The 57671-nt window shown below is 46.6% G+C and carries 56 protein-coding genes, 1 pseudogene and 1 riboswitch (1 of these 58 running past the window's edge); of the genes and pseudogenes, 17 read left to right on the top strand and 40 right to left on the bottom strand.

Annotated features, from left to right (window positions below):
- Nucleotides 1–107 precede the first annotated feature (107 nt).
- From BCV73_RS04795 to BCV73_RS04770, 6 genes and pseudogenes are all read right to left on the bottom strand, one after another.
- A complete protein-coding gene (locus BCV73_RS04795) occupies nt 108–3584 on the bottom strand; it encodes a DUF5722 domain-containing protein (RefSeq protein ID WP_089546287.1) in 3477 nt (1158 codons plus the stop codon).
- Between the two features lie 292 nt (nt 3585–3876).
- Nucleotides 3877–4191: a thioredoxin family protein gene (locus BCV73_RS04790; RefSeq protein WP_089546286.1), complete on the bottom strand. Its 315-nt coding sequence runs from the start codon at nt 4189–4191 to the stop codon at nt 3877–3879.
- Nucleotides 4192–4291: 100 nt separating this feature from the next.
- Entirely contained in the window at nt 4292–5053 is a 762-nt protein-coding gene (locus BCV73_RS04785) for an SDR family oxidoreductase (RefSeq protein WP_089546285.1), read from the bottom strand.
- 67 nt (nt 5054–5120) lie between these two features.
- Nucleotides 5121–5537: a hypothetical protein gene (locus tag BCV73_RS04780; RefSeq protein WP_076168988.1), complete on the bottom strand. Its 417-nt coding sequence runs from the start codon at nt 5535–5537 to the stop codon at nt 5121–5123.
- A gap of 207 nt (nt 5538–5744) precedes the next feature.
- A complete protein-coding gene (locus BCV73_RS04775) occupies nt 5745–6812 on the bottom strand; it encodes a glycoside hydrolase family 88/105 protein (protein ID WP_089546284.1) in 1068 nt (355 codons plus the stop codon).
- A gap of 156 nt (nt 6813–6968) precedes the next feature.
- Nucleotides 6969–7112: pseudogene (locus BCV73_RS04770) on the bottom strand (beta-galactosidase); the annotation flags it as partial.
- A 123-nt stretch (nt 7113–7235) separates the two neighbouring features.
- Between BCV73_RS04770 and BCV73_RS04765 the strand changes: the two are divergent.
- Nucleotides 7236–8090, top strand: a complete 855-nt coding sequence (locus BCV73_RS04765) for an AraC family transcriptional regulator (protein ID WP_089546283.1) — start codon at nt 7236–7238, stop codon at nt 8088–8090.
- An 82-nt stretch (nt 8091–8172) separates the two neighbouring features.
- On the opposite strand, the gene BCV73_RS04760 is transcribed toward BCV73_RS04765, so the two are convergent.
- Nucleotides 8173–9729, bottom strand: coding sequence for a glycoside hydrolase family 31 protein (locus tag BCV73_RS04760; protein ID WP_089546282.1), 1557 nt, complete (start codon nt 9727–9729; stop codon nt 8173–8175).
- A gap of 119 nt (nt 9730–9848) precedes the next feature.
- On the opposite strand from BCV73_RS04760, the gene BCV73_RS04755 reads away from it, so the two are divergent.
- Nucleotides 9849–10721 carry an AraC family transcriptional regulator gene (locus BCV73_RS04755; RefSeq protein ID WP_089546281.1) on the top strand — a complete coding sequence of 291 codons (873 nt, stop codon included), beginning with the start codon at nt 9849–9851 and terminating at the stop codon, nt 10719–10721.
- Nucleotides 10722–10777: 56 nt separating this feature from the next.
- On the opposite strand, the gene BCV73_RS04750 is transcribed toward BCV73_RS04755, so the two are convergent.
- The 3 genes from BCV73_RS04750 to BCV73_RS04740 are packed head-to-tail and all read right to left on the bottom strand — an operon-like array spanning nt 10778 to nt 11973.
- On the bottom strand, nt 10778–11275 hold the full coding sequence (locus tag BCV73_RS04750) for an SRPBCC family protein (protein ID WP_076169002.1): 498 nt from the start codon (nt 11273–11275) through the stop codon (nt 10778–10780).
- Between the two features lie 19 nt (nt 11276–11294).
- Entirely contained in the window at nt 11295–11618 is a 324-nt protein-coding gene (locus BCV73_RS04745) for an ArsR/SmtB family transcription factor (protein ID WP_089546280.1), read from the bottom strand.
- 19 nt (nt 11619–11637) lie between these two features.
- On the bottom strand, nt 11638–11973 hold the full coding sequence (locus tag BCV73_RS04740; RefSeq protein ID WP_089546279.1) for a DUF1801 domain-containing protein: 336 nt from the start codon (nt 11971–11973) through the stop codon (nt 11638–11640).
- Nucleotides 11974–12232: 259 nt separating this feature from the next.
- Between BCV73_RS04740 and BCV73_RS04735 the strand changes: the two genes are divergently transcribed.
- Nucleotides 12233–13330 carry an AI-2E family transporter gene (locus BCV73_RS04735; RefSeq protein WP_089546278.1) on the top strand — a complete coding sequence of 366 codons (1098 nt, stop codon included), beginning with the start codon at nt 12233–12235 and terminating at the stop codon, nt 13328–13330.
- A gap of 293 nt (nt 13331–13623) precedes the next feature.
- On the opposite strand, the gene BCV73_RS35665 is transcribed toward BCV73_RS04735, so the two are convergent.
- On the bottom strand, nt 13624–13863 hold the full coding sequence (locus BCV73_RS35665; protein WP_256992741.1) for a hypothetical protein: 240 nt from the start codon (nt 13861–13863) through the stop codon (nt 13624–13626).
- A 120-nt stretch (nt 13864–13983) separates the two neighbouring features.
- Here BCV73_RS35665 and BCV73_RS04730 point away from each other — a divergent pair, with 120 nt between their 5' ends.
- The 4 genes from BCV73_RS04730 to ilvB all read left to right on the top strand — a co-directional run bounded on the left by BCV73_RS04730 (nt 13984) and on the right by ilvB (nt 20554).
- Nucleotides 13984–15759: a putative bifunctional diguanylate cyclase/phosphodiesterase gene (locus BCV73_RS04730; RefSeq protein WP_256992740.1), complete on the top strand. Its 1776-nt coding sequence runs from the start codon at nt 13984–13986 to the stop codon at nt 15757–15759.
- Nucleotides 15760–15763: 4 nt separating this feature from the next.
- Nucleotides 15764–17413 (top strand): thiamine pyrophosphate-binding protein, encoded by a 1650-nt coding sequence (locus BCV73_RS04725; RefSeq protein WP_089546276.1) that lies wholly within the window; start codon nt 15764–15766, stop codon nt 17411–17413.
- Between the two features lie 18 nt (nt 17414–17431).
- On the top strand, nt 17432–17824 hold the full coding sequence (locus BCV73_RS04720) for a carboxymuconolactone decarboxylase family protein (RefSeq protein WP_089546275.1): 393 nt from the start codon (nt 17432–17434) through the stop codon (nt 17822–17824).
- Nucleotides 17825–18847: 1023 nt separating this feature from the next.
- Nucleotides 18848–20554, top strand: coding sequence for a biosynthetic-type acetolactate synthase large subunit (gene ilvB / locus BCV73_RS04710; protein WP_089546273.1), 1707 nt, complete (start codon nt 18848–18850; stop codon nt 20552–20554).
- A 303-nt stretch (nt 20555–20857) separates the two neighbouring features.
- Here ilvB and BCV73_RS04705 read toward each other — a convergent pair whose 3' ends face one another.
- Nucleotides 20858–21535, bottom strand: coding sequence for a DUF1796 family putative cysteine peptidase (locus tag BCV73_RS04705; protein WP_076169028.1), 678 nt, complete (start codon nt 21533–21535; stop codon nt 20858–20860).
- Between the two features lie 324 nt (nt 21536–21859).
- On the opposite strand from BCV73_RS04705, the gene BCV73_RS04700 reads away from it, so the two are divergent.
- Nucleotides 21860–23047, top strand: coding sequence for a GDSL-type esterase/lipase family protein (locus BCV73_RS04700; protein WP_089546272.1), 1188 nt, complete (start codon nt 21860–21862; stop codon nt 23045–23047).
- A gap of 167 nt (nt 23048–23214) precedes the next feature.
- On the opposite strand, the gene BCV73_RS04695 is transcribed toward BCV73_RS04700, so the two are convergent.
- The 8 genes from BCV73_RS04695 to BCV73_RS04660 all read right to left on the bottom strand — a co-directional run bounded on the left by BCV73_RS04695 (nt 23215) and on the right by BCV73_RS04660 (nt 30877).
- Nucleotides 23215–23454, bottom strand: coding sequence for a glutaredoxin family protein (locus BCV73_RS04695; protein ID WP_089546271.1), 240 nt, complete (start codon nt 23452–23454; stop codon nt 23215–23217).
- 23 nt (nt 23455–23477) lie between these two features.
- On the bottom strand, nt 23478–23681 hold the full coding sequence (locus tag BCV73_RS04690) for a heavy-metal-associated domain-containing protein (protein WP_076169034.1): 204 nt from the start codon (nt 23679–23681) through the stop codon (nt 23478–23480).
- A 55-nt stretch (nt 23682–23736) separates the two neighbouring features.
- Nucleotides 23737–26172 (bottom strand): heavy metal translocating P-type ATPase, encoded by a 2436-nt coding sequence (locus BCV73_RS04685; RefSeq protein WP_089546270.1) that lies wholly within the window; start codon nt 26170–26172, stop codon nt 23737–23739.
- Nucleotides 26173–26418: 246 nt separating this feature from the next.
- A complete protein-coding gene (locus tag BCV73_RS04680; protein WP_089546269.1) occupies nt 26419–26769 on the bottom strand; it encodes a metal-sensitive transcriptional regulator in 351 nt (116 codons plus the stop codon).
- 210 nt (nt 26770–26979) lie between these two features.
- Nucleotides 26980–28425: an MFS transporter gene (locus BCV73_RS04675; protein ID WP_089546268.1), complete on the bottom strand. Its 1446-nt coding sequence runs from the start codon at nt 28423–28425 to the stop codon at nt 26980–26982.
- A gap of 249 nt (nt 28426–28674) precedes the next feature.
- The gene (locus BCV73_RS04670; protein WP_076169041.1) at nt 28675–29754 is read right to left on the bottom strand and encodes a sensor histidine kinase; all 1080 of its coding nucleotides are present in this window, start codon (nt 29752–29754) and stop codon (nt 28675–28677) included.
- Nucleotides 29751–30443, bottom strand: coding sequence for a response regulator transcription factor (locus BCV73_RS04665; protein ID WP_089546267.1), 693 nt, complete (start codon nt 30441–30443; stop codon nt 29751–29753). The genes BCV73_RS04670 and BCV73_RS04665 overlap by 4 nt, the downstream gene beginning before the upstream one ends.
- 233 nt (nt 30444–30676) lie before the next feature.
- Nucleotides 30677–30877: a copper ion binding protein gene (locus BCV73_RS04660; RefSeq protein WP_076169045.1), complete on the bottom strand. Its 201-nt coding sequence runs from the start codon at nt 30875–30877 to the stop codon at nt 30677–30679.
- A 158-nt stretch (nt 30878–31035) separates the two neighbouring features.
- On the opposite strand from BCV73_RS04660, the gene BCV73_RS04655 reads away from it, so the two are divergent.
- Nucleotides 31036–32559 carry a multicopper oxidase family protein gene (locus BCV73_RS04655; RefSeq protein ID WP_089546266.1) on the top strand — a complete coding sequence of 508 codons (1524 nt, stop codon included), beginning with the start codon at nt 31036–31038 and terminating at the stop codon, nt 32557–32559.
- A 70-nt stretch (nt 32560–32629) separates the two neighbouring features.
- Here the strand turns inward: BCV73_RS04655 and BCV73_RS04650 are convergent, their stop codons facing one another.
- The 17 genes from BCV73_RS04650 to BCV73_RS04565 form a co-directional block, all read right to left on the bottom strand.
- Nucleotides 32630–33100 (bottom strand): C40 family peptidase, encoded by a 471-nt coding sequence (locus tag BCV73_RS04650; protein WP_076169050.1) that lies wholly within the window; start codon nt 33098–33100, stop codon nt 32630–32632.
- A 4-nt stretch (nt 33101–33104) separates the two neighbouring features.
- Nucleotides 33105–33236: riboswitch (cyclic di-AMP (ydaO/yuaA leader) on the bottom strand.
- Nucleotides 33237–33541: 305 nt separating this feature from the next.
- On the bottom strand, nt 33542–34108 hold the full coding sequence (locus BCV73_RS04645) for a YdhK family protein (RefSeq protein WP_256992739.1): 567 nt from the start codon (nt 34106–34108) through the stop codon (nt 33542–33544).
- 270 nt (nt 34109–34378) lie between these two features.
- Entirely contained in the window at nt 34379–35719 is a 1341-nt protein-coding gene (locus BCV73_RS04640) for an ISL3 family transposase (protein WP_089550095.1), read from the bottom strand.
- 15 nt (nt 35720–35734) lie between these two features.
- Entirely contained in the window at nt 35735–36916 is a 1182-nt protein-coding gene (locus tag BCV73_RS04635) for an MFS transporter (protein WP_076169056.1), read from the bottom strand.
- A gap of 74 nt (nt 36917–36990) precedes the next feature.
- Entirely contained in the window at nt 36991–37281 is a 291-nt protein-coding gene (locus tag BCV73_RS04630) for an ArsR/SmtB family transcription factor (protein WP_089546265.1), read from the bottom strand.
- 211 nt (nt 37282–37492) lie between these two features.
- Nucleotides 37493–39007, bottom strand: coding sequence for an alpha/beta hydrolase family protein (locus BCV73_RS04625; RefSeq protein WP_089546264.1), 1515 nt, complete (start codon nt 39005–39007; stop codon nt 37493–37495).
- Between the two features lie 134 nt (nt 39008–39141).
- Entirely contained in the window at nt 39142–39915 is a 774-nt protein-coding gene (locus tag BCV73_RS04620) for an ABC transporter permease (protein ID WP_089546263.1), read from the bottom strand.
- Nucleotides 39908–40828: an ABC transporter ATP-binding protein gene (locus BCV73_RS04615; protein WP_089546262.1), complete on the bottom strand. Its 921-nt coding sequence runs from the start codon at nt 40826–40828 to the stop codon at nt 39908–39910. The genes BCV73_RS04620 and BCV73_RS04615 overlap by 8 nt, the downstream gene beginning before the upstream one ends.
- Nucleotides 40829–40968: 140 nt before the next feature.
- Nucleotides 40969–41901, bottom strand: a complete 933-nt coding sequence (locus BCV73_RS04610) for a sensor histidine kinase (RefSeq protein WP_089546261.1) — start codon at nt 41899–41901, stop codon at nt 40969–40971.
- Between the two features lie 10 nt (nt 41902–41911).
- Complete coding sequence (locus tag BCV73_RS04605; RefSeq protein ID WP_179231886.1) at nt 41912–42619, bottom strand: response regulator transcription factor; 708 nt, start codon at nt 42617–42619, stop codon at nt 41912–41914.
- Nucleotides 42620–43357: 738 nt separating this feature from the next.
- Nucleotides 43358–43939 (bottom strand): nucleotidyltransferase domain-containing protein, encoded by a 582-nt coding sequence (locus BCV73_RS04595; RefSeq protein WP_256992738.1) that lies wholly within the window; start codon nt 43937–43939, stop codon nt 43358–43360.
- A gap of 184 nt (nt 43940–44123) precedes the next feature.
- Nucleotides 44124–44699: a PadR family transcriptional regulator gene (locus BCV73_RS04590; protein ID WP_089546258.1), complete on the bottom strand. Its 576-nt coding sequence runs from the start codon at nt 44697–44699 to the stop codon at nt 44124–44126.
- Nucleotides 44700–44850: 151 nt separating this feature from the next.
- Nucleotides 44851–46245 (bottom strand): MDR family MFS transporter, encoded by a 1395-nt coding sequence (locus BCV73_RS04585; protein ID WP_089546257.1) that lies wholly within the window; start codon nt 46243–46245, stop codon nt 44851–44853.
- Between the two features lie 43 nt (nt 46246–46288).
- Complete coding sequence (locus tag BCV73_RS04580) at nt 46289–46639, bottom strand: VOC family protein (protein ID WP_089546256.1); 351 nt, start codon at nt 46637–46639, stop codon at nt 46289–46291.
- A 343-nt stretch (nt 46640–46982) separates the two neighbouring features.
- The gene (locus BCV73_RS04575; RefSeq protein WP_089546255.1) at nt 46983–47618 is read right to left on the bottom strand and encodes a LysE family translocator; all 636 of its coding nucleotides are present in this window, start codon (nt 47616–47618) and stop codon (nt 46983–46985) included.
- A gap of 23 nt (nt 47619–47641) precedes the next feature.
- Nucleotides 47642–48244, bottom strand: a complete 603-nt coding sequence (locus BCV73_RS04570) for a hypothetical protein (RefSeq protein WP_089546254.1) — start codon at nt 48242–48244, stop codon at nt 47642–47644.
- 46 nt (nt 48245–48290) lie between these two features.
- Nucleotides 48291–48839, bottom strand: coding sequence for a hypothetical protein (locus tag BCV73_RS04565; RefSeq protein WP_089546253.1), 549 nt, complete (start codon nt 48837–48839; stop codon nt 48291–48293).
- Nucleotides 48840–49094: 255 nt separating this feature from the next.
- On the opposite strand from BCV73_RS04565, the gene BCV73_RS04560 reads away from it, so the two are divergent.
- Nucleotides 49095–49349: a MarR family transcriptional regulator gene (locus tag BCV73_RS04560; RefSeq protein ID WP_089550094.1), complete on the top strand. Its 255-nt coding sequence runs from the start codon at nt 49095–49097 to the stop codon at nt 49347–49349.
- A gap of 295 nt (nt 49350–49644) precedes the next feature.
- Here BCV73_RS04560 and BCV73_RS04555 read toward each other — a convergent pair whose 3' ends face one another.
- The 3 genes from BCV73_RS04555 to BCV73_RS04545 are packed head-to-tail and all read right to left on the bottom strand — an operon-like array spanning nt 49645 to nt 52389.
- Nucleotides 49645–50076 (bottom strand): SRPBCC family protein, encoded by a 432-nt coding sequence (locus tag BCV73_RS04555; RefSeq protein ID WP_089546252.1) that lies wholly within the window; start codon nt 50074–50076, stop codon nt 49645–49647.
- Nucleotides 50077–50109: 33 nt separating this feature from the next.
- Nucleotides 50110–51738, bottom strand: a complete 1629-nt coding sequence (locus BCV73_RS04550) for an FAD-dependent monooxygenase (protein WP_179231885.1) — start codon at nt 51736–51738, stop codon at nt 50110–50112.
- Nucleotides 51739–51780: 42 nt separating this feature from the next.
- Nucleotides 51781–52389: a PadR family transcriptional regulator gene (locus BCV73_RS04545; protein ID WP_256992737.1), complete on the bottom strand. Its 609-nt coding sequence runs from the start codon at nt 52387–52389 to the stop codon at nt 51781–51783.
- Nucleotides 52390–52647: 258 nt separating this feature from the next.
- Here BCV73_RS04545 and BCV73_RS04540 point away from each other — a divergent pair, with 258 nt between their 5' ends.
- From BCV73_RS04540 to BCV73_RS04520, 7 genes are all read left to right on the top strand, one after another.
- The gene (locus BCV73_RS04540) at nt 52648–52923 is read left to right on the top strand and encodes a hypothetical protein (RefSeq protein ID WP_089546250.1); all 276 of its coding nucleotides are present in this window, start codon (nt 52648–52650) and stop codon (nt 52921–52923) included.
- Nucleotides 52924–53288: 365 nt separating this feature from the next.
- The gene (locus tag BCV73_RS04535) at nt 53289–54683 is read left to right on the top strand and encodes an MFS transporter (RefSeq protein ID WP_089546249.1); all 1395 of its coding nucleotides are present in this window, start codon (nt 53289–53291) and stop codon (nt 54681–54683) included.
- Nucleotides 54684–55823: 1140 nt separating this feature from the next.
- Nucleotides 55824–56075 (top strand): hypothetical protein, encoded by a 252-nt coding sequence (locus BCV73_RS04530; RefSeq protein ID WP_089546248.1) that lies wholly within the window; start codon nt 55824–55826, stop codon nt 56073–56075.
- A 2-nt stretch (nt 56076–56077) separates the two neighbouring features.
- Complete coding sequence (locus BCV73_RS04525; protein WP_089546247.1) at nt 56078–56410, top strand: hypothetical protein; 333 nt, start codon at nt 56078–56080, stop codon at nt 56408–56410.
- Complete coding sequence (locus BCV73_RS34725) at nt 56407–56862, top strand: hypothetical protein (protein WP_143811824.1); 456 nt, start codon at nt 56407–56409, stop codon at nt 56860–56862. The genes BCV73_RS04525 and BCV73_RS34725 overlap by 4 nt, the downstream gene beginning before the upstream one ends.
- A 1-nt stretch (nt 56863) precedes the next feature.
- Nucleotides 56864–57181, top strand: a complete 318-nt coding sequence (locus BCV73_RS35355) for a hypothetical protein (RefSeq protein WP_218828099.1) — start codon at nt 56864–56866, stop codon at nt 57179–57181.
- 114 nt (nt 57182–57295) lie between these two features.
- Nucleotides 57296–57671, top strand: partial view of a hypothetical protein gene (locus BCV73_RS04520; protein ID WP_089546246.1) — the 5' portion only. The gene runs 152 nt beyond the window's last position; only the first 376 of its 528 coding nucleotides appear in the window; its start codon is at nt 57296–57298; its stop codon lies beyond the right edge, outside the window.

Raw genomic sequence — 57671 nt, 5'->3', positions numbered from 1 at the left:
AGGACAACTAAAAAAGACTGCGGCACTCCCTACCGAGCACCACAGTCATTTTTATATATAAGTTGAGAAGCTTGAATGGATGATGGTCGCAAGTACGTAAAATGTCCCTAAGATCGCTCCCACGCCAAAGGAAAAGTGAATTTACGGGAATCATAGTCCAACGTCAATGTCAGATCCTGTTCATTCAACGGAGCATATCGGGTGATCTCCAAGGTGATCTTCTTGCTCATCCCTGTTCCAACGTCGCCAAGATCATTACTTTCCTGGGATGCCTGAACTCCTTGGGGGAACTCCACCCTCAGCTTCTTGTTCAGCTTCTGGGATCCGAGATTGGTGACCGTGACGCTAAGCTTCGCCCCAACCTCAAGCTTGGGCGTCAGCTGCTGTACCGAAATCTTCAGGTTGGACGAATGAGGATCATATTTCACTTTTTCGGCAAAACGGGCTTCATCCACACGGAGTTCTCCTGTCAAAGGAGCTCCTCCCTCGGAGCGCACCCAGATTTTCACCCGGTCAACGGACTTTGCTCCCTTCCATTCCCCAAGCGGAAGCGAGACCAGCTGCCATCCCTTCGCTGCATCCAGCATGGCAGTTCCTTCGATCCGGTCAAATCCGCTGTACACAATAATCTTCGCCTCATATGCCTTTTCCGGATTCACATCGGCCAGCCGAAGCGCGGCTGTGAAATAGGGTGTCTTGCTCGCATCGACCGGCTCCGTGAACTCTTTCTGCACGCCGGCCCAATTTTTCGCGTACGGGCTGTTGAATCTGGCTGCCAGGTAGCCCGTTCCGTTGAAGGCGTCGCCGGAAGCTTTGCTCACTTCCTGCACCTCATCCGATGCGGCATAGCCGTCGGTGCCGGATTCAAAGCCGCTTCCTTCCCTTGGCTTCTGCACGTCACGAATGTAATCGAGGCCGCCGATCGAGGGAATCGTCCGGTCCTGAAGCTGGCCGGGATCAAAATTCGGAATCACTTCCCGCCAATCCGAAATCCCGATGATCGGCTTGGCAAACTCGGTTACTTCCAGCGAGCGGGCCGTATCGATATATTTAAAGACATCATAAATATATTTCGGTTGATCCGGCGTCACGACGCTGTCCGGGGTATGGGTCCACAAGCCGAGATTAAGCCCGCCCTCCTGTCCATGGTCAACATGCCGGTGGAGGATGAAAGCGTCAATGCCGTCCAAAAACTTCACTTTATAATAAGCATAGGCATAAGCGGCCGCCTGAAGCTTCTGATGCTCTTCCGAATTGGTCAAGCTGTGGAAGCCTTGCTCCGACAGGATGATTCGCCGCATCTGCCCGTTATTGAGAAGCTCCGGCTGCTTCATATAATCCACAAGAACGCCCAGGTTTTTAAACGTAATGCGCTGGGTGTCAAACGAATCCGTTGCCGTGGCATCATTCCAGAAGCGAGGGTTGAACAAATCTTCCGGGTAAGGATGCGCAGCAATGTTCCAGGCGAAATCGCCTTCTTTACGCGATAATTCCGCCATTTTATCGACAATGACCTTGTTATCGTATTTCCAAAGAGAAGCATCGTCCAGCTTTTCATTCCAGAAATGGTCCAAAGATACATACGTTCTGGCGTTGGCGTACTCGCTTTTGACGATGGTGTCGATCAGCCGGAAGGTCTGGACATACTCCCGGACGTAGGCATCCACCTTTTTGGGCCCCATATTGTTCCAAACTTTATTCTGGCCGACTTCATTGCCGACGATATAATTCACGGCTCTCCCGTATTGTTCGCTTTGCATCGAATAACGCTGCGCCATAAACCTGGTAGCCGCCTTCACGTATTTTACGCCCATTTCATTACTCGTATTGAGCGCATATACGGTCCCTCCGGGCTCGGAGTCCGGATGGATCAGGAACTCATTAGGTGAATCGGGATCCTTGATATCATACATGATCAAGATCAGGGAGACGATAATGCCGTTGTCGGACAAGCTTTTGATAGCGTTATCCATGCGTTCGATCCGGTCTTTGCGGAAATAGAAGGTTTCTCCCTCGAGGTCGTAAGCTATCGTGTTCTCCGGATGGTTATCGGATTTGTACATCAGTTCGTTGTAGCTTACATTCAGAGCGGCATGGCTGATTCCAAGCTCCTGGGCATCACCTGTCATTTGTACCTGAAGCCCCTTGATGCTTTGCGCCTCCGGATAGGGCTCGGTGTTGCGCGCAGTGGCTTCCGGATTGATGATATACTGTGGAGCGTCCATTGGAGTGTATGTGCCGTCTTCCGCAAGATATGCAACGGCGAATTTGGAGTAGAGACGGCTCCGCTGCCCGTCATTCACAGCCGTTTCGAACCGGAACGACTCGCTCAGACCGGTCTTGGCAAGAGGCGTCTTGGCTGAGAGCACATCCTTCGCATCCTCGTAGGTTGCCAATTCAAACAGCTCCAGCTGGCCTTCGGGATGAGAAGCCACAAAGTCGGGCCCAACCGTTCCTTCAACGATGATCCTGCCGTCCTGATCGATTCTCGCTTCCGCTTTGCCTGCATAAGGCTGCTCCATTTCCGGCAGCTGCCTGAAGCGAATCTGGTCCACCTTGATCGTACCGGCCGCTGCTTCCGGAATGATGCGGAATGCAGTGACGACGCCCTGCCATCCGGGATGATCCGAGAAGTTAAAATCCTGCGAGAAGGTGCCGCTGGCCGGAACGGTGAACGATTTCACCTGGTCGTCAGACCAATCTTCCCCCTCGGTCCGCCACTGGATTTTCAGTTCCTGAGCGCCCGTGTCGTTCGTCATGTCGATCGTCATGCCGTTCCTCTGCGCAGTATCGATCTTGATTTCCGGTGATTCGATGTACCCGCCTTCGGCCTCCATGCGGTATACCAGTGCCCCGTCTTGTGCCTGTACCGAGCCGTTCATGGCGGTGAAGCCTTCAGTTTCCCCTTCCTGATTAAACCCGAGATCAATCACGTTCGTCGCACAGATGTAATCGATCTGAAAGCGCCCATCCCAGGAATCGTATCCCGGCTGCCCCGGCTGCACATTTTCCAAATCGAAATTTTGCATAAAGGATATTTCCATCTTGGTGACGGCATGTTTGCCTCCCCAATCCCCCAGACGGATAAAGACCCGTTTCCATTGATCCGGGCGGATATGGGCGATGCTCTCAAACTCGTCGTCTCCACTGAACAATTTCACCTTCAGCACATAGTCTGCAGAGGCCTGCCAACCCCAGCTGTCTGCCGCAAAAGCCAGGAAACGGTAGGCAGACAAGTCCTTCGGCTGCTCGTATTCCGTATAGATCGTGCGCCATTCATACACTTTGACCGGGTTCGGGACCTGTTCCAGAGCACCGCTTCCTTCATACGGCGAGTTCGGGCCGTTTAGCATACTTGTCACATACTTGACCTCTTTGGTGTTGGTTCCCGCTTTCCAGGACGCTACATCTTCAGGTGTGTTGAAATCGTGGAGGACGAGGGCAGGAATCAAATCCTGGCCTGTGAGGACATGATCGGACTGCGGAAGATCCGGTATATACGGACCTGCGTGCACCTTGAATACCGGAACAAGCTGAATGAGCATGACCACGGACAAAATACCTGATAACAGTCGCAGACGCACTTTGTGAACCTCCTTTATCATTATATTCGGTATGTATTTTATATTTTAAGTATTCTTAATACAATCATTATTTTTCAATGTATACTTAAATAATTCTCCAGGCCTATTCGTTTCGATCCTTTTGACAGAATTCGCTTTATTCAAGCAATTCTCTGCGTTTTTTTGCGAAAGTTTGCGATGTGAAATCAGTCATTAGAAAAATAAAAAAAGCTCACCACTGAAAAATCACAGTGATAAGCAATCCGTAAACCATTCTTCAATCCGGCTTAACATGTCGTCTTCCGTATCATGATCACAACGTATTAAGAAATTCTCTGGCTTGCTGCGGAGTCTTTAAATTGGCACTATGAAGATGAGCCACTTTTTGTCCGTTCCTGAAAACCAGCAGGCTTGGAATACCTCGTACGTCCTGCCCTTCGGCTACATCCACAAGTTCCTCCACGTTAACATCATAGAAATTAAAAGTCGGATATTCACTTATGATCTGTCCGAAGTGCTGGTCCAAGCGTTTGCAGTCCGGGCACCAATCCGCATAAAACTTGACAACCGCTGTTTGATCTCCCTGAATCTCACGTTCAAATTCCGAAGCAGAACTTAATTTTTTCATTTCCCTTCATCTCCCGTTATATATTTCAATGATTTTCTATCCCCGTTCCCTGCTACCCAGCTAACTATATGGGAATGAACATTCTAAATATTCCGCAAACTTACCAAGGCAGCGAATCGTTCAAGTGAAAGAAGCCCCCAGTCGGCCCGTCTTCTTGGAGCGAAGCCAACAATACACTCGTCTCGCTGCCGCCTGCTTCATCCAGATCTGCATGTTCCCCGCCAAGCTGCGTACGGACCCACCCCGGATGTACAGAGTTCACTTTGATCGAAGTATCCTTGAGCTCATGTGCCAGATGAATGGTAAAAGCGTTCAGCGCCGCTTTCGAGGCATTATAACCAAAGGTTTTGATAGAATAAATCGGCGAGCCTGGATCTGCCTGCAGGGTTAATGAACCTAAGATGCTGGACACGTTGACGATCCGGCCCGCTTCCGATTTGCGGATCAATGGAAGCAAAGTTTGGGTTAACTCAACTTGAGCAAAAAAGTTCACATCGAACGTATCGCGCAGCTCTTTTAATGGTATAGCACTCGTCTGGTTTTGCGTCGCGGCAGAAATGCTGGACTGCTCGAGGAGGACGCCGGCATTGTTCACCAAAATATCCAGCTTACCATACGTTTCTTCAAGGTACTGATAGACGGCGGCATGATCTTGTTGATCGGTCACGTCGATTTGAATGCTTACAGCCTTTAGCCCTTCTTGATGTAATTGATACGCTGCTTCATTTCCTTTACGGATATCACGCGAGCCGAGAATGACCGTTGCCCCCAATCGGGCCAAGCCGCGGGCGGTTTCCAGTCCGATTCCTCGTGTTGCACCTGTGATCAATGCGATTTTTCCTTCTAAATTTGGTTTTGTCATACTTGTCGTCTCCTTTTATTTGAGAATGAACATTCTGAAATGATGAAAATAATGTTGTCAATCCCTGTTAGCTGATCGCGCTCAGCAACGGTGACGGATTTGTCAACCAGCGTACCGCCTCATCCCACTCGGTGAAGCTTTCCTGGCGATAAGGCAGCGTTCCGAGCCCCTCGACCGTTCTGTTCAGACTCAGCTTGGCAACGACGCTGTGTGGCTGCAGCAGAGCCAGGTATTGAAGTCCGCTTTCAAACGCCCGCCGGATGAAAAACTCCCCAATCCATACCTTGTCTTCAGCCTTAATCGCCGAGCCATTGCGGGTATCCATCAGGACTTTGCTGCCGTTCATTTGTTTCAACAGTTCGGCTCCCTTCATCAGGATCGTTTGAAACTCCTGTCCGTATGCAAATCCTTTCCATTCGATGACCACGCTCTGCAACTCATCATTCCAAGTGACCACGCCGTTTTTAGATTGAAAATGTGTCAAGTCGTCCAACTCCTTTATTCTATTTCCTGTTTGTGGTTTTATCCTAACATATTGAGAACGAATGGTAAATAATTATTTTTACTGATCGTTCTCAAATTTTATTTTCTATAACTTTTTTAATCGAGCTCGATCAAAAAAAAGCAACGAATCATGTTTGATTCGTTGCTCTCCATCACGTTCTGTTACATGAACCTCATTCTATTCATCTCACAAAGCATCCACCGACTTGTGATCCACTCTCGCTTCATTTTTCTTGAGCTCCTCAATCACCGATGTCAGAAACGCGAGCGCCAGCCCTTGCCCCCAGCCCTGGGCCCATTTCCTGTCGATGCCGAGGTATCCGGAGATGTCATTCATGACAGCGGTGCCGCCTGATACGTTCAGCACGCGGCCGTTGCCGGCAATGTTCGCCAGCAGGCCGTCGAGCGCCTTCTGCACATATTTTGCATGCAAAGGATTGCCTTGGGTTACCATGGCCGCTCCGATGCCCGCTGTGGCCGATACCTCGCCGTAAGCTTCCGGGTAGTCCAGAACCGTTCCCCACAGGCCGTCTTCCTTCTGGAGCTTCTTAATCGCGGCTAGCTGATCGCGCAATGAGCTCCAAATATGCATCATTGGGGGATACAGATACCCTTCCGGCAGAATACGTGCCGCGCGGGCCATCGTATAGGCAGCCCAAGCGTTCGCACGCGCCCAGTAAATGCCTGACATATGGTCCTGTTTAATATGGTTGTAGCCGTGATACCAAAGGGCGTCGTTGTCGTCCTGCAAGTAGTTGATATGCCAGAAAAATTGATGCAGGGCGTCGTTATTGAGGTGTTTTTTATCGAACAGGATGCCTGCTCGCAGCATGAAATATGCCGCCATGAACAGCGTATCCGCCCAACACTGCTCCGGAAAATCGTTCCCCGACGATACCGTATGCTGAAGCACCCGATCGCCGAAACGCAGCGCATCCTTCTCCAGGTAATCGAGTTTGCTGTGAATGATCTCCGCGTACTTCTCATCTTTTGTCTGCTCGTATAGCGTGAGCAGCATGTGACCCATGGCGCACGTATTCACCGTCCAGTCCGGCAGGCCGGCTTCGATATATTCATCCACCCATTCCTTCATCCGTTCAAGGTAGGCCTGCTCACCCGTTACTTCAAATGCTCTGCTGACGCCATAGTAAGCGACGCCTCCCGGCCAATCCCACGTCAGGTCCATGTCGAACGTGTAAGACGCTACTCGTCCGGCGATTTGCTCCAAGTCGCTTCGGTTTGCGTTTATTTTCATCTCGGTTCATCCCCTATTCTCGTAATAGAGACACGCGGTAACCAGGAACCCTTGAGGTGTAACTATGCCAAGCCTGATGAGCTAGCTTCCATGAGACGTTATGCTACCGATCGAGCTTGACAATCCATACATCATGTCCCATCAGTTCCGCCCTTCCGCCCAGGCAAACACATTGAGCGTCACGACGTCTATACCAGCCAACTTGAACATACGTAAATCTTCGTCCCAGACCGGCTTCTCCCATTGATCCGGGTTGTAATCTCCGCCATACCAAATTTTCGCCTTTTTCGTATTGATCAACTTGCCACACCTCAATGTATATGATAAAACTGCAATGGATAACCCTATCTTAATGGCTTATGATATCAGTAAAAAATATAAAATTCGGGATTTTATATATAAGAATATGGAGGTTTTTATAAGATGCGCCGAGTCGTTCCCGCCTTCCCTTCGGAGCTGCTGCCCCTGCAGCTGGAGACCATTGGGATCAAACCCGACCAGGAGACCATAGCAAGGCCCTCGGGCTATCCCTATTTCCATTGGCTTCAGACATTACATGGAGAGGGAGAACTATCAATTAACGGGTACACGTGGAAAATGACGGAACGATCGGGCGTTCTTCTCGCCCCGGGGACGCCTCATCGATATGAGCCCAAAGGCGGCGGCTGGCAGACCGGTTATATCACTTTTCATGGCAGTATCGCCGCCAGTTTCGTCCGTTCCCTCGGCTGGAGTGCCGCCGAATGGTTTCAATGGGAAGCCGGCCATGATCCGATAACCGACCAGCTAAAAGGCATGCTGGCGTTCGCCGAGTCGGGCGGCGATCCGTCGGGATGGCGGTATTCCGCGGATTTATACCGATTTCTTACGCTGCTTCGTACGGACGCCCGCACGGACAAGCGGCCGTCCATCTCGAAGCGGCTGGACCGGGTTCAAGGCCTGCTGAACTGGCTGGAACACGAATTCGCCAACCCGGAGATCGGCTTGGCGGAGATGGCTGCGCAGCTCGGCATCGGTGAACGGCAGCTGAATGAAAGATTTCGCGATCTGTTCGGGATGACGGCTTATGCCTATCTCATTCAGCTAAGGCTCCGCAAGGCGAAGGAATGGCTGCCTTACCGGCCCGATTGGACCGTACGCCGCATCGGAGAAGCGGTCGGGTTTCGCGACGCGAGTCACTTCGTGGCTACGTTTCGGCAGAAGGAAGGGATGACGCCGGAGACCTACCGAAAGCTGTACGGCCCGGGGTCTGATCCGGAACGTCGACTGGACAACTAGCCGTAGGCGGATCAAAGGTAGATACAAACCAAAAGAGCTCAGCGTTCAGCTGAGCTCTTAACCCTTCCCTCTGCTGCAGATTCTAGCTGGAAACCCGCTGCTCCCGGCGGTACCACGGAAGCCTGGACAGAGGAGCATCAACTTCAATTTCACACGGGCCAGTTACACGCGACCCGTCATCCCCATACCAAGTCCCTGAAGGGAATGCGATTATTCTGGTCGCCGCCCCTTTCTGGAGAACCGGGGCGACCAGCATTTCATCACCAAGCATAAATTGATCGGTGATTTGCTCGAAGCCCCCTTCCGGGAAAACGTATGCCATATGACGCATGATCGGCTCACCCGTTTCGGCGGCATGACGGGCTAACGCAGCGATTTCGTCTCCCATCCGGCAGTGCAGCGCTGCAGCTTCGATACATAAGTTCAAATGCGCTTCATCCAGCACCCGCCATGGTGCTGTAGAAAATTGCATCATGGGAAACAAAGCGGAGCACTGCGCGTACCGGACAAAAAGCTCCGCATCCACCTTGAAATCCGGGCGAATTAAGTCCTCGTATTGGCCGCCCCCGACCATATCGGGGCAGTTGAAGGCATATCCGATCAGTCCTTGAGCAAGTCCATTCGGAATCAGACTGGCTAATCCATCGTTGCCCCAGCTGTGGTTCTTATCGCTCAAGCGCTGAACCAGCGGCTGGCCGGCCAGCTTCCAGCATGCCCGGTATTCGTTAAAGGCATAGCGGAGTCCGAGACGCGCCCAAGCTTCGGTCTGCTCATTCGGCGTCACCCGCCGATAGCTGATGTCCTCCGGCTTGTAATACTGAGGATCTCCCGCGTCCAGCTTAAAGCCATCGATCCCGTACGTTTCAACCAACCGGTCCAGCTCACCCGCAAACCAGCTTACCGCCTCCGGATTTGTGCCGTCGAGAACGGCGCTGAACCCGTTCCACCATTCGCGAACGACCGGTTTCCCATCCGGATTTTTCAGCAAATATCCCCGCCTCTTCAAGTCGCGGTATACCTCGCCGTCCGGACTGAAGAACGGACATACCCACAGGAGCACGCGGAACCCAAGCTCGTGAAGCCGGTTTACCATCCCCTGGGGATCGGGAAACCGTTCCGCATGAAACTTGAGCGTACCGTAGTCTTCATGCCAATTGTCGTCAATCATGAGGATGCCTGGCGGCAGCCCATGGGACAATATGTTTTCAGCGTAAGCGATCACCTTGTCCTGCGTTGGATGGTAGCTCATCTCCATCCACGTATTGTATTGGGGCACGGTAAAAAACTGCAAATCCGGAGCACGGCCGGCAGGAGGAAAATACTTCTGTGAAGCAAGGCGGTACGCATCACGCAGGGTGCTACCGCCTTCCTCGACCTTTATGTTTTCATCCTTTCCATCAATAACAAGTACTCGGCCGTCAAAAGAAAACCGGTACGGTTCCTCCGACCAAACCAGTCTCCCCTTATTGGAGAGAAGCAGCGGCGCTGCTTGGTTATAGGCTGCATCGCCATATAGATCGCGTGAATAGAGCTCGCTGCCAAACGGCATGAAGGTTCCATCTTGGACAGCTCCACCCCACCAATATTCATCTTCCCTCAAATCTATCCTCAGCGTTGCGTTATACTTCTTGTCCTCCATAGGTTCACCCACTTTGTTCTTGATACCTCGATCTTATGCGTGATCAATGACGAAGACAATCTAAAAGTATTGCGCTATACTATAACAAAATTGACTTCATGAATCGTGGAGGTCACGACATGGTATCCCCTTCATCCTATGCTTTTCGAAGCGACGATCATTCAATATTGACATTAGATTCGGTCGGTTGGCAGATCATCCAGAGCGCGGAGTACAGCTTTGCAGGCGAGGATCGTCCGGATTGCGGGCACGTCATTTTTCAATATACGCTTAGCGGCCAAGGCATCCTGGAGTATGAGCAGCAGCGCTTCACACTGGACCAGGGAACAGGATTTCTGGTCAAAGTTCCAAGCAGACACCGGTACTATTATGCGGACAATGGAACGCCCTGGGAGATTCTATGGCTTAACTTGAGAGGGGAGGAAGCAAACCGGATTTGGGATCTTGTTATTGGGCAAGAAGGGCCCGTCATTCACAGAGATGCTGACTCTCCCTTAATTCTAGATCTGTGGAAGCTTCTAAGCATGATAGCTGAGGAGAACGTTATTGATAAATATCAGCTGTCCAGTACTGTCTATGAGTGGATGCTTACTCTAGTCAAGACGAGCAGAGAAATAAACAAAGACATCAACGAGAACTCCATCTCCATCATTCTGAAGGCTAAACGTTTCATGAAGGAGCATTATGCTTCCCCAATAACGCTGGACATGCTCTCCGAACACTGCGGAGTTAACAAGCACTACTTATGCAGGTTATTCCAGAAGTCGGAGCAGTCCCCACCCCTTTCTTATTTGCGAGACCGGAGGGTTGAAGCCGCAGTCACCTTACTTCGAACCACAGATCTGCCGATCCAGGATGTTGGCAAACAATGCGGCTTTGAGAGCCCCAGCTACTTCGGCAAGGTGTTTCGTGAATATATGTCCATGACACCCAAGGAATATCGAATGAAGAAGTTCGAGTTTCCTTATGATGCAATCTATTACCATGAATAGCAAAAGCCGCGGAGCAAATGCTCTCCGAGGCTTTCAGATTCCCCTTGGTATGGGCTTTATTGTTGGCCAGCCAGGTAGTTTGCGAGTTGCTCGAAGGTACCTTCGAACCCTTGTGCAACCATTGGCGACATCGAGTCGAATGCTTCCTGCTCCTCCTTAGAGGCATTGAGCGGTCCACCTTGCAGCGTCAGCACCGTCTTCCCCTCATTTTCCTCAAGCGTCAGAATATTCAGAATTTCCAGCGGCCAGTTCGGATTGAACGGAGCGCGAACGGTGTTACCTTCTTCATCGGAAAAGGACTGAACCCATACCAGCTTCTCCGGCGCCTGCACTTCCTGGTAAACGAATTTGCCCCACATCGCCTGCTGTCCATCCGGCGACTTCTGGCAGCCGAGAAACATTCCGCCTGGCCGAACGTCCATCTTAGCCACTTCAAGCGAAAACCCCTTTGGTCCCCACCAGTTGCCAAAGTGCGCCGGATTCGTCCAGACCTCAAATACCAGCTCCCGGGGGGCGTCAAACTCACGTTTCAATAAAAGTCCTTGACTATTCATTAGATCTCCTCCTTGGAATTTAGGAATAATCTGATTTTTTTAATTGATTAAGATAATCGGATAAACGGTCAAAACGGTCTTCCCACATACTGCGAAACGTATGGAGCCATGCATCCATTTCCATGAATGGCTCGGGGCAAAGCCGATAGATTCGCCGGTTGGCGTCCGCCCGCACTTCGACAAGGTCGGCTTCACTCAAAACTTTTAGATGTTTGGACGCTTGGGGTTGCCGAAGGTGCAGCCGATCCGCAATTTCCCCGACCGTAAGCGGACCTTCGCGCAACAGTTCAATGATCTGCAATCGGTTGGGTTCCGCGAGCGCGTTCAAAGTTGTCGTTTTCATTGTCCCCCCCGATTTCCTGTTACAACGTGCTGGAAGCTTGCTTCAGCAGACCTGACAGCAGAGCCAGATCCGGCGTGTCGCCTTCCCGCAATTTGATCCATTTCCGTTCAGCAGGCCCGTCGAATCCCTTTGGAAAGTCGATGCTGTCTGCGTTCATGATCATGAACGCAATGGCGTCCTTTGCTGGCGAGATCACCGCAGCATAATGGCCGTTTTTCAAAAAATGCGGTTTCTTGTACTGAATGCGTTCTTCAACTTCCGAAATCGTCTCATGAACCATATTCCGCAGGGTTGAACTCATCTCTCCCTGCCATTTCGGCAAACTTTCGATGTAGGCTGTAACTTCCTGATTCATCCCGTTTTTTTCCCTCCCATTTGAATAGTTCTAAGCTTATGGGAAAAATATACCACCTTAGGAATATTCCCGTCAAGGAATATTTAAATTATTTTGTTTATTATCAAAAACATTAAAGCGTTATACCTAGACAGATGTTCATTACATTATGAAACGTCATTCTTAAGCCAGCGTAAAAGTAAGTATCTTTAATTCTATAGTAGAGATAAGACCGAACGCAGGATGCCCAAGTTGCATCAAGCCGGGGAGTTTATACAAAATGGAGGGAAATCATTTGTTCACCACAAACAAAGCATTGCGCTTTGGCATGCTTATCGTATTGCTGTTTTTGATTATTTTCTTAGGATCCAAAGTGAGTTTTGTATTTCGTCCGGTCATTGCCTTAATCGAGGTAGTCGCCATTCCGCTGCTTCTCTCCGTATTTTTTTACTATTTGCTCAGGCCGCTGGTAAAGTTAATGGAAAAATATAAAGTTAACCGGACCTTGGCCATTTTGATTATTTACGTCATTTTCGCGCTTGCCATCGTTTGGTTCATTACTAGCAAATGGCCTGTGCTCTACGGGCAGTTGATAAGCTTTCTAGATAATATCCCAAGTCTCTTGAGTTCCGTAGGGGAACAGATCAATGAGCTTGAGAAGAACGGATTCCTCGCTTCCTTATTTCCGGCCAATGAAAGCAATGGACTCTCATCCATCACCAATTACTTAAACAAAGGCTTTTCTTTCATGTCGAATTATTTAGGCGGTTTGTTTTCGTTTGTGTCTAATTTTACGATTATCCTGTTCACCTTCCCTATCCTCCTGTTTTTCATGCTAAAAGAAGGAGAAAAGTTCGGAAATATACTTGTGCGCGCAACGCCAAATCGTTATCAAAACGATTCCCGTGAGATTGTCACAGGAATCGACCATATGTTAAGCGGATTTATCGTCGGAAGAGTGATCGTCAATCTTTCGTTGGGCGTCTTAATGTATATCGGCTTCCTGATTATTGGCTTACCCTATGCCTTCTTGCTTACGGTCATATCCGTCATTGCAAACTTTATTCCGTTTGTCGGTGCCATCCTGTCTGCGATTCCGATTGTCATCGTAGGGCTGACGCAATCGCCGGCGACGGCTATATGGTCGCTTGTCATCATACTGGTCGCTCAGCAAGTTCAAGATAACTTGATCGCTCCCTATGTATTCGGTAAAAAGCTCGATATTCACCCCCTTACAACCGTAATCCTTGTCCTGGCTGCCGGCAATATCGGGGGAATCATCGCGATGATTGTTATCATTCCTGTTTATATGATGCTGAAAATCATTGCGGTTCGCGTATTCTCTCTATTTTTCAAAGAGAAATGGATGAAACTTTAACATCAACCCAGTGATCTCAGCGGGCTTCTTTTTTGTTTGCTTCTCATCACCCAGAATCTAACAGAAAATAAATTGAAAAAAACTTTGAGCGCCGTCATAATGAAAAAAGAACCGGTAAATTTCAGCTACATATCATTCAAGTAAATTTATTGCATTTTTCTTGGTAAAGTAGGGGGATTGATTTGACGAAGTTATCCTTGATCTCGGAGTCTAAAAAGAGATGTGAAAAGCTAGGTATTGATCCACAGGGGATTCCCTCCTTTACTAACTTTTTCTCAGAAGGCGATTTGAATCTAAAACGGGCAGAATACGAGGAAATACTGTCCGTCATTGATTTCTTTGTTCATAAGTTGTTGGAGCTCATGAAAGGGCTCCCGCTGCTCATCCTGATTACCGATGAGAACGGCTGCATACTGGAAATGGCCGGGGATGAAGCGATCAAGACTGTGATTCAGCAATCGGGCATTAAAGTTGGCCTCGTGTTCAATGAACACGAAGCGGGAACCAACAGCATTAATTTGGTTTTGGATCATCGTGAGCCGATTCAACTTGTCGGGGACGAGCATTATTATGAATTTTTATGGTCCTCGGCCTGTTATACCGTACCCTTTCAATATACAGATATCTCCAATTTGCTCGGAACCATTACGATCATGACGACGATCGACCAGCACAACCCCTTTTTACTGGCAATGCTATGCACGGTTGTCGATTCGATCGAAAGAGAACTGCTATTGAAGAAGCAAAACAGACGATTGCACATACTGAATCAGGTGGTCATCGAAACGACAAGAAACGGCATTATTATTACGGATCGGGATGGAAACATTACGGAGTTCAACAAGTTTGCTGAAATTTTAACCGGTGCCAAAAAGCAGGATGTCATCAATAAACCTATTCCGAATGCCAAAACAAACGACTTCATTAAAGAGGTCCTTCAAACAGGGAAAGAGTATGAAGATATGGAATTCATGCTGCGTCCTAAGATGGGACAAGACGAGCGGGTCTGCCTATTTGACGCCTTCCCTATTCGCGATGAGAATATGCAGATCATGGGCGCATTCGCACAGTTTCGGGACATCACGGAGCGTTATCATACGCAAAAGCAAATCAATTATTTAGCCTACCATGACGATTTAACAGGCTTGCCGAATCGAAGGTTTTTCACCGGCCATATCGGTGAATTGCTGAGACAAGGGGTGAACGAAAACCGTATCTTTGCCGTCATGTTCCTCGATCTGGACAGTTTCAAGAAGATTAACGATACGCTGGGCCATAACAACGGCGACGTGCTGTTGAAGATGGTGGCCGAGCGTCTGAAAGCTTGCTGTCATGCTTCGGACCAACTGGTATCCAGAATGGGCGGGGATGAATTCACGATCCTCTTGGAAGAGATTAAGGATCAGATGGAAGCCATTCAGGTTGCGGAAGAGATTATTAGAGCATTCGAGAAACCATTTGCAGTGGACGGCTATGAATTATATATAACAGCCAGTATCGGTATTGCCTTCTATCCTCAAGATGGCAGGGATGTCGAGATGCTGATGAAGAACGCCGACATTGCCCTCTACCAGATGAAAGACGATGGAAAGAACAACTATAACATTTTCAAATCTATCCCGAGCGGCGGCGGTATTGAACGGCTTACGCTGGAGAATTCGATCCGTAAAGCGCTGCAGCTAGAGGAATTCGTGTTGTATTACCAGCCCCAGATCGATTCAAAGACAGGGGAAATCATCGGTACCGAGGCGCTTGTTCGCTGGAATCACCCGACTCTTGGCTTGATCCCCCCGGCTAAGTTCATCCCGATCGCCGAAGAAACAGGACTTATTGTCCCCCTCGGAAAATGGGTGCTCAAAACCGCCTGCCTTCAGCATCAAAAATGGAAGGAAAAAGGGTTTACCCCGATGCGCGTGTCGGTGAATCTCTCTTCTCGCCAATTTTCAAAGCATGATTTGGTTGAGACCATCAAAGAGATTTTACTCGAAACCCACATCGATCCCTCCTATCTGGAGCTCGAAATCACAGAGTCGATGACGATGAATGTTGAAGTTGCCATCGAGATACTCGGAAAGCTGAAGGAACTAGGTATACTGATCTGCATCGACGACTTTGGGACAGGCTACAGCAATCTCTCCTATCTGAAACAGTTCGCGATTGACCGGCTGAAGATTGATCAATCCTTTGTCAGGGATATCATGACGGATTCGAATGACGCGGACATTGTAGCTACGGTAATCGCGATGGCCCATAAGCTTGGAATCGATGTGATCGCAGAAGGCGTAGAAACGAAGGATCAGTTGAATTTCCTGCGCAGTCAGAACTGCCATGAAGTACAAGGCTTTTATTATTACCCACCTATACCAGCAGAACAAATCGAACAGTTGTTGATGCAAACGACGACCATAAAAACCAATTTGCAGGGGTGATAAGATGAAACAAAGAGTGTATACAATATTAGTCGAGCATTTTAAAAAATGGGGAATTACCCACGTGTTCGGCATTCCCGGAAAGTCCATTTCTCCGCTGATGCTGGAACTCGAAAACTATGATATTCAATATGTGCTGGGTCGTCACGAAGCCGGCTGTGGGTTTGAAGCATCCGGTTATGCCCTGGCAGCAAAAACGATGGGGATCGCGATTGGCACTTCCGGGCCGGGAGGAACAAACCTGATTACAGCCGCAGCGCAGGCCAAAGAATTCCAGCTGCCTGTATTGTTCATTACCGGACAGCCTTCGATGCAAGAGACTGGGCGCGCTTTAAGCCAGGATTCAAGCCAGTTCGGGGCAGATTTGGTTAAAATGTTCGAACCTGTCACCTTGTTCAGTGCTCGCATCGAACGGGGGGACACGCTCTATCTCTACCTTAAACATGCCTTGGAAAAAGCCTACACCGGCGAAAAGGGACCCGTTCATCTGTGCATCCCATTTGATGTGCTGATGGAGGAAGTGGAGACCTTCTACCTGCCATTGCCGGATCATATTTCACCCGTTGTATCTCCTGACATTGATAAGGCCATCACGTTGCTGGACGAGGCCAAGAAACCTGTCCTCTTCGTGGGCAAAGGGGCCGTCATGTCGGATACCTATGACCAATTGCAGACGATTGCAGAACATTGGGGAATTCCTGTAATGACCACCCCTGGCGGGAAAGGAGCCTTTCCTACCCATCATCCCTTATACTTGGGCGGGTATGGCCTCGGCGGTTCCAAGTATGCAACCGACTATTTGAAATCCGGCGTTGACCTGATGATCGTCGTCGGCAGCAAATTGTGCGACATGTCTTTGTCCGGATTTACGGCCGATATGGAGCCGGACAAGGTCTTGCAATTTGAGTATGACATTACGTTTGCAGGCAAAACCATTCAGGCGCCGACGCAATTGATCCTTGGCGATATCCGCTCCAACTTGACTCAGCTCATTTTGCGGAGCGGGGCAACGTCCAAAGAGCATGAGATGCTGACACCGCGGGCACAAGCGGCAGCAGCTGCGTCCTCCCAGTTGGAATCCACCACGTTGTCGGCGGGAGCGGCGTTCAGGAGCCTGCGGGCCGTGCTTCCGAAAGAGGCGGTACTCTTCGGAGACGCAGGAAGTCACTCCTTTCATGCCGTACAGCATTTCGAAATCATCGAGCCCGGTACGTTCTTTTTCGATGAGGTGTTCATCGCGATGGGAGCGGCGATCGGCTATTCGATCGGAGCGAAAATAGCTATGCAAGATTGCCCTGTCGTCTGTGTGACCGGCGACGGCTGCATCATGATGCACGGCACCGAGATATCGACAGCAGTGAACCACGGGATTCCGGTTATCTTCTTTGTACTGAATAACGGTCGCTTAGATATGGTGGAAAAGGGAATGTCCTATAACACGGGACGCTCCGTTGGTGCTGTCTATGAGCGGCCGCTGGATATTAGCTTGTTTGCCCAATCCATGGGCGCAACGGCATTTCGCTGTGAGAATGAAACCGACATCAAGCAGGCGGTTCAGACAGCTTTGCAGTCGAATACAGTAGCGGTCATCGAGGTCATGGTGGACCCTCAAGAAATCCCGCCAATCCTCACCAGACTGCTTAGCTTAGATTAAAACTTACGGAGGACGTATATGGAATCGAATCGGTATGATAAAGGAATAGAAGTGTTACAACGGATGGTCAGTGAAGAAACGTTGAACGCGACGGTTAAAAAAATGGAGAAATTCAGTCCTGACATGGCCAAGCTGATTGTCGAGTTCCCTTATGGCTCGCTGTATTCCCGTCCAGGCCTGGATTTAAAGCAGCGGAGCCTGCTTACCATAGGGGCTATGATTGCTTCAGGAGCGGCCGCTCAGCTCGATTTCCATATTCAAGGGGCTCTGAATGCCGGGCTCACGCCTAATGAGATTGTAGAGGCCGTCATGCACTGTGTATCTTATGCGGGTTTTCCCAAGACGCTGGATGCGATGTTTGTCGTCATAAAAGTGTTTGATGAACAGGGAATTACATACGAAGAAGCATGACACTTAGCTGTCATGCTTTTTTTCTGTGCCTCTCTCTCCCCTTGTTGGCCCAATTTATTAGTAGACACACAGGTATCCTTAAATTCCAGTACGGCTGAAGCTATTGCGGTTCCAATAGGTTCCGTTCTTGATATTTTGGCCCTGCCTGCTTCGGCACTATTCGGTACGCTTGGACTGAATACGCCCACAGCAGGAGACAAGCTTCAATGCTGAGGCCTACTCGAACCCACCTATGATGTAAGTATAAATTAATCCGGAAAGCCTGCAGCTTTCCGGTTTTTTCTATTCTTAAAACCAGTATGAATAAGTACCTGTTGAAAAAAACATGGCGTCTGTGATAATATCCTCATAATATCATTTGAAAAGCGATGAAGAGGAAAAAGTACCAAGGGCTCTTATGTCCAGAGAGCGAAGGAAATGCTGAAACCTTTGCCTTAACCCCTTGTTTATCAGTCACCTCGGAGCTGTTGATCGAAAACCAAATTGGAGCGTTGATTTGGCGAGTAGTTCCAAACGGATGGGCACACGTTATCGTGCTGAAGTAAGGGATTCCTTACTTCATGAGGCCGGAATCGTGAGATTTCAGGCAAACCAGGGTGGTACCGCGAAAATAACCCCTTTTCGTCCCTATCGTTCGGCAGATCGCTGCCGAGCATGGGAGGAGAGGGGTTTTTATGTATATAACAAACAAGCGATGAAGAGAAAAAAGTGTCAAGGGCTCTTATGTCCAGAGAGCGAAGGAAATGCTGAAACCTTTGCCTTAACCCCTAGCATGAACGTCATCTCCGAGCTGTTGATCGAAAACCGGATCAAGCGCTTGATTCAGTGAGTAGTCTCAACCGGATGGGCACACGTTACTGTGCCGGAAGTAAGGAAACACTTTACTTCGTGAGGCCCAAAATCGTGAGATTTTAGGCAAACCAGGGTGGTACCGCGAAAATAAACCCCTTTCGCCCCTTTAGTACGGCAGTATGCTGCCGGCTTTTGGGATGAGAGGGGACTTTTTTATTGGAGGGATATCACATGGAAACGAAGAGAGACGAGGCTGAACTCATCACAGGATCCGAATGCCTTTTGCGCTGTTTATTGCTCGAGGGGGTTGAACATGTTTTTGGTTATCCCGGAGGCAACGCGCTGTACATTTATGACGCTATGGTCGACAATCCGGAGTTCAAACACATTCTGGCCCGGCACGAGCAGGGAGCGATACACGCAGCAGACGGTTATGCCCGGTCGACAGGGAAAGTCGGCGTCTGCATCGCCACATCTGGTCCGGGAGCGACAAATTTGATTACCGGGATTGCGACGGCTTATATGGATTCCACACCTCTCGTCATCATTACGGGCAACGTGTCGACTACGGTTATGGGCACGGATGCTTTTCAGGAAGCGGATATCGTCAGCATGACCCTGTCCATAACGAAACACAGTTACTCCGTTCGTCATGTGCAAGACCTGCCGCGTATCGTGCACGAAGCCTTCCATATTGCGAATACGGGCAGGAAAGGTCCTGTATTAATCGACATTCCTAAGGATGTATCCAATCACAAGCTGTACTACCAGCCAGCGGATCCGATTCATCTTCGAGGGTACGATTCCGATCCGAAATTGGATACAGACCCGATCGATACCTTGATTCAAGCGATTACCGAATCCGAAAGACCGGTCATGATCGCCGGAGGAGGAGTGGTTTATTCAGGTGCATCCAATGAGCTGCTGGAGTTCGTGAATAAAACCAACATTCCGGTGGCGACCTCATTGCTTGGTTTGGGAGGTTTTCCAAGTGCGCACGACCTGTGGCTGGGCATGGCGGGCCATCATGGCGCATATGCAGCGAATATGGCCATCCAGCATGCCGATCTGATTATTTCCATGGGTTCGCGGTTTGATGACCGGGTGACCATGAGGGTGGATGGTTTCGCCCCCCATGCCAAACGGATTGCCCATATCGATATTGATCCGGCTGAAATTGGCAAAAACATCAAGGCGGATATTGCGTGCATCGGTGATATCAAGGCTGTACTGGACTATGCGAATACGAAAGCTGCCGCCTCCCCATCCGATCGTTGGATCCAAGAAATTCAGGAATACAAACGAAATTTTCCTTTTCGGTATAAAGATTCGGATACGGAGCTTAAGCCCCAATTTGTCATTGAAATGATCCATGAAACCACACAAGGCGAGGCGATCATAACCACGGACGTTGGCCAGCACCAGATGTGGGCAGCTCAATTTTACAAGTTTAACCATCCCCGCTCGCTGATCACCTCAGGAGGTCTTGGAACGATGGGGTTCGGGTTACCGGCCGCCATTGGCGCACAGATCGGGAATCCAAATCGTCTTGTGGTTTCCGTAAACGGTGACGGTGGCATGCAAATGTGCGCGCAGGAGATGGCTATTTGTTCCATTCATCGGATTCCTGTCAAAATTGTCGTGATTAACAACCAAGTGTTGGGGATGGTTAAGCAGCAGCAGGAACTCAGTTATGCCAAGCGTTACAGCCAGATCGACCTTGCCGGCAGCCCCGATTTCGTAAAGCTGGCTGAAGCCTACGGCATCAAAGGGTTGAGAGCGAGTAATAAAGCAGATGCTATCCGTGTTTGGCAAGAGGCTCTAAATACACCTGGTCCCGTACTTGTGGAGTTTGTCGTACCGAAAGAAGAGAATGTATATCCTATGGTCCTTACAGGAACGGCGTTACATGAAATGATTCTGGGGGATATCGAATGATTTGTACGTTCCAACCCCGTGAGTAGGCTACTGCGTCGGACCGGTAGTCTGCAGCCGGCCGTTGGAAGGCAACACTGCATTTTACCGGATATCCGCCGCGATTTCGCATTTCATGTCCAGTCATCCCTAAATCTCGTCATATTCTATATAGTGAATATGACGAGTACCCATTTCACATATCCAAGCGGCTGATTACAGAAAAAGAACCTTGGTATCAAAGTCCAAAGTGTTTGGATCAAGGAGAATGAATGGACTAAAGTGAAAACATAACATCGTGTGCAACTTTATTCCCCGCTACCAATACTACCAACGCCCCGTTAAAGACAGACCGTTCATGGTACAGTCCCAAGCGGATTCATGATAGAGCTCATCGAGGGGAACCTGCAGCGTAGCGATGCCGTCTTGTCCCCAATCAATCTCTTGAATCGACTGCAACCCGGATACGGTCTGCATGAATAGTATTCTGCAGTTGCCCGGAGTCAACGAGGATACGACAGCATGAAGCTTGACGGCTTCCGCTTCCCCGATTTCTCCCCACCTGATGAACAGAACAGAACGACTGTGATCGAGCACATGTAAAAACCTTTGAATTCGACGAATAAGTCTCTCACTGTATGCGCCGTAGGTGGCCGTCCAATCCTGGTAGGGGATAACGGGGAAATCATGGACGGAAATAACATTATAGCGTGTATCTAGAATAAAATGAGCGTTATGATATGTCCCGTCTCCTTTCGGTACTGCGATTCCGTCTTCTAAATAGTCAGAAGTGCCTTCTATCTTCCGGAGCTGCCCGAGATCCATAAAACCTTCGAACCGATTCTCTAACAACCGGGTCACGTCCGTGACCGATTTCGAGATCATCCAGTCTAACGGCAAGGAGAAACGCCGCAGCTGACGTCGCCACAAAAAGATGGATGGCCCGCACCAGCTTCCCAAGCCGATTATAATGTCATAAGCACCTTTCACATTCTCTATCTTCATACTTGTCACCACTTTCAAGATGCTAGATTTGATATATTCTATGCACTCTAATGACAAGCCGTATAGACGTATGGAAGCGTAGATACATCAAGGCGTGTTTTCATATTTAATGAGAGGAGTTCCTTTAGTAAGCGCCGGATATAGCATACCTGGATTGAATATATTAATTCACCTATATACATCAATTTCGACTAGAACCAATAAATAGAAATGTTCCATCCACTTGCTCACTTACGGGCTAGTTACGTTGCATGTATGGAATTAAAATGATATAAGAATAGATAAGGGGGGTATACTATCCTAAAAGAAAGGTGAGTATTTAGTATGTCTCAATGGAAAAGATCATGGTATGCGAGTCAAACCCAATTTGATGATCGGTTTTTTGGTCATGCTTTCTCCCATGCTTCATTCGAGAACCAGACTGTACGCATGGTGATACATCCTCATGATTACGGATCGATATGGCGTATTAAATTTTCTAATCGTTACGGAGTTTACCCCTTAACACTTGACAGTGTCACGCTATCAAGCCACCGCAATAATGTAAATTTTGATGATCAAGATGTTGGCAATGTTACATTTAAAGGGTCATCCAAGGTTGTCATACCGGTTGGGAAAGAATTGTATAGTGATCCTGTCTCGTATCATGCTGATCCAAGCGCTGATTTAACCATTAGTCTCTATTTGCCCGTTTATACAAAGGTTTCAACTTGGCACTTTTCCCCTGCTCGTTCCACGTACATCGCGCAAGGAAACCAAACTAAGGTGAACGATGCCGATATATTTGATACTACGACACATTCGTATTATTGGTTAACCGCATTAGATGTAGAAATGATGTCTTCAGGGGTTGATCCTGGGGTTTTTGTTGTGATGGGAGACTCCATTACAGAAGGCTATGCTTCCAGTCTAAATGCTAACCAACGCTGGCCAGACTTATTGCTGAATCGAATCCGTCAAGTGAGTGATCAGCCGTTGCCCTCGATTCTAAACGCGGGACTAACCGGCAACATGATTTTAAGAGATGCAAGAGATGTTGAAGAAGGGGCAGCTCTTGGTTTAGCAAATGCCGGTGAACGAATGCTTGATCGTTTAGAGCGGGAAGGTTTTACCCAGCCAGGTCTAAAGGGAATCATATTTAATTGCGGCATCAATGATATTTTCGGTGATGCTACCTCGGAACAATTGATAAGAGGGTTGAATGAAATGATCGACCGAACAAAGAAACAACATCTCAAGGTAGTAATATGTACCGTGACCCCCTTTGGGAAATCACATTTTTTTACTGATGAGCGGGAAAAAGTACGTCAAGAAGTGAATCAATGGATCCGTTCTAACGCTCAAACTGATCTAATCATCGACTTGGATCGGACATTGGCGGATCCACGAGAGCCGACTGAGATGCTCCATATTTACGATTCAGGCGACAAAACCCACCCCAATGACGATGGGAATAAGGCTATAGCGGAAGCAGTACCATTATCATTTTTTTACGAGTCAAGCCAAAATTAGCAACCCATTTGGTCTAATATCCGTTGTACATTTTAGCAGATGCTCATCCCGCCTCTTGGCTGGCTCGAACTTGTTCCAGAAATACCAACCTCCAGCAAGTTGCAACGTAAAAGGGCTCTAACTTGAAATTCTGCAAGTTAGAGCCCTTTGAACCCTCCAAATCCTATTCATGCCAGTAATGCACTTATTTCTTTGAAATTTTCTGCAAACCCAATGAACACTTTATCGTCAATAAGGATGGTCGGAACAATTTGTTTACCCGTAAGATTTTTAACTTCTACTGCATATTCAGGGTTTTCTTCGCAGTTATATTCCATATAAGGAACGTTTTGCTCTTTGAAGTATCGCTTCGCATGATTGCAATCACTGCAGGTGGGGATCGTGTAGATTTTTACGTTGGCGGACATACTCTCACTTCCTTTTCCTGATATTAATTAGCGACCTCATACCCTTTACTCCGGATAACATCCTTAATATCTCCCAGGGTAAATTTTGATTCGTCGTACTTGACCTCAACGGTACCTTGATCAAAATGAACCTTTCCCTCCACACCGATGGAATTCAATGTTCCTTCAATTTTACTAATGCATGAACGGCAGCTCATTCCATGTACTTTGACGTTTGCATCTTGCATCCTATTCACCTCCTTTCGCTTGCTGTTGGCAATTTTATCGTTTCTGCTGCAATCGTTAGCTGCGTACTTTTACACGCTGCAGCCGAAGTGCGTTCAGTACAACGGATACGGAGCTCAGAGCCATCGCTGCTCCTGCTACCCAAGGTGCCAGCAGACCGATGGCTGCGATCGGAATGCCTAGAGTGTTATAACCAAGCGCCCAGAATAAATTCTGGCGAATATTACTCATCGTTTTACGGCTCATATAGATGGCGTCCGGGATACTCGTCAGATCGCCACGCATCAAGGTCACATCGGCCGCCTCCATGGCAACATCCGTTCCTGTCCCAATAGCCATTCCTATATCGGCTGTGGCTAATGCCGGAGCATCGTTAATGCCATCACCCACCATGGCTACGGTTTTTCCTTGGGCCTGCAGGGCTTTAACTTCTTCTGCTTTCCCTTCGGGCAACACTTCTGCACGTACATGATCAATGCCAACCTGGGCAGCGATCGCTTTGGCTGTACGCTCATTATCACCCGTGATCATGATCACCTGAATGCCCATTCCTTTTAAGCGCTGGACAGCTTCTTTAGAAGTCTCTTTAATGGTATCCGCCACCGCAACCATGCCGGCATATTGCTTATCGATCACTACGAGCATAGCTGTTTTTCCTGTTTCTTCGAGTCTGGACATCGTTTCGTAGGCATGCATAGCGTCTACATCGTACTTTTCCATCAATCTTCTAGTACCGATCAGCAGTTCTTTTCCTTCGACGACAGCCTGGATTCCGTAGCCTGGAATAGCTTCAAAAGCTTCTGTTCCAGGAAGGGAAATATTGCGCTCCTGAATGCCGGTCACAATCGCTTCGGCCAAAGGGTGTTCCGAATTTTTCTCCGCAGCGCCGACAAATCTAAGGAAGTCTACTTCGTCCATCTCTGTAAGCACATCCGTAAGTTCAGGTTTACCTTTCGTTACCGTTCCTGTTTTATCCAGAATTATGGCGTCAATCTTATGAGTCTGTTCAAGGTGTTCTCCGCCTTTGAACAAGATCCCGAGCTCTGCAGCACGACCCGACCCGGCCATAATCGATGTTGGAGTTGCCAACCCCAGCGCACATGGGCAGGCAATAACCAGGATGGCGATTGCTTTTTCCAAAGCCTCTGCAAACTCGCCAGGTGTGACCAAGAAATACCAGACCAGGAAAGCGACCACCGCAATACCTACCACAATGGGAACAAAAATACCGGAGATCACGTCTGCCACCCGCTGAATCGGGGCTTTGGAACCTTGGGCTTCTTCAACCACTTTAATAATCTGTGCCAGCGCAGTTTCCTTGCCGACTTTGGTTGCTTTAATACGGAGCATGCCATTTTTGTTGATGGTCGCTCCTATGACGGCATCACCGGCATTCTTTTCAACGGGTAAGCTTTCCCCGGTTAGCATGGATTCATCCACGGAGGATGTTCCTTCGAGCACCACACCATCAACCGGAACTTTGTCTCCGGGCCGTACAAGAACCATATCCCCGACAATCACTTCATCGACCGGAATCGTCATTTCCTGACCATCGCGTACAACCAATGCCGTCTTCGCCTGGAGTCCCATCAGGGACTTGATGGCTTCGGAAGTCCGGCCCTTGGCCAGCGATTCGAACAGCTTACCCATGATGACTAAAGTGATCAGGATCGCACTTGTTTCATAGTACAATGATGGACCGTGGTGGGCGTTCGCTCCGGCAGTGAACCAGTCAATCGTGAGGTACAGACTGTAGAAATAAGCAGCTGAAGTCCCTAGCGATACCAACACGTCCATATTGGCGCTGCCGTTTCGGAGTGCCTTATAGGCCCCCACATAGAATTGTTTTCCGACATAAAATTGGACCGGTGTTGCTAAAATGAGCTGAAACCACGGGTTCATCAAAATTTCTGGCATGTAGATCCATGATGTGAACGAAAAGTGTGCCACCATACTCCACAGCAGCGGAAGGGACAAGATTGCCGATAAAAGCAGCAATCGTTTCTGATGCTTAATTTCTTGTTTCCGGTGGTCGACCGTTTTCTTGTTCTCTTGCTTCGTTACCGCTTTATAACCGAGCTGCTTGACTTTATTCTGCATATCAGAAACGGTAATATCAGCTGGCGAATACTCAACTCTTGCCGTTTCCATCGCAAAGTTGACGGATGCGTTAGTAACCCCGGGAAGTTTGCTCAAGCCTTTTTCAATACGGTTAGCACACGCAGCACAGGTCATTCCTTCGAGGTTAAAATCAACGACTTCTTTCGCCGTATCATACCCCAGTTTTTTGATCGTTTCCTCCAACTTATCGACGCCTACCTTACCTGGATCATACGTTACACTTGCTTTTTCCAAGGCAAAGTTCACGTTGGCTGATGAAACACCTTCCAGTTTATTCAGTCCTTTTTCAATACGGTTGGCGCATGCAGCACAAGTCATTCCTGTAATTTGCAGCGTTGTCTGTTTGCTCTCTTTTCCGGCTACGGCTTCCATGTTCATCACTCCTAAAGGATAATGGCAAATGCATTCTCACAGTTTAAAACCTGCATGATATTACTTTTTTTCATGGGTTGTTATATTAAGGTGTTTATTTTGCCTTCCAACAACTTCCTTGAAATTAGTATACCCCCCTACCCTATAATTAGTCAACACTTTTACTAAATTTTTTTGTGTACCCCAGTACCCTATATGATGATTCAAAATAAAAAGCAGCGTGATCGCTGCCTTTTATTAAGGTCTTTATTTCATTAACTTATTCATGGTTTTCAATAGCTCATCTAAAACCTCAGTGTCACCTTCTTGGATCCGATCGATAACACAGCTCTTCATGTGATGCTCAAGTAATAGCTTACCTACCCCATTTAAGGCCGATTGCACCGAAGCAATCTGGTTTAAAACATCATCGCAGTAAGTGTCTTTTTCGATCAATCCTTTGATCCCCCGGATCTGCCCCTCTATTCGGTTCAACCTGGATATCATATTGGTTTTTTCTTTTTCGGAATGATGGCTCTTCCGACCCGGTTCCTCACTTGAGCAGCACCCTGCATTTTCTGCTAAAGTACTTTCTACCGTTTCCAGTTCAACACTCATTGTCCCTGCCTCCATTCCTGTATAAAGATCCTTACTAACGTATCGGTTTACTTCATATATCACGGCATGATTAATCTCTTGCACTCAATATATACCCCCCGCCCCTATAAAGTCAAGATGGTAACACCCATTAATGTCTCTGCCGCCAAATCACCTAAAATTAGCCGGAGTCAAAAAACTTCAGCCACAAGGTGACTGAAGTTAAAAAGATTACATCGATTTAGAGATGTCGGAGCCAACCTTTTTTGGTGAACGAATGAAGATCAATGCCAATAATGCGCCAATAAATGCAACGATACCCGACCACAAGAATGCAGCTTGAAATCCACTGTTCAGAGCTGCCGTTGGATCACCACCTGCTTGTGCCGAGTTCGTTGTTGCAGCAATGGCAACCATAATCGCCAAGCTGATCGCTGAACCAATCTGGTAGCTGGTATTGGCAAGCCCTGATGCAAGCCCTGCTTCCTCAGGTTTAGCTCCGTTCATGGCAGACATCATGGAAGGAATATAAGCCAGAGACATCCCGAGCGCACCTAAAAGTGAAGCCGGCAGCACATTCGCTAAGAAGGTTCCGTCTACAGGGGTGTTCGTGGAGAACAGGATCATCGAACCTCCTAAGGCAGTCAAACCTATTACGATATTCGCTTTTACGCCGATCTTGGCGATGAGCTTGCCCGTTATCGCAATCATGAAAATGGCGATGACAATGGTCATCGGCAGCAGCGCAACACCGCCGGTAAAAGCTGAAAATTTCAAAACCTGCTGCATGTATAGATTCAGGAAGTACCAAAGCGGGATCCATCCCCCTGATAACATTAACAGTGCGATATTACCTGCTGCTAGATTAGGTGCCTTAAAAATTCGAAGAGGTACAAGGGGTTCCTTTTTGACCGCCTGAACAATGAGGAAGAGGATAAATAGAGCTAAACCTAAGATCAGTGTCCATATCGTTGTAGGTGCTCCCCATCCGTTATGTTCTGCGGTGACAATCCCATACACTATTAAAACTAATGCAGCCGTAACAAATACGGATCCTACGATATCAATGCCGCCTTTTCTGCGTGTTCCTTTTGCTAAAAGCCCGGGAGACAATAGTAGGGCAAGAATTCCGACAGGGACGTTGATCAGAAATGTCCATTCCCAGCTTAACCATTCGGTAATGACACCGCCAAGAAACACCCCCGCGGAACCTCCTGCAGCAGCGGATGCCCCCCAGAATCCCAACGCCTTCCCTAATTCCTTGGGATTTCCGCTAAATAACATCATAACGATCGTTAACGCGGACGGTGCAATGAGTGCAGACCCAAAGCCTTGGAGCGCTCGGCCGATGTTGAGTACGGTGTCGTTCCATGCTAGCCCTGCAAGTAACGAAGCTGCAGTTAGAATAAGAAAACCCCACATGAACATGCGTTTTTGTCCAAACAGATCAGACAACCGGCCCCCCAGCAATAAAAAGCCGCCAAAGAAAATAACGTATGCATTAAACACCCACTGTAAGCTTTCCTGGGAATACCCCAGCGCTTCTTTAATGGCGGGCAAAGCTACCCCGATAATTGATGTATCCATAATCACCATAAAATTCGCAAGGCATAACAATGCGAGTGCCATCCAGCGCCTCGGATCAGCCTGGGAAAGACCTTGAGACTGAGTTGTCATTTCTATCATCCTCCTTTAGAGAAATAAAACCGGTCCTTCATCCCTTTCACGCTCGTGACGGCCGTCAGATGAACGAGGTGAAATACCATAAATTACCGGGCTTGATGTGAATATAGTATAGCCCCCTACCCTATATTGTCAAGCGATTTATTTTTTTGAAATAAACAGCGAATGTTGGGTTATTAGTTGGCTCCTATCAAAATAAAAAACGCCCCCGTAGGAGCGTCAGGATTGCAGCCATTATAATCCTCACCTTTGTATCGGTAATTGTACGTAAAATTGTGCACCATGATCACTTTCAGCCCATATCTGCCCACCGTGGCGCTCTACCAACGTTTTGGTAATGGCTAATCCAAGCCCACCGCCACCCATTTTACGGCTGCGTGATTTATCTACCCGATAAAAACGCTCAAAGATATGTGGAAGATCCGCTGATGGAATTCCTATGCCATTATCTGAGACGGTAATTTGGACCACACCTAACCGGACGGTACCCTTGACTTCAACGGTACCGCCTTCAGGTGTATATTTCAATGCATTAGACAACAGGTTTGTCCAGATTTGAATAAGCCGGCTTTCATCGGCAATTACGCAAACATTGGGTATATCTTTTTTCTCCAGGTTAACTCCCTTTTGTTGAAATGAAGGACGCATGAGGTCCATGACTTGATCCATAGACTTCTTTAAGGAGACTTGCTCAAGCATGAATTGAAAATCGATGGAATTAACGATTTGAAGCTCTTCCAAATCATGAACCAGCTGAATCAAACGGTGAATTTCTTCACGGCTGGACTGGATCCGTTCCGGAGTAGGCTCCCATATTCCGTCTTGAATAGCCGCGAGGTAACTATTCAATGTGGTTAAGGGTGTCCGCAACTCATGTGCAATATTTTCGGTCATAGCGATTCTCAATTTTTCTTGCTGCTCCAGCTGTTCAGCTAAGTGATTGATGGAAGCGGCCAGCTCCTCCAGTTCATCTCTGGGCAAACTCTTCAACGGGAGACGCACATCCCGTTTTCCTCGGGCCATGATTAATGTAAGATTTTTCATGCTGATTAATGGCGACGAAATCCGTTTGGCGATATACACACTTAACACAAATGAGACGATTAAAGCTCCCCCAATCGTTAAGCCAATGGATTGTATAATCGCTTGCTCCAAGTGAGAATTCAGTGAATCAGCTGAATGCTGCGCTTCGGACATTTCGCGTCCATACATTTGAAAATGGTAGTGGGTTGCATTGATCATAGCAATCGAAGCGATCACCAAAATAAAGCCGGTATATAAAATCAGAACCGTGCTTAAGCGAAAGGATAATGTACGTTTCATAAACTCCCCCCATTAAAGCGGTATCCTGCACCAAAAACAGTCCGGATGAATAAGGGGTTCTTGGGGTCCTCCTCTATTTTTTGACGCAAATTTTTGACATGCTGATCAATAATGCGCGAGTCTCCATCAAATTCAAAGCCCATAACGAGTTCAATCAATTCTTCCCGGGAAAACGTACGCTCCGAGTTTCTCGCCATAACTAGAAGCAATTTATATTCGGATGGGGTTAAACTGATGGGTTTATGTTGAACGAAAACCTGTTTGGCATGGCTATCAATCATCAGACGTCCTTCGCCATATTCTAATCGATCGGCCAGAAGTTCTTGCTGATTGGTTCGCCGCAGTACAGTGCGAATTCTGGCTATGAGTTCTTGAGGATCGAAAGGCTTCACCATATAATCGTCTGCCCCAACAGACAACCCATGAATACGATGTGAAACGGACGATTTAGCTGTCAGCATAATAATTGGTGTGGGATAAGCTGTTCGAATCTTCTGGCATAATTCCTCTCCGTTCATATCGGGAAGCATAAGATCCAATAAAACCAAATCAAAAGGTTGATTGGCTAATTCACTCCATGCACTCTCCCCTCCAGCCGCTTCGTGCGCTTCAAACCCTTCCTTTTTTAAATAAGCGACGATGACTTCCCTGATTTTCTCCTCGTCTTCAACAACTAAAATTCTACGCATGAATTCCCTCCAAACGTATAGGCGGATTTTTTTTCCTACGCCTCAACTTCCGTTCTCTGCAAGACTATATAATCAAACAGGTCATTTCTCACAACGAAATGACCTGTTATGCTTCTTCCCGATTTTTTTCATTTTGACGACATCAATGTCTTATATTAAGGGTTCACTTGTTCCGAGCATAGTTAGAGGCGCCAAGGTTTTCTTGGCACCTCTATATATCACTTCAAGGTTACTTAAACAACGTCATAACCTTGGTCTTCGATGGTCTCTTTAATTTTGCTTTCCGTAAGTTTGGTCTCATCGAATTGAACTTCAACAGAAGCATTGGACAAGTTAACCTTCCCCCCAGCCCCTATTTGCTTAAGAGCTCCTTCAATGGAATTCACGCAGTGTTGACAGCTCATTCCGTTTACGTTTAAAGTAATGGTTTTCAATTTCGACTCCTCCTTTCGATTTGTTATTAGTATACCCCCCTATGGTATAATATTCAAGCCTAAAGTTATACTACCCCAGCCATCTTCATCATTTCTATACATGTTTACTTTATGATGAATGAGGCTTACATCAAAAGAATTAGAAAGGGGTTCTTCAAATGAAAGCAGCGATATTAAGAACAATAATCCTCGCTAGCTCAGTGGCCGTTTTTGCGGCTGGCTGCTCGAAAGTAAGCAATATGAACGGCATGGATCATTCAAAAATGAATATGGGTTCTAACTCTACTTCCAACTCGAGTGAATCCGCTACATCCGCAAAACTGACAACAGCAACACCTGTTGTGAATGGTAAAGAATTCACCATAACCGCTCAGGAAAGTAATCTTGAAGTGGAGAAGGGAAAAACCATTCCTGTTTGGACATTTAATAACTCGGTTCCCGGTCCACAAGTCCGGGTAAAGGTTGGGGATACGGTCAAAATAAACTTGAAAAATCAACTCAAGCAGCCTGTCTCCATCCATTGGCACGGCTATCCGGTTCCAAACAACATGGACGGAATTCCAGGAGTCACACAAGATGCTGTTGAACCCGGAAAGACCTTCACCTATGAATTTAAAGCCACCGTACCGGGTACTTATTGGTACCATTCACATCAAGACAGTGTGAATCAAGTGGACAAAGGCTTGTATGGTTCTCTTGTAGTCGAAGACCCCCAAGATACCGCTGACCGCGATTACACCCTTGTGCTCGATGAATGGATGAGTTCTGGAGATATGGACATGGATAACGATGGGATGAATATGGCAGGACATGATATGAGTATGTATGACCTTTATACGATCAACGGAAAAACAGGTGATGCGATCGATAAGCTTACCGTTAAAGAGGGTGAAAAAGTAAAACTTCGGTTGATTAACGCCGGCTACATCACGCACCGGATGCATTTACACGGTCATTCCTTTAAGGTTGTTGCATCCGACGGGCAGCCCGTGAATGACCCGGCTGTGATCAAGGATCAATTCGTCTCGATTGCTCCCGGAGAACGATATGACATTGAATTTACCGCAGATCATCCCGGAAATTGGTTGCTGGAAGAACACGCGAAGAATAATCGAGCACAAAATATGAAAGCCATGATTCAATACGAAGGTTCCAATGCGAAACCCGACCCTTCCGATGCCTTCGAAGAACTCCCCGATTTTGATTTGGAGAAGTACGGAACCATGTCTGCATCCGCATTTTCTTTGGATCAAAGCTTTGATGAAGACGTGACGATGAATCTAAATACCGAGATGAGAAATGGAGATATGGTTTACACGATCAATGGAAAGGTTTTTCCGGACACGGATACAATCAAAGTAAAAAAAGGAGATAAGGTAAAGGTGACCTTTGTAAATCAATCCAGAATGGACGATCACCCGATGCACCTGCACGGCCATTTCTTCCAAGTCTTGAGCAAGAATGGCAAGCCAGTTCAAGGATCTCCGATCATGAAAGACACGCTGAACGTCAAACCTGGCGAAACGTATGAAGTTGCTTTTGAAGCTGACAACCCCGGTGAATGGATGTTCCATTGCCACGATTTACACCACGCCTCCGCTGGAATGGTAACTGATGTGATGTATGATGATTATCAAAATAATTATACGCCTGATCCCAATGTGAACAACGTCCCTGAATAAACAACAAAACGCACCGGCTGACTTAAGCCGGTGCTTTCATTTTTGATTTAGGTAGATTATCCCGACTAGATCAAATTTCACTGATCATTTTCAGGTAACTTTGTTGACTCACGACGCGGCGTGCTGTAACATACCGATTTTTATAATATGAATCCGATAATTTGCTAATGGTAACGCCTTTACTGCTTGAAGAGTGTGCAAACTCATTATTGCCGATATAAATACCCGCGTGGGATATTCCCGTACCGTCCGTATTAAAGAATACCAGGTCTCCTGCTCTAAGGTTTTCACGATCTACTGGAGTTCCGGCTTGAGCCTGTGTTTTAGATGTGCGGGGTAAATCTAAATTGAATTTATCGAATATGTATAAAATAAAGCCGGAACAGTCAAAACCAGCCACTGATGTGCCGCCCCACTGATAAGGAGTGCCTACGACCTTATCCACCTCACTTTCGAGTTTAACGGAGCTGGCAAAGGAACTGGTTGCACTTGCTGAAAAAACAATGGCCGCACCTAACATTGACAGTATTACTTTCTTCACTATGTAGTTCTCCTTCCGATGCCTACGGAGTTAGCTAAGGGTTCGGTAGAAGGTTCCCTCTATTCTTCAATGAGAATATTTCACCCAAAAATGGTTCCCCCGTTTTCAGTATCAAGAAATTCGGCAATAATGATTAAAAAAATGTAACCCTACATAATGTAGTATATAATCAGTTTTTTTGTCAATGGCTAGATTCCGAGCAACAAAAAACTAAGGCAAATCATCATATAGACGCCAAACAAAAAACCGATCTGGCATTGTCAGATCGGTTAATTTATCCGTCAGTACACAGTCGAACCATGATCTTCATTGAGCTTGTCGATAACACGTCATAACGCTGCCCATATCCAATATTTACAGTATCAGTCATATAACGTACATAAGGAGAAAGGAACTCGCCGTCTTGTGCCACGCAGCATCACTCACCTGCTAAAAAATACTCTATTTAGAAAGCTCACTTTCGACTACCCATTGATGATTCTTAACGGGGTTTCCTCCTGTAGTTGGCGTATAGTCAACCATATATACCGTTGTTTTTTCAGTAGAGTCAATGGTGCCCTCTGCGCCTTTCATACCTTCCATGTGATCAGCCTCGATGGTCACCTTAGTTCCTGGCTGCAAGGGCTCACTACCCGCATCCTTTATTTCCTCCTGGATAATCCACTTGTGATTGGGGACGGGTTCACCTCCAGTGGTTGGAGTATACGTTACAGCATAAGCCACCGTGTCGTAGGCCCCAACCACCTTAGCCTTGGCACCATCCATCCCTTCCATATGCTTGGCATGGATCACAACCTCATCTCCAACTTTGAAGGTGGGATTTTGAGCTTCTTTCAACCCTTCAGGAACCTCACCCGAACCCGAATGGTTCATGCTGCCCATATCCCCCATATTTGAATGGTCGCTGCCCATGTCCATGTTCGTATTATTGTTTGCGTTATCCTTGTTTCCACACGCACTTAGCACCAGGATTGCTGCAAGGCTAATAAAAATGAATACTTTTTTCACAGTTTGTCACACACCTTTGCATATTTCTATTTGGATTGAATCCTCATCTCCCAAACATTCTACCCAAAACTTATGAAGAACTTGTGAAGGTTTCCCGGACCACTCTCAAAAACTCTGCCCGGGGCAGAGTTTAGAGGACAACCTTATTCATTCAATGTTTGCTTTCGTACAAAAATCTGAATATACCTTAGACAAACAAAAAAGAGAAATCATCTCACCATGGATCCAGTGCAATGACATCTCTTTTTGACTATTAAACGCCGGGTATCGTCAACATTCGTCCTTCTCCAATTTATCGATTAAGGTGGAAAAATCAATTCCAAGGAAGATTATTTCTTCTGGCTCACGAACAACTTCGATAGCTGGCTTATTAAACATCGGGAAGTTTTCCTCCCGTAGATGGTAGTTATCAAACCGCCTCTGGTACTTTGGGTTGCATTGCTTTCTAAGTCCCTCTGTAAAGAGTATCTTGGCGCTTAGGGCCTCAAAAGAGTATCCCCTTCTTAAACGATTAATGACTCGAATAAGTCTAATTAGAGATTCCGTATAAGCATCTGGAATGCGAATGCGATGGTCGAAATAAGCGAATATTTCTTCTTCCCAGTTCTTCATAGCCTTTGTCAGTGGTTCAAAAGCGGATTGCAGTTCCGTTGGTACTTTAGCTTTCCATTCGTTGTATTTAAGAAATGCCGTTTGTCTGTTATCACATTCCCAAATATCCAAATATGATTCCTTTAAGTCATAAGCAGTGACGAGAGACGGATGATTCTTTCTCCAAAGGTCTAGCGTAATCCGATCCTTCTCTGTAAGCTCTATATCCCGTTTTAAGAGGATAAAACGGCCTGGCATCAGCCCGCGGCGTTCTTTTGGCGATAATCCTTCAAGGATCTGCTTACGAATGGTTTCTAACGCTTGGTTTGCCATACGGACAACGTGAAATTTATCTACGATGATAAGAGCTTTTGGCAATACATCCCTTACGGCGTCCTTATACGGTTGCCACATATCCATAGTGACGTATCGGATTTGTCCTCTATTTGGAAGGCGTAAGAGGTAATCTGCAACGGTTTCCTTATTACGATTTGGCAAAACATCCAACAAAGTACATTCCTCAATGTTGGTTAAAACGCATCTTGGTTTAATGATGTGAATTTCGTCAATCCCAAGCCAATTGGGAGTTTCATATCGATGCGTTTCTCTAAGACGGTTGATGTAATCTCGAAAGATGTTGCGTATTGTTTTTTCATGCAATCCAACATCCTCGGATATGCTAACAAACGTACGTTCAATGCTTTGCGTCTCTATATAAGACAATAATCGTTTGGTGCAGTTTCGCTTTTTGTCTATGGTGTGGTCTAAGTGTTCCCAAAAGGTTCGATTGCAGTCTCTACAGCAATATCTCTGACGCTTTATGAGAAGGCTTACACGCTTGCCGTGAAGAGGCAAGTCCATACAAATCTGTTCCCTGCTATCGTGTTTGTAGAGGTTGGCTATACATCCACAATGAGGGCAAGCCAAAGGTGGAGAGTTCGTCACCATTTGAATTAGAAATTCAAACTCATTCTCACATATACTCAGGATGTTAAATTTCGGAAAATTTAGAATATCCATATGAGTTTCTTGCATTTATGATGCAATCTCCTTCTTTGTTTTCGCTTGGCTGGTCAAAATACCGCTGAGTATGAAAGATAACAAGGAACCGGCAAAGCATATAGCCGCAAACATGCCAACGGCAGAAAAACCGTTAAAAGTCGCGTAAATGAGGCCAGCGATCCAAGACCCGAGCGTTGTCGCAGCATACATGATTGAATTGGCCAAGCTGGAAGTCGTGCCGCGGATGGTTGGATTTAATGAATTCAACATTCCCAATATGAGGGGAAAAGCGATCCCCATGTTAACGAATATGAAAAAGTAAACACTTTCGAAAGCCGCAACCGATGACAAGTGAGGCAAAACAATAAAACATACGATAGAGACAAGAAAGCCCACAACTAGCGTATTGAAACGGTTAAACGTTTTGATCACATAGGCACCGCCGAAGCTTCCGACTATATTCCCGAGACCAAGAAAAAACATCACGTACCCCGCTTGGTCAATTGAAAGATGAAAACGATCTGTCACCCATTTTCCAATGAAAGAAAAGGCGGCAAAGAATCCACACTGAAATAAGAAGTGAGCGAGGAAAGCCCTTCTCGCCATTCGGCTGTTCAATAAGGGTATGTATCTACTGAAAATCGGAGTCTTGGTTTTTGGGCCATGATTTGGTTTCATTTCGGGCAAAGCATAGAAGATGAATACCGCCACTAATAGTGCACATGCACCGATTGTAAAAAAAGGATAATACCAATGGGTTGAGGCAAGCAGACTTCCAATAGGGATGCCGAACGCTTGGGAAGCAGCTAAGCCTGCCATGACGATTCCTGATACTTTGGCTATTTTTGGTGTTGGAAACAGAGCAGGAATCGATGCCCAGACTTGAGGCGCCGTAAATGCTGCGCTGACTCCAGCTAAAAAACGGAATACGAACATCGACCAAAAACTTGTGGCAAAGCCGCATAATATGGTTGAAACCGAGAAGCAGACCATGCCAAAAAGCATTACTTTTTTGCGATCCCATCCATCGGAAAGCGGTCCAGCGATTAATGCGAAAATGGCATAACCTAAAGCATAAGCCCCAACCATCCAACCGGAATATTCCGTTGGGATATGAAATAAGTTCTGAAGCGTGGGGATGAGCGGAGAAATCAAAAACGTATCTGTACCGATAACAAACATGATGAGGAAAAATAAAGTAGTTAATTGGATCATTCTATTCACCCTCTATAGTTAGTTCTATTGTTCAATGATCATTGAACTAATAAATAAAAAAAGAGAATTTCTTTCTACAACGTATCCAGAAATCCGGGTAAGTAAGTTTGAAATGTCTCCAAATCGATGCTCATATACTTCGCTTGAGCTTCTTTTCGTACCTTGATCAATTTCGCCTCCTTTAAAGTACGCAAGTGATACGACGTATTTGATTTCGTAGTATCGCGAATGTGGCCGACCTCTCCACAATTCATCTCATTCTTGCTGATGTATAAAGCTCGAATGATGTCCAATCTTGTTTCATCAGCTAACGCCTTAAATATTTTGACTCTGAGCTCATCATTTATCACTTTTTGAGTTGTCATAAAACCATTGTACTAATTTACCGCTGCAAATCAAGTCTTTAGATAATTACCACCATATTCTCCGATTTTAAGAAATGTTGTTTTGGAATCCTGTTATTTGCGTACTGCCTTGACAAACGTAAATCAAGGTAATTAAAAAGACCGAAACAACTACTAATCTTTCTACTTTTCCAGGTAATTCCTTTCATAAGCTGAAATGAAGTATGGTACGTTAATGGGTCAGTTGCAGCTTTTTTAATTGCGGATGCTTGTAAGTTAAGGATTCCAATTCATTTTCAGATCCGTCCTTTAAATGCTGGTCAAAAAACGCCAACGTTATGGATTTCGTAATTTCAAGGCATTTTTCCGGATCGATCTTCCCGCCTAGCCCTAAAAGCTCGCGAAGCTGGCGGTTGCCGATAAAGAGGCCCATATCGGTGAATTCCAAGTGGCTGCTGCCTTCGATGTGATAGAAATTGCCGGACTCTATTAGAACATCTATTAGTCCTAAAATATTTTGCCGCGCACGTTCGTAATCCTCGTTGTATGCTTTCTCGCTGCCTCCATAGGGCGCCAGCGCTTTTTCCCGCATCTCGTCCGGAATATGGTTTATATTTTTCATCATCAAAGGTTCCCGATCTTGAATCAAACGGGTATTTTGATCACTGGCCAGCATGAGAAAGGGGGCCATCTTCGAAGTGTCACGAGGCGTAATATAGACGTCGCCGTCCAAATCAATGGCAGCTTGGATTCTGCTGTCGTTCAACGCCAAGTTGTACGCGGACGATCCGCCAAGGGAATGCCCTATAGCCCCGATTTCGTTCAGATTTATCTTTCCTTTAAAGTCGGAGGGGATTTTCCCTTCGTTGAGATCGTTCAAGCTTGTGATCACGAATTCGGAATCGTCGACCATGATTTGAGACAGAACCGCTGTGGCTTCGCTCGTATCCAAGATTGCCGTAGCCTCGCGAGCCGAAACTAATCGATCAGGGAACTGCGTGACGGAAGAAATATAAGGATGATCAATCGCTGCAACGATATACCCGTGACTTGCCAGATCTTCACACTGGGATGTCTGAACTTCGACCGAGGTTCCGGCTCCATGGGAAAACAGGATCACCGGATAGCTTGGTTCTCGATCGGAGAGCGGCAGGCCTTCTTTTCCATTCGTTGTAACCCGGCTAAGATGCTGGAACAAGAAGGCGGGAATTCCAAAGCCCTCGATAAATGACTTTACATATGCCGGAGAATGATGAAAATAATAAGCATAAGGTGCAGTACGGTCTATCTCGGCTGGATAGTAGACTTTCACCATCAGCTCACGCTTTTGAGAGGGTGGATCCAGAAAAGGATCCGGGCGATTGGCATCGACCCAATTGAAGTATTTCACGCCCACCTCGTAGCTTCCGGTCGGTTTGGGAAGCGTAAATACCGGAAAAACGTACGTGAGGATGGAGGTCAAAAGGAGACCTGCCGCGGATAAGATCAATAGGGCAGCTTTTAGCGGGGGCGGGCTTTTAAAAGTAAAACGGCCGCTTGATTTGACCCATGCATACACCGTAAGCAGGACGACATACGCGTAGGAGAAAATCAGTTGAACACGGAACCCCTCTATGACTCCGTGAAGGCAGAGAATCACCAGATTCAATCCTGCCATACCCAGCCAAACTTTCCTGGAACGCTTGCGAAACACCAAAAAAAATGTCGATAAGTTCGCCAACAGCAATATGATTTCATAGGTTCTCATCAGATGACTCCTCTTCTACAACTCTTCTAAATTCCTATTAAACTTCGATCTTCAAGGTTTTAGAGGCATGACAAAACAAGCGTGACCTCAATAGTCCGCATCGATTTTTTCCTATGCCGATCTAAACAGGGATTTCACGAACCGCTGTGCACGTCCGCCCGCGTGTAATACACGAGAGAGAAAGCCAATGAAATCAGGAACAGAGAGATTAAGGTGATCATCGCTGCACCTGCGTACGGATTGGTACCGCCTGCATAAGCAATGTTCTGGGCGAGTTGACGGACCGGCCAATAGGGCGCAAGCCAGGGGAATACGATCGCGCCTCGGCTGTGGCCGATCACGCCGATTACGGTGACAATCGTGGCGAAGATGCCGACGACCGTGACAGGAACGATGCTTTTGCCGGCTATGCTCAGTGCAGCCGCAACGGGAACGGTACCGAAAGACAGCAAGCAAACGAACACGTTCATCCGCACGCCCGACCATAGCAAGTCGAGGTCAACGCTGCCGCTGATGGCATGCAGTATTGTCGTTACGGTAACGGTCGCGCAAGACAGGATGGAGCTGATCGCGATCAGCGTGAATACGACTGCCAGCTTGGCGGCGAAAATCCATGCCCGGGAGACCGGATAGATGAACAGTTGGTTGATCGTGCGTTCCTGGTATTCCCGTGCGAAGATCGAACCCGTCATCAGCGCGAAGATGGACGGTCCCATCATGACAAGCAGCATGCCCTGACGGTAGAACATGTCCTGTATATCCAGTCCAGCCTGTTCTCCGTTTAACATCACGCGCGGCAAAAATGCGAAAAAGGAGATCAGGTTCGATGGAAGAGCACCAATGAACACCATCCACCATATTTTGGTATTTTTTAGCTTGAGCCATTCGGCGGAAAAGACATTAAACAAGCGGATCCCCTCCAGTAAGCTTCAGAAAATAGTCCTCCAGGCTGTCGCCGGCGCGCTTGATCTCCTCAACGGCGATGCCTTCGCCCGTCAGCGTCCGGTTGACCTTGGAGGGTTCATCCAACATCTCATACAGACGAAGCACCCCAGGTGCCGCCACGAGGTAATCGGATACCCCGAGTCTCTGCTCGAGGATATAGGCGGCGCGTTTATCATCGCCCACCCGAATCTCCAGGTAACGTCTCGATTTCCGCTGCAGCGCTTCGTAATCGACCTCCTCCAGCAGCCGGCCTCCATGGACGATGCCGACCCGGGTTGCCAGCTGTTCGATCTCGCCAAGCAGATGGCTGGAGATCAGGAATGTGATGCCGCGCTGCCGGGCGAGATCCAGAAACAGCTGCCGCACCTCCTTGATGCCGGCTGGATCAAGACCGTTCGTCGGCTCATCCAACACGAGAAATTCCGGATGATGAAGCAGCGACCGGGCAATGCCCAGGCGTTGCTTCATACCGAGCGAGTATTCCTTGACCCGCTGGTTTCGGGCGCCCAGCAGACCGACGGATGCCAGCACCTCGTCGATGCTCTCCTTGTTGCCCATTCCCATCAGCCGCCGATGCACTTCCAGATTGTCGGCCGCGCTCAGATTGAGATAGAAGCCGGGATATTCAATGATGCCCCCGATTCGCGCCATCGTCTCGTTCCTCCCGGCGACACTCGAACTGCCGAACCAGTCGATCTCGCCGGCGGTTGGACGAATCAGTCCCATAATCATTCGCAATGTCGTCGTTTTGCCGGCCCCGTTCTGTCCGAGAAAACCGTAGATGTCTCCCTGGCGAATATTCATATTGATGTTCTCAACAGCCAATTTACTCCCATATCGCTTACTCAGGCGATGGGTTTGCAGTACATAGCTCATGGGTGTCTCTCCTTTCAAAACCTAGGATACCGCGAAATTCTAACAAACCCTTATTAAATTTCTAACAAATCTCTTAAATAAGGAGGAAGGAGCTATGCATGGGGAGCGGTTGCCGGTTGAGGCAGCGAGGGAAAGCGAGATTATTGACCTTGTCGGACGGAAAATGAAATTACTGTTTTGATGTTGGGCGAGCTCGCGGCAGTGATCCGGCCTCCTAACTTCTCGACGAGATTTTTCGCGATCGTTAGCCCCAGGCCGGTGCCCTGCAGAGCCGTATTGCGGGAAGCCTCACCCGTATATAACCGCTCGAATATGTGAGGCAGATCGGTGGCGGGAATCCCTCTGCCGCGGTCCCATATATCGATCCAGACCTCGCCGGCCTCATCCCGAACTTTAACGCCGATCTCCCCGCCTTCCGAGCCGTACCGGAGCGCGTTGGAGAGCAGGTTGTTCAATATCCGGGTCAGAAAGGAAGCGTCAGCCATTCCGTATACAGGCGTCTCGGGGATCTCGATCGTCGGAGTAATGCCGGCTTTGACGAACTGGGGATAAAACCCGGCTAATGCTTCCCGCACACTCTCGGCCAAGTCCATGCGGCGCAGATCAGGCTCCGACTCGTCCGATTCCAGCCTAGCGAGCTCGAAGAAGTCTTGCAGAAGGGCCAATAATACGCTGCCTTTATCCGAAGCTATTCCGAGAAAGCGTTCACGCTCCTTGGCTGAAAGCGTGCCGTCGCATCGAAGTGCCTCCAAGTATCCGAGAAGAGCGGTTAGCGGCGTCCGGAGATCATGCGAGATATTGGCAATCATTCGCTTGCGCTCCTCTTCAAGGAACCGGGTTCTTTCATACGTGCGTTGAAAATAATCTACCATCCGATTCAGCTCGCCCCCCAGATCCGACAAATCCCTGTTGGATGTGACGCCCCGGTAACGCATATTCAGATTGCCCGTTCGGATCTCCCGCGTGGCACGTATCAGCTGCCTTAACTCTAGACGTAGGCGGAAATGCCTGTGAATCAAATATATACCCGCTATGAAGTTGATGATCAAAAGTATAGCGATCGTGATCAGCATATTATCTCCTCTAGCCCAGCTTGTAGCCGAATCCCCATACGGTTTGGATGAAGACGGGGTTGGAAGGATCCGGCTCGATTTTTGTGCGCAGCCTGTTAATATGGACCATAACGGTGTTGTCGTCGGATATGCTCTCCTCTTCCCAGACAGCCTGGAAGATTTGAGCCTTCGTGAATACGCGGGAAGGATGGGACAGAAACAGTTTAAGGATCGCGAACTCCTTGGCCGTCAGCGTTTTTTTCTCTCCCGCCACGGTGACTTCGCAGGTCGCAGTATCCAGCGCGAGATCGCCCCAAGCGAGCATCTCTTTCGCATTCTTCGACTCGGAGGAAGGATTGAAAATCGTGTAACGGCGCATCTGGGCTTTGACCCTGGCAACCAGCTCACCTATGGTGAAGGGCTTGGTCAAATAATCGTCAGCACCAAGGTCGAGCCCAATGATTTTATCGGACTCGCGGTCCTTGGCCGACAGAATGATGACGGGTATCGTGCTTTTGGCGCGAATTGTGCGCAGCACCTCGTGTCCCCCCGCGCGCGGGAGCATCATGTCAAGGACAACAAGCTGATACTCGGAGCCTCCATGGCCGCTGAACCGCTCAATAGCATCTTGACCATCCATAACGGAATCGACATCGAAGCCATCTTTGCTCAGGTAGGTGGAGACGAGTAAATTGATCTCGGCGTCGTCTTCGACGACCAGAATGCGTATTGGATTCATAATTACCCCCTTAGGTTAGTACGAATTGTTCTTTTACATCCAAATATCACCATAAACCTATAATCTATCATAACCTAACAACAGTGTAGCATAAGCCTGCTCCCCACCGTGGTTGATAATATCAACATCCCTGATCTCATCGCTGTCCGTGGGGAGATTTACGCCATTAGTAATAGCCTGCTCGCGAGACTTCCGCCAGTTTTATGAGCCATGCTAATGTATACTTCCGCCCCATCTCTTCAATAATTTCACACCGACTCGTTTTGCTCGTCACTCCCCGTGAAGATTTGGATACCGCTTTTTTAAGTACTCCATTTCCGCCTTCAAGTACGCCATTTCTTTTTCTACGCTGGCGAACTTTGTTTTCGGTCGTCCTTTACGAAAGGCTTCTTGCTATATTCCCATCAGTACCAGTTTGCGGACTGCATTTTCAACTCTTCAGGATATCTATTATTAGTACGGCCTGTTTTCCCCACAAAAAATCCCCTCCGGTATCCAACGTTTAAGTACATCTTACCAGATGTCTTTTTTTCGTTGTCTACCATGAGGGGATCATACCACATCGGCGGTTCTTACCTTCATCCTGAGTTCCGGAACGGCGTTTACTCCTTCACTCTACTAAAATCACCCATCTTTTTAACCACCTGCGAAATTTTGGAAAAGGTAAAATCCATAATCGGATGATGCAAGGAGTACGGCAACTTTCCGCGGGATTTCAATTGCCCTCGTCTGAAGAAACTATTTTAAAGTAGAAATCCAATCGTGTCCTTCCGGAAATTGAAGGTTTAGTGAGGATTTCAGCCATGCTTTTTCTTTAGGTGAAAGACTTGGCAGTACGGTTTGAAAATCCAGATAATCTTTTTCTCTTACTTGAGAAGCCCCTCCTTTATAAAGAAGCTGAATCTCGGGTCTCATGTAAGGTATTTCTTCCTTTGTTTTTAGAAACAACTCATCGACCGGTCTTGTTATCAAGTGATTTCGATTGTATTTCCACGAGGTCCCCTCTGTATTCAATAGCATCAATTGAAAAACAAACGGGGCATCTTTACTTCTGCTAACCCATATATCATTTGTTGTATGCAAGTATTCCTGGTCTTGCCAAAGAGTAAGTTTGCCCTCTTCTGCTTTATATAAAACCCAATCTTGATTTAAATATTGATATGCAAGCAGGTGCTGCTCCCTTGTAATCGCAATGTCTACATCGCTATGCTTCCTTGTTTGTTTACCAAGATGTAAATCCAGTGCCCAACCGCCGGCAATACACCAATGAATCGGTATTTCAGAGAAGATATCATGAATTTCCGGTATGGATAGAGGCATCCAATTATATATGTCCGATCTCAAATAACACACTCCTTCGCTTTCAGTTCAAGTCATGGATTGCCAAGTAAATCAAAATAGGATATTTTCGCCCTTTCGCGTCATTTGTTTCAACAAAGAGGCCAGCCTTTTTAGCTCGCCCCCCATCCTATTAATGATCTGCTACTCCTTAAGCCTTTCAATTTCACTCCCGCTCAAGCCCTTGTCCATCCACGCGATGGCTCTCGATTAACTGCATAACCCACGTTTCATCAAATCGAAGCTTTTCCAACCGATGCCGGAAGAAGATCTGAATATATTTCTGCTCCCCGCCGGGAATCCGTTCGTCTTTGCCAGCGTATTCCAACCGTTCTTCCTCGTGACGGATTTCATAACGCAGGTAATCTTTGTATTGATGCAAAATTAAAAACTGCAATTCTTTGCTGATCAGTTCAAAATTTTTCAGTTTCGTATAAAAATGAAGCTCGTAATCCGGCGAATATGGAATCGGTTCTTCCATCAACCGAAAAAAACGTATTCTGCCTTCGTCCGTAAGTTTATAGGTCTTTATTTTTTTTCCTCTTCCTTGTTTGGCACCCTCCGGTTGCTCATCAGGAACCTGTTCGATCAAACCGTCCGCAAGCATGCCGTGGATCAGCGGATAAATCGCCCCCCAGCTGACTTTTCGCGTAGGACCAACGATCCCGTTCAAAATCTGATGCAGCAAGTAGCCGTGCATCGGGTTATTCATCAATTCGCCTAGTATGAATAATTCGTACAAACGAAAGGCCCCCTTGTAGGTTTTACTGCTTTTATGCAAACAACAGTATAACATACGGATGCCTGTAAAAACAGAAAAGCCGCAGGTCGCGGCTTTTCCAGGCTGCATCCATTTGCGGCCGGTTCCGGTATTTCGCTTTGTTATCCTGCCGTTACGCTGAATGCTGCTGCGCCATCACTTGGCGGTGTTTCGGCAGGAACAATACGGCGAGCAGGTTCGCAATCGCGATCCCCAACATGAACAGAAAAACGGCATGCATTCCGGCAGTCAGCTCCGTTTTGGAGCCAATTATGGTTACATACTGGTTGTAAATCGTGCCGAATACCGCGATGCCGACCGTTTGGCCCAGCGCACGGGCCAGCATGCTGGAAGCGTTGGCGACGCCGCGTTTTTCCCAGCCGACGACCGATTGCACGACAACGGTGGAGGGCGTCGCAATGAACCCCATTCCCAGTCCGATTAGCACGAGGATACTGATCCAAAATACATAGGGCGAGTTCATCTGAATCGCAATCAGCCAGAGGGAGCCTGCCATGACCAGCGAAGAGCCGAATACGATCGATGCCTTCACCCCGACCCGGTACATGAGCCGGCCGGCGATGTTGGAGGCGAGCGGCCAGGCCAGCGACATCGGCATAGCGATCAGTCCCGAGCTTGTCGCGGAACTGTCTAGCACGGATTGAATCCAGATCGGCGAGTACACCGTCAACCCCGTCGTAATGCTGAACGTCAGAAAACCGCTGATATTGGTGACGTTCAATACGCGGATACGGAAAATCGATAACGGGATCATCGGTTCCTCCGCCCGTTTTTCAATCCAGAGGAACAACATAAAACATACGGCCGATGACGCGAACAGCCCCACGATCACCGGGGAATCCCAGGAATGCCGGGACCCGCCGCTCAGCAGCGCATACAACAGTGCGGAGAAAGTAATGGTAAACATAATTGCGCCGAGGTAATCGATTTTTTTCGCCTGACGTTCGATCGGCTGGTGCAAAAATACGACGACCAGCAGCAGGGCGATGATGCCGATCGGCAAGTTGATGTAGAAGATCCATCGCCAGGAAACTTGATCGACGAAGTAACCTCCGATAAGCGGGCCGAGAAGGCCAGCCACGGACCAAACGGACGAAAAGATACCCATCATTTTGCCGCGCTGCTTGCCCGAGAACAAATCGCCGATGACGGTAAAGCACACGGGCGCAAGCGCCCCGGCACCAAATCCTTGCAAAGCCCTGAACCAAATGAGCCCCGTCATCGATTGTGCGGCTCCGCACAAGATGGAACCGAGCATGAATAAACTGATGCCCGCGGCGAACACGGGTTTGCGCCCGAATAAATCGGCGAGCTTGCCGAAAATGGGGGTCGCCACGCAGGTAGTCAACGTATAAACCGCAAACACCCAACTGAACAGCGTCTCGCCGTGCAAATCCCTGATCATATGCGGGGTAGCGGTGGCGACGACGGTCGCATCCAAAGCGCCAATAAACATCGCCGCCAGCAGTCCGGCGACAACCATGTTGACGTTGGTTTTCGAGGCCATGCGGAAAACGCCTCCTTACATTTTCTTTATGCCGCCCTTTGGTTTAACGATTGCAAACCAAGTAAAGGGTATTGCCTTCAGGATCGTTGAAATGCACGACATTGGCCGCCTTGCCTTCCACGGAATCGTGGAATTGAACGCCGCTGGTTTTCAGCGTTTCGATAGCTGACTCCATGTCCGCCACCTCAAACCCTATAGACATGCTGCCCGATTTTTCCGGAAGGGAACCTTGTTCTCCGGCAAGATGCAGGAGACCGATCGTCAATCCAGGTGCCGCGATTTGCGCAAAATGCCCGTCACCGTGCTGCAGCTCCAATCCCAAGGTTTCGGCGTAAAATTTCACCGCCTTTTTCATATCCGCTACCATTACAGTCACATTGCCGCTTTTGAACATCTTATATTTCCTCCTTAATCGTTTGATCGATTTTCATTATATCAAAATAATATAATAAGTAAATATATTTTATAGATATATTTTTATGGAAAAATGGTGAGAAGCTACGTAAAAAAGAGAACGCCCCCAAAGGGCGCTCTGTCTATCCGGGCAGCCTTGCGTCGCCCTCGATCCTGCCGCACGTGATGTGCCTTTCTCAAAGATGAGAGAAGTATGCTAGACTAAAACAGCCTTAGCCCGATGGGTAGCTCAAGCTAAGGCTGTTTAGACATTTTGTTTTATTCCACCGTCTACTTGACGATATCACTAAAGGGCGGCCTTCAATCTTGACGTTATTGCATCATTACTGTCTTTGGAATGCAACCTTTAGGCCTAGTCCGATATAGATTGTTCCGACGAATTTGCCGCTTAGGCGGCTTAACCGGCTTATCCATGTCCTCTCTTTAACCAGTTTTCCAAGTGCAGAGATACCTAGTACAATTGAGGTTGTATACAATGCACTTAAAATCACAAAGACGACACCAAGGATCAAAAACTGCGTGGCAGCTTGACCTCGTTCGTGATGAACAAATTGAGGCAAAAACGCCAAAAAAAACAACGCTGTCTTAGGATTAAGAACTTCTGCAACAGTTGCCGTAAAGAATGACTTTAAAGCTCCTGCCGATTTTACCTTTGGAAGTTTCGGATTTGATGGCTTTCTCATCATTTCGCGAACTCCTAAATAGAGTAAGTATACCGCTCCTGCATATTTAACCATATTGAAAGCTAGAGCAGAGGTCATCAGTATAGTGGAAAGCCCGACAGTAGCAAATAAGGTGTGAAGAAAATCCCCGATTGCGATGCCAAGCCCTGCCATAATGCCTCCTTTTCGCCCGTTTTGAACAGTACGAGTAATGGTAAGAAGAACGGCTGGTCCTGGAATTAAAAATAAAAGAATGACAACGATAACATATGCCAGTAAAGTTGAAAAATCCGGCATCAGGCTTCCCCCTTCAAAAGCACTCAAGGTGATATATTGTTGTTGCGGTTTTGCAGCCATTGTTCAAATTCAGCGGGTGTGCTCACTTTATGATCTAATACAGCCGTATAGATATCAAAGCTTTTCACCTGTTTACCATACTCGGCTTTCGATGCCCAGACGGTTTTGATCCGCAGGATAGAGAGAACCGCATCTTCATGAAGACGACCGGGCAACGTACGAATATGCCGCAGATCAGGTTGTTTCTCAGGATCGTCAACGAACCAAATATCCAGCGACCATTTGCTTCCGCTTTCAGACAGGTAATCCAACCCAATAAAATACCCATCTGGGTAGGCCGGATCAGTGTTCCAGCTACCGGTATCGTTCATAAATTTCATCTGCCGAATCTTGGGATTCAATATCAATTGCGAAGCAATTCCGGAAATTACAGCAACGTCCAACTTGGAACAAATGACCGTCATATCAAGGTCTCTCCAAGTCATTAAACCAAGTGCCGCACTTCCAACTTTAACGGGCACACCGGCCGCTTTTAGCGTTTGGATAAGGTTCAATTCTTCCAACACTACAGCGGCCTCAGCTTGCAGCTGATTTTGACGAGCAAGTAGATCTTCAAACTCTTGCATTTGTTCGCTCCCCTCCTGACGCACTTATGTCAATTTGCCATTGTTTCTATAGTTTTTTGTTATAGTGGTCGACCGAAAATCCAAATATTACCTTCAACATAAATAAAAGACAAGTGATCAAAATATAAGGTGGGATATGAGGCAGCAAGGGGGTACAACCTTGGCCGATCGATAGAAGCAAGCCTGCAACAAACAGCTGCGACTGCTTTCCTTTAAGCGAGTTCACGATAAAAGCCGCTATTATAGTATATATCCATACCCCTATAGAATATCCGATAGCCGTGTTTAGTAAAACCCCAATGAATACGACATGAAAATGAATGGCAATGAACACAATCCGGTTCCTTTTCCTTGCAGCATAGTAATTGCTTGTTGACAACGTAAAATTGGCTATACAACCCGCGAAAATATCGAATATCAACAATAAACTAATAACTCTACGCCATACCGGTAAATTGGATGTCATTTCGGGATACATCCAATACAATATAGCAGTCAACAGTCCGCCAAACAGTAGAATCGTAAGAATGGATGCAAGAGATTGTTTTTCTCCAAAAACATCATGCAGAACCGATGGAATTATTACTTGTTTCAATCTGTTTTCCCCCCACTGCATTTTTGTTCACGTGACGAAAAATCCTCGAAATATCAGTAAACACGTCCCACTCCTATTTAGGATGATTGCCCGTTTCGCTTCCAATCGCTTTTGCCACTCCATTAAAATCTTATGCAATGGCCTTGTTATAAACGCGAGTTGACCAAATCAATGTGATAATTGCAATAACCACAATGACAATAAATCCTACGAATACTGATTGGTTTATAATTGATCCTTCCGCTAATTTTTTGGATGCTTCTACTCCATCTTGGCCTTAACATTACAGATCATAAGTGCTTAGATTTGATTTTAAGCAGAGGAAGAGCCACTGCAGGGCATCTAGCAGAGTGGACGGGACTAACCACGGGTGCTATTACAAGCGTGCTAAATCGCTTAGAAAGAGCGGGCTATATCCGCCGGACGAAGGATCCTAACGATCTCAGAGTGGTCTATGCCGAGCCACTCTATTCGCAATTGCATACGATTAAAAGGCATTCACTCCGTTAAACGATGCCATGCTTGAACTCTACTCAAAGTACAGTCAAGAGGAGTTACAGACCATACTCGATTACTTGATTCTCTCCTGTCAATCTCTTCGAAAGCTTACCGACGACCTTCGTAAACCAACTATAGAGAATCAGTAAAGCCGATGTCGTTAGTCCAACCCCATTTATCTTAATCATTAAGATAAATGGGGTGATGAGGTATGTCTATTACAAATTTAGAACTAATTTTAGTCCTAGACTTAGCAGACTATGCTGAAGCCTATACCACTCTTGCACTGCAGCAAACCGTATGGATATTAACCCTCAAGAACAGCTTTTAAGCCAGCAGCTGTTTGCCGCTGCTCTTTCTTCATCGATTGACGCATGAAAAATTCAGCTACCTTCGGAACGTTGTCAACTTGAATTGAGAAATGAACACGGCAAGATTGATCCGAGATCGGCTCAATACGATAGCTTTCGCGAAACGATTGTTTTTCGTCAGGAACTGTCTCCATCGTTAACAATTGATCCTGAACAAGCTCGGTCACGATCATGTTTTTTTCGCTCTTGAAGCCCGAGTATTTTCCACGTTCGAAATACTTGGTCCCCAACTGAGCAGGTCCTTCTGGAGTAACTCGAGCCTCCATAATACCTTTAATCCAGGAAGGTCTCCCCTTTAAATCAACGAGGCGTGAGAAAACGATAGATGCGGGATAATTATAGATTTCGTTATATTCAAATATAAGCATAATTATTATTCCTTCGTTTTTGATGTAGTGGATTTAACGAAAAAGGATTGTCGACAGAGCATGGGTTAACATTTTTTCCATTTCTCCCTTATTCCCCCCAGTACCCGGTTTTCGCCATCCGATATACCCGTCTGGCCGCACGATGACAGCCCCTGTAGAAGTTATACCGTATGCATCAAGAAAATCGTTCCCAGGATTGTTGAAATCAGCATGCCCATCAACCTGATAAATATCTATCGGGAAACGTAGCGTATCTTTAACATATTCAGCAGCCTCCACCCAGTTTTTTCCGTCTGATCCAACGAGTAACACAAATCGAGAACCAAACAGATCGATGGAGGAAAGCCGCTGACCGTTGCGTTCCAAAACGACGTGCGCAGCGCGGCTTCCTGGCTGACCGGTCCACGACTCTGGCTGTTGTACAAGGGGGTGGTTCTGCCCGTCTCCTTCCGGTATGAACGCGCCGTCTGGATAGCGATAACCCATATTGACATGTAGGGTGTTTACCGTAATTCCATTTGCTCCTTCGTGTTCGCGCTGCTGGGAGAGCATGACGACCTGTTCTACGGTGTAATCCGCTATAGGCCGTCTCTCCATGTCGTAAGTGGTAAGCAAGCCCTCGCCAGCTTCACCGCGCAACACGGCAGCCAGCTTCCAAGCGAGGTTGTGTGCCTCGGCAATGCCAGTATTTCCTCCCAAGCCGCCGCTGGGAGGTTGAACCCGTGCGGCATCACCAACGATAAATATACGGTCTTGTTGGAAGCGATCAGCTACGCGAGCAGCCATTTCCCAGGTTAATACCTTCTTGAACTTGACTGAAATGTCAGGGATTCCGATAGCTGCCCTTACTAATGCAATACATCGTTCTTCCGGGTAATCGTCAATCGTTTCCTCTTCCGGATCATAGATCACATCCAATCGGTATACATGAGGCCGCCTGTTTGTGCCGGGATACAAGACAAGGCTTCCGCTTGCGTCTTCATTGGCGAAGAAACACATATGTGCATTCTGGTTCTTGAAGAGATCATGGATGTCCGCGTCAAAAATGACGCTGATCAGATGAAAAAGTGTCCCCTCTCCATGCTGCCCGATTCCTAACGCTGCACGGATACCACTTTTGCTTCCGTCAGCTCCAATCATATACTCGGATCGAATCTGGCGTGTTTTGCCGTTGGTGCGATCCCGAATGGTGGCCGAGATGCCATGCTCATCTGCTTCGAATCCAATCATTTCTGTGTTGTATCGAAGATCGGCACCTGCTTGTTCAGCCTTCATCCGAAGCACAGGCTCAAGCAAATCTTGTGCAATGCCGTTTCCTTCAACAGGACTGGCATCCGTAAAATATGCGCTCATATCTTCCATCAGATTCTCAAATACTTCCCCGGCCAGACTCTCGACAAACATGATGCCGAATTCCCGTGGGAAAGGTGATTCTTCATGGCATATCTCCTCTTCAACTCCGGCAGAGCGAAAGATTTCCATCGTGCGGGCAGTCAAGCTTGAGACGCGCGGATGGATGGCCGTGCCCGGATGGCGTTCGACGACTGTTGACTTTATCCCTTGTTTAGCCAAAAGCAGGGAAAGGGATAGACCTACGAGACTCCCCCCTACAATAAGCACAGGTACCGTGTCGTCAATCTTAGTGGAATTTAACGAATTCATTATGACCATGTCCTTTCGTTATTCAATTTCTTTTTCATCTAATCAGTTATCGATTGACTCGTTTCTCTTGCGCAGCTCCTCCATGCTCCATGTCAGACTTCGGGCTTCAATATCGACAATGACGGATTGGATCCACCCGATTTCAGCTTCAAGCACGGCTTGTTGATACTCGCTTTCCAACAAAAACAGCCTCGGCAGTCTTAGCGTAACGCCTTTCTGAAACTGATCCTTGAGCCGAGCAAGTGTGTTCTCTAGCGCGTTGACCCGTTGTTTGAACAGGAGAGCCACATCTTTGGGCGTGAGCAGCGCCAGAAAAGAAACAGCAGCGGGGAATTCCAAAAACTCCTGTGCCGGTGTAGAAATCATTTCACGAATCCAAGTATAGGCAGCTTCGTGGCCCAAATCCGTAATTTCATAAACAACCAAGTCCGGTCTCCCTTCATTCTTTTTCTTTCCTTGAATGGCAATGGCCTTGTCTCGATGCAACCGTTCAATCGTTTGGTAAATACTTGCTCGATGGCGAACATTAATGACCTCATCCTTTTCCCTTTCTTTAATTAACTGTTGCATCCGATAAGGATGCATAGGCTCCTCAATAAGGAAACAAAGGATGGCTAAAGCGACAGGTGATTTCTTGATATTGGTAATCATAGTCATAATATAACTAGTAATAATATGACGCGTCAATAATAATTTCTTCTTTGATTCATTCGCTTAAAAAAATACAGGAAGGGAAACGTTTCTCGGATATTATTGACTGTTTGGTCCGGAAAGTGATAATATACGTTTCATCAGGGAATAAGGAGGTTACTTTCCGGGACGATAAGAGACTTATTTATCAAAGCGTTCAAACATTACTTAAATGAAAAAACTTCGGCTGTAGTTTCCAATCAGGAGAAAGCAGAAGCGGTGAAACGAACGATCGCCGATATTTTTCGAATCATCGTATCCACACTTCAGGATGAAGAGCAGCGAAAGGTATACATGATTTTACACAGTGCCATCTACCAGATCCCGCATGATACAGAAATTGCTGGGTTATTCGAGCAGGACAGGATACGACTTCATAATGCTTTTTATGAAGCGCTAGTCCTTGCCCAAAGCAAAGGGGAAGTCGGAGCAAACAAGGATCTGCATATGCTGCGCGGTATTTATATCATGCAAAGTATGCGATGGCTCAAGTAGCAAAGCTATCCAATGACCCGAAAGAGTTAGACGAAAAAGTCACCATTACGCTGTCTGTCCTCATTGACTATTGAGTGAAGTGTTATTTAACGCTTCTTCTTTTGGTAATTCTAGATCAAATGGTCAAAAATACTAATGGGTCAATTACTATGAAAAGATTTTCATTGTAAACACTCTAAAGAGATTGATGAATTTTCCGAGAGTGGGCCCTATGTTCCATTGTGCAGAGGCAAACAGGAAAGTCCAATCCCAATTGCCATTTTCAAAAGGTAAGCTTGAAATTTTTGAGCGGCCGACAACCCTTTGTAGGATGGAAATTGGCTCATTACTTACTTTTAAATAAGTACATACGAGGAGACTGAACCATGAGCAAAAACAGGAAAAAAGGTGTGGCGCTAATTCTACTTGCCGTTTCCCAATTAATATTGGCGTTGGATTATACCATCGTTTTTGTTGCAGTGCCTTCGATAGGAGCAGATTTAGGTTTTTCTGCGAATCATTTGCAGTGGGTCATTAGCGCATATTCGCTCGTTTTCGGTGGATTTCTGCTGATTGGCGGGAGACTATCCGACTTGTTGGGAAGGCGGCGCATTTTCATGATTGCCATCGCTCTCTTCGGGGTGGGGTCGCTCCTAGGCGGATTGGCAAACTCGCAAATAATGATGATTACTGCGAGAGGGTTGCAAGGACTGGGCGGGGCGCTGCTGTCGCCATCCACGTTATCGCTGATCATGTCTAATTTTGGTGAGGGGGCCGAACGCAATCGTGCAATGGGCATTTGGGCCTCCATGGGAGGCGTCGGTTTGTCACTTGGATTACTTCTTGGAGGGGGTTTGACCAGTTTTTTGGGCTGGGAGTTTACTTTTTTTGTTAACGTGCCGATCTGTCTGATTTCGCTCATCCTTGCACCGTTAGTGCTGTTAGAGAACAAAACGACTTCAGGACCAAAGCGTTACGATGCATTGGGAACAATATCAGTGACAGTGGGGATGATTCTTATCGTTTATTACTTGATTCAATCTCCAGTCGAAGGCTGGCTACATATCGAAACCTTGCCGTTTGGACTGGTTGGCGGAATATTGCTAATTTTATTCGTCATAATTGAAAAACGTACGAAAGAACCGTTAATCCCTTTTAGATTATTCCGCAACCGGAATTTGATTGGAGCAGCGATCATTGCTGCATTGTTTTCGGCTTCATTCGGTACACTGTACTATTTTCTATCCTTATATACTCAGGAGATATTGCACTACTCGGCCATTCAATCTGGACTAAGTTTCTTGCCGCTTACAATCAGTGCTTTTATCGGCGGGAGACTCATCAATAAGGTACTCTTAAATGCAGGCTTAGCCGGTACGGTCGCCATCGGGATGGTTCTAGGTGGAATCGGTTTCTTAGTGCTTACGCAGCTATCCGAGAAAGGCACTGCTTTGGGGATTATCCCAGGAACAGTTATCATCGGTTTTGGTCAAGCGCTTGTGTTTACGACGACATTCATAGCAGGAAGTACTGGTATCAATTCCAAGGAACAAGGAGTAGCATCTGCAATCGTTTCAACCGGCCAGCAAATAGGCAGTGCGGTGGGATTGGCCGCCATCATAGCAATTGTTTCCTACAACTTAAAATCGAATCTTCAGTTAGAAAAAATGAATCCGGGTGAATTGAATTCTGCAATTCACATGTCATTCATCGCTGCTTCCGTCATCACGTTTCTGGGCGTGTTTATTACATACAGCACTCTTAGCCGGAAAATGCAATGAACCGATTTAAACAAATACGGATCAAACGTCAGCTTGTAATCGAAAGGACCACCATAAACGGTCCCTCCTCGGCGGCATAGGATTTACATGGCTAATGAATAAGCGCCAGTCCGATAGAAATGACGTAGATGTAGATGGACACTAACAGCAGCATCACTTTGCCAGCCTTGAGCGCTCTACAGAGGGAAGCATCCCTATCTTCTTCAAGATAAATAAGATTTAAATGATTCTGGATGGATAAATAGGATCCATCCAATCCGATTCGGGCAAAAGTGCGCACTTATGATGGTCCATTATGGATACCCTATGATGAAATTGAATTTGTCGAACGCTTAATTAAGCTGAATTAATTGGACCGCCTAAAGGCGGTTTTTTTTGACAACTTTCTATGCATTTTTTGAATATTTTTTCATTTTCTCACTAATCGTGAAAATATTACTAATCGATTATGAAAAATGATCACCAATTATGACAACACACATCCCCCCCTGTGTGTTGTCATAATTGGTGAGAAAAACCAAGACGGAAATGTTGATACATCAAGGCGTGTTTTCATATTTAATGAGAGGAGTTCCTTTAGTAAAACCGGATATAATGCTTATTTTCAGTATTAATGAGAATTCCTGTAAAACTGAATTTGCATATTTATTCGCCTATATACATCGATTATAGAATAGGTCCCAGCTCGCCTAGACCAATTGGGCTTCTTTTCGACAATATAGAAGCCCTCGTGTTGTTTTGGCAACGGCAGAAATCAGTGGTTTGGTTTCAAGTTGACAGAATTCCGCTCCCTTGTTGAATCCAGGCCAAGGATGGTCCTAAAGAAAATATTACGGTGTCCACAGAACGAACCTCCCCCTTCTTCCTCACGATAATATTACCTTGTTCATACGTACAAGGCTTCTTTTTTTTAATCTATCAGCAACAAAAACACGCTTCAAAGGTTGCCAAATACCCTTGGGACCTAACAAGTCGCCGATTCTATAGTGCCCCATATTTATATTATTCTACTGCTGAGGGAGCGCCCCTTTCTTAAATTTTGGATTAACTTAACATTAGACAATCTTTGAAAATTTTCTTTATAATGGTTGAGCTTGTATGCCATACATAGTTAAACGGGATCATTCGGAGGATGTTAAAGTGAATAATAAAATTAAAGGGATTGCCATAGTAATTTGCATTCTAGTAGTAATTTTACTATTTGGGTTTTCCCCTGATTCATCAAAAGATTTAAGCATGGAGATGGAAAAAAACAAAAATTTTGAAATGGAAAAAATGCCGACAAAACCCGAAGTAGTCAAAGAAAAGTTTAATGTAGCTTCAAAGAATCTTGACTCAAGCAAATTGAAACTAAATCTTCATATAAAAAAACTAAAGATGGTAAGGGCCTGATCGTGGACGGTAATGGTGTCCTTAAGATTGATAATGATACTTATCCTTTTACAATTGAAGAGAACGGAGAAGGTGTATCATCTAGTATCGGGGAGGCTGAGGTTAACGGTCAGACTTATTATAAAGGAATCCTTCAGGGGCATATAAAAAACAAAAAAAGTACCGATATAATTTCAATCGTTTCCTATATCACTGGAGATATGAAGCAACAAGTAAGTAATGTAATAGTTGGTACGATGGGAAACGATGTATACATGTCTTTTGGTGATAATTCTTTTCTGACAAAGCAATTAAATGAAGAAATCGAAAAGAAATTCCAGGAGGCAAATCAATGAAGAGAATAACTAAGATCTTTTGTTCCACAATCACAGCTCTTTTAATCATAAACGGAATGGCTGCTACTGGATATGCCGCAAACGAAAGTTCTACTGATAAAATGGTAACAAAAGGTTGGAATAAGACGACAGTCTCTAGTAGTGGAACTTCTTATGGGAATGATATTGCGGACGTAACTGTTAGTGCTCTATACGATTCAACATCTCAAATGGGTACAGCACGGGTTCGCGGTTTTTCTCATCTTGCTCCAGTAAAAGAATATTTTGAGCCACGTAATCCAGGCTATTTGGTTGTTGGTGGTGTTCGTCAAGTTGAACTTACGACGGGTGATGATACAGTTAATCACGATTCCTACTTTAATGTATACAATACTGACCCTGGACCATCTTCGACTTCAGGGGGAGCTTCACAGTGGTGGACGATAGCTTACGATAGCTTACGATACCATTAGTATGGCTGGTGTGCCAGATAATGCAATTTCTGCGATAGTAAATACTTTAAATGAAAATGGTCCGGGGGTAACAGTAAACGAATCCTCAGCATATTGGAGAAATGTAACCCAAAGTTCAGGAAATTTTTCAACAGACCATTTTCCAGATTCAAGGGTAGATCTTGGAGTTGAAAATCCCACAAAAAATCCCGACTATTATACGGAGGATTCTGTAAAGGGGATGCAAGCAAAATTTTGGTTCAACTTAGGGCGCAATTCTACTTATTATCCGATGAGATCTTCTGCTTATATTACATTATCATGTTGCTACCGCGGATGAATACAACTATTACCAATGGGCACCTGTCGCTCAAGTAACGCAAAAGTGGCAAATAAATGCTCAATAGTTTTACTATGGATTAATATCAACTACTTTTAAGAAAGGAGAGAAATTTTGAGAAAATATATTAGTGCGATCCTCCTTATTTTATTAATTGTGTCAATTTTCTTTAATGTTTCAATGTTGTATCAAGATTACAAATCCACTCCAAATAATGGTGAAATTAAAGGTTCCTACGAGTTGTTTATGGTTGACATTCGTGCTGCGCAAACAAGTATAAATACCTATTTCGAGGAAACGGATGAAAAAAAGAAACAACTGGCGCTATACGACTTGTTAAGTTCCACTTACAAGATGGATTCGGATTTAAAACTACTAGATGTTAAAAGTAAATTGTTATACAAAAGGGGGTTATCCCCTCTTCCCAGCTTTACTTCAGATTTTGTAATAACTTCCTCACGATTATTTACTAGTTATACAATGGAAGGTA

This window comes from Paenibacillus sp. SSG-1, from assembly GCF_002224835.1.
Lineage (GTDB): Bacteria > Bacillota > Bacilli > Paenibacillales > Paenibacillaceae > Paenibacillus_AQ > Paenibacillus_AQ favisporus.
This window is presented reverse-complemented; position numbering and strand designations above follow the sequence as displayed.

What these genes read in the sequence shown, in the direction of transcription:
- BCV73_RS04790 (WP_089546286.1), bottom strand. Translation starts at nt 4,191, where the DNA reads ATGAAAAAATTAAGTTCTGCTTCGGAATTTGAACGTGAGATTCAGGGA.
- BCV73_RS04785 (WP_089546285.1), bottom strand. Translation starts at nt 5,053, where the DNA reads ATGACAAAACCAAATTTAGAAGGAAAAATCGCATTGATCACAGGTGCA.
- BCV73_RS04775 (WP_089546284.1), bottom strand. Translation starts at nt 6,812, where the DNA reads ATGAAAATAAACGCAAACCGAAGCGACTTGGAGCAAATCGCCGGACGA.
- BCV73_RS04765 (WP_089546283.1), top strand. Translation starts at nt 7,236, where the DNA reads ATGCGCCGAGTCGTTCCCGCCTTCCCTTCGGAGCTGCTGCCCCTGCAG.
- BCV73_RS04760 (WP_089546282.1), bottom strand. Translation starts at nt 9,729, where the DNA reads ATGGAGGACAAGAAGTATAACGCAACGCTGAGGATAGATTTGAGGGAA.
- BCV73_RS04755 (WP_089546281.1), top strand. Translation starts at nt 9,849, where the DNA reads ATGGTATCCCCTTCATCCTATGCTTTTCGAAGCGACGATCATTCAATA.
- BCV73_RS04750 (WP_076169002.1), bottom strand. Translation starts at nt 11,275, where the DNA reads ATGAATAGTCAAGGACTTTTATTGAAACGTGAGTTTGACGCCCCCCGG.
- BCV73_RS04745 (WP_089546280.1), bottom strand. Translation starts at nt 11,618, where the DNA reads ATGAAAACGACAACTTTGAACGCGCTCGCGGAACCCAACCGATTGCAG.
- BCV73_RS04740 (WP_089546279.1), bottom strand. Translation starts at nt 11,973, where the DNA reads ATGAATCAGGAAGTTACAGCCTACATCGAAAGTTTGCCGAAATGGCAG.
- BCV73_RS04735 (WP_089546278.1), top strand. Translation starts at nt 12,233, where the DNA reads ATGGAGGGAAATCATTTGTTCACCACAAACAAAGCATTGCGCTTTGGC.
- BCV73_RS35665 (WP_256992741.1), bottom strand. Translation starts at nt 13,863, where the DNA reads ATGATCCAAAACCAAATTAATGCTGTTGGTTCCCGCTTCGTGTTCATT.
- BCV73_RS04730 (WP_256992740.1), top strand. Translation starts at nt 13,984, where the DNA reads ATGACGACGATCGACCAGCACAACCCCTTTTTACTGGCAATGCTATGC.
- BCV73_RS04725 (WP_089546276.1), top strand. Translation starts at nt 15,764, where the DNA reads ATGAAACAAAGAGTGTATACAATATTAGTCGAGCATTTTAAAAAATGG.
- BCV73_RS04720 (WP_089546275.1), top strand. Translation starts at nt 17,432, where the DNA reads ATGGAATCGAATCGGTATGATAAAGGAATAGAAGTGTTACAACGGATG.
- ilvB (WP_089546273.1), top strand. Translation starts at nt 18,848, where the DNA reads ATGGAAACGAAGAGAGACGAGGCTGAACTCATCACAGGATCCGAATGC.
- BCV73_RS04705 (WP_076169028.1), bottom strand. Translation starts at nt 21,535, where the DNA reads ATGAAGATAGAGAATGTGAAAGGTGCTTATGACATTATAATCGGCTTG.
- BCV73_RS04700 (WP_089546272.1), top strand. Translation starts at nt 21,860, where the DNA reads ATGTCTCAATGGAAAAGATCATGGTATGCGAGTCAAACCCAATTTGAT.
- BCV73_RS04695 (WP_089546271.1), bottom strand. Translation starts at nt 23,454, where the DNA reads ATGTCCGCCAACGTAAAAATCTACACGATCCCCACCTGCAGTGATTGC.
- BCV73_RS04690 (WP_076169034.1), bottom strand. Translation starts at nt 23,681, where the DNA reads ATGCAAGATGCAAACGTCAAAGTACATGGAATGAGCTGCCGTTCATGC.
- BCV73_RS04685 (WP_089546270.1), bottom strand. Translation starts at nt 26,172, where the DNA reads ATGGAAGCCGTAGCCGGAAAAGAGAGCAAACAGACAACGCTGCAAATT.
- BCV73_RS04680 (WP_089546269.1), bottom strand. Translation starts at nt 26,769, where the DNA reads ATGAGTGTTGAACTGGAAACGGTAGAAAGTACTTTAGCAGAAAATGCA.
- BCV73_RS04675 (WP_089546268.1), bottom strand. Translation starts at nt 28,425, where the DNA reads ATGACAACTCAGTCTCAAGGTCTTTCCCAGGCTGATCCGAGGCGCTGG.
- BCV73_RS04670 (WP_076169041.1), bottom strand. Translation starts at nt 29,754, where the DNA reads ATGAAACGTACATTATCCTTTCGCTTAAGCACGGTTCTGATTTTATAT.
- BCV73_RS04665 (WP_089546267.1), bottom strand. Translation starts at nt 30,443, where the DNA reads ATGCGTAGAATTTTAGTTGTTGAAGACGAGGAGAAAATCAGGGAAGTC.
- BCV73_RS04655 (WP_089546266.1), top strand. Translation starts at nt 31,036, where the DNA reads ATGAAAGCAGCGATATTAAGAACAATAATCCTCGCTAGCTCAGTGGCC.
- BCV73_RS04640 (WP_089550095.1), bottom strand. Translation starts at nt 35,719, where the DNA reads ATGGATATTCTAAATTTTCCGAAATTTAACATCCTGAGTATATGTGAG.
- BCV73_RS04635 (WP_076169056.1), bottom strand. Translation starts at nt 36,916, where the DNA reads ATGATCCAATTAACTACTTTATTTTTCCTCATCATGTTTGTTATCGGT.
- BCV73_RS04630 (WP_089546265.1), bottom strand. Translation starts at nt 37,281, where the DNA reads ATGACAACTCAAAAAGTGATAAATGATGAGCTCAGAGTCAAAATATTT.
- BCV73_RS04625 (WP_089546264.1), bottom strand. Translation starts at nt 39,007, where the DNA reads ATGAGAACCTATGAAATCATATTGCTGTTGGCGAACTTATCGACATTT.
- BCV73_RS04615 (WP_089546262.1), bottom strand. Translation starts at nt 40,828, where the DNA reads ATGAGCTATGTACTGCAAACCCATCGCCTGAGTAAGCGATATGGGAGT.
- BCV73_RS04610 (WP_089546261.1), bottom strand. Translation starts at nt 41,901, where the DNA reads ATGCTGATCACGATCGCTATACTTTTGATCATCAACTTCATAGCGGGT.
- BCV73_RS04605 (WP_179231886.1), bottom strand. Translation starts at nt 42,619, where the DNA reads ATGAATCCAATACGCATTCTGGTCGTCGAAGACGACGCCGAGATCAAT.
- BCV73_RS04595 (WP_256992738.1), bottom strand. Translation starts at nt 43,939, where the DNA reads ATGCCTCTATCCATACCGGAAATTCATGATATCTTCTCTGAAATACCG.
- BCV73_RS04585 (WP_089546257.1), bottom strand. Translation starts at nt 46,245, where the DNA reads ATGGCCTCGAAAACCAACGTCAACATGGTTGTCGCCGGACTGCTGGCG.
- BCV73_RS04580 (WP_089546256.1), bottom strand. Translation starts at nt 46,639, where the DNA reads ATGTTCAAAAGCGGCAATGTGACTGTAATGGTAGCGGATATGAAAAAG.
- BCV73_RS04575 (WP_089546255.1), bottom strand. Translation starts at nt 47,618, where the DNA reads ATGCCGGATTTTTCAACTTTACTGGCATATGTTATCGTTGTCATTCTT.
- BCV73_RS04570 (WP_089546254.1), bottom strand. Translation starts at nt 48,244, where the DNA reads ATGCAAGAGTTTGAAGATCTACTTGCTCGTCAAAATCAGCTGCAAGCT.
- BCV73_RS04560 (WP_089550094.1), top strand. Translation starts at nt 49,095, where the DNA reads ATGCTTCTACTCCATCTTGGCCTTAACATTACAGATCATAAGTGCTTA.
- BCV73_RS04555 (WP_089546252.1), bottom strand. Translation starts at nt 50,076, where the DNA reads ATGCTTATATTTGAATATAACGAAATCTATAATTATCCCGCATCTATC.
- BCV73_RS04550 (WP_179231885.1), bottom strand. Translation starts at nt 51,738, where the DNA reads ATGAATTCGTTAAATTCCACTAAGATTGACGACACGGTACCTGTGCTT.
- BCV73_RS04545 (WP_256992737.1), bottom strand. Translation starts at nt 52,389, where the DNA reads ATGATTACCAATATCAAGAAATCACCTGTCGCTTTAGCCATCCTTTGT.
- BCV73_RS04535 (WP_089546249.1), top strand. Translation starts at nt 53,289, where the DNA reads ATGAGCAAAAACAGGAAAAAAGGTGTGGCGCTAATTCTACTTGCCGTT.
- BCV73_RS34725 (WP_143811824.1), top strand. Translation starts at nt 56,407, where the DNA reads ATGAAGAGAATAACTAAGATCTTTTGTTCCACAATCACAGCTCTTTTA.
- BCV73_RS35355 (WP_218828099.1), top strand. Translation starts at nt 56,864, where the DNA reads ATGGCTGGTGTGCCAGATAATGCAATTTCTGCGATAGTAAATACTTTA.